The 57,296-nt window shown below is 68.1% G+C and carries 49 protein-coding genes (1 of these 49 running past the window's edge); 30 read left to right on the top strand and 19 right to left on the bottom strand.

The genetic code is table 11. The features are described from left to right. The 3 genes from DID96_RS27210 to DID96_RS27200 all read left to right on the top strand — a co-directional run. Nucleotides 1–525, top strand: the 3' portion of a protein-coding gene (locus DID96_RS27210) for an ABC transporter ATP-binding protein (RefSeq protein WP_124602339.1). Its footprint begins 228 nt before the window's first position; 525 of the gene's 753 nt are visible here — the last part of the coding sequence; the start codon falls outside the window, past its left edge; its stop codon occupies nt 523–525. Next, the gene (locus DID96_RS27205; protein WP_124602338.1) at nt 522–1,226 is read left to right on the top strand and encodes an ABC transporter ATP-binding protein; all 705 of its coding nucleotides are present in this window, start codon (nt 522–524) and stop codon (nt 1,224–1,226) included. The genes DID96_RS27210 and DID96_RS27205 overlap by 4 nt, the downstream gene beginning before the upstream one ends. 197 nt (nt 1,227–1,423) lie before the next feature. Further along, a complete protein-coding gene (locus DID96_RS27200) occupies nt 1,424–2,170 on the top strand; it encodes a glucose 1-dehydrogenase (protein WP_124602337.1) in 747 nt (248 codons plus the stop codon). A gap of 24 nt (nt 2,171–2,194) precedes the next feature. On the opposite strand, the gene DID96_RS27195 is transcribed toward DID96_RS27200, so the two are convergent. From DID96_RS27195 to iolC, 5 genes are read right to left on the bottom strand one after another with little or no spacing between them, the layout of a single operon-like run. Then, the gene (locus DID96_RS27195; protein ID WP_124602336.1) at nt 2,195–2,686 is read right to left on the bottom strand and encodes a heme-binding protein; all 492 of its coding nucleotides are present in this window, start codon (nt 2,684–2,686) and stop codon (nt 2,195–2,197) included. A gap of 54 nt (nt 2,687–2,740) precedes the next feature. Beyond that, nucleotides 2,741–3,559, bottom strand: coding sequence for a 5-deoxy-glucuronate isomerase (gene iolB / locus DID96_RS27190; RefSeq protein ID WP_124602335.1), 819 nt, complete (start codon nt 3,557–3,559; stop codon nt 2,741–2,743). Nucleotides 3,560–3,602: 43 nt separating this feature from the next. Next, entirely contained in the window at nt 3,603–4,532 is a 930-nt protein-coding gene (gene iolE, locus DID96_RS27185) for a myo-inosose-2 dehydratase (RefSeq protein ID WP_124602334.1), read from the bottom strand. A 60-nt stretch (nt 4,533–4,592) separates the two neighbouring features. Next, a complete protein-coding gene (gene iolD, locus DID96_RS27180; protein ID WP_124602333.1) occupies nt 4,593–6,476 on the bottom strand; it encodes a 3D-(3,5/4)-trihydroxycyclohexane-1,2-dione acylhydrolase (decyclizing) in 1,884 nt (627 codons plus the stop codon). A gap of 42 nt (nt 6,477–6,518) precedes the next feature. Next, a complete protein-coding gene (gene iolC, locus DID96_RS27175; protein ID WP_124602332.1) occupies nt 6,519–8,471 on the bottom strand; it encodes a bifunctional 5-dehydro-2-deoxygluconokinase/5-dehydro-2-deoxyphosphogluconate aldolase in 1,953 nt (650 codons plus the stop codon). Nucleotides 8,472–8,816: 345 nt separating this feature from the next. Here iolC and DID96_RS27170 point away from each other — a divergent pair, with 345 nt between their 5' ends. The 14 genes from DID96_RS27170 (at nt 8,817) to DID96_RS27105 (ending at nt 24,217) form a co-directional block, all read left to right on the top strand. Next, entirely contained in the window at nt 8,817–9,743 is a 927-nt protein-coding gene (locus DID96_RS27170) for a sugar ABC transporter substrate-binding protein (RefSeq protein ID WP_124602331.1), read from the top strand. Nucleotides 9,744–9,810: 67 nt separating this feature from the next. Next, the gene (locus DID96_RS27165) at nt 9,811–11,370 is read left to right on the top strand and encodes a sugar ABC transporter ATP-binding protein (protein ID WP_124602330.1); all 1,560 of its coding nucleotides are present in this window, start codon (nt 9,811–9,813) and stop codon (nt 11,368–11,370) included. Nucleotides 11,371–11,406: 36 nt separating this feature from the next. Then, nucleotides 11,407–12,432, top strand: coding sequence for an ABC transporter permease (locus DID96_RS27160; RefSeq protein ID WP_124602354.1), 1,026 nt, complete (start codon nt 11,407–11,409; stop codon nt 12,430–12,432). A 43-nt stretch (nt 12,433–12,475) separates the two neighbouring features. Further along, nucleotides 12,476–13,387, top strand: a complete 912-nt coding sequence (locus tag DID96_RS27155) for a sugar phosphate isomerase/epimerase family protein (protein ID WP_124602329.1) — start codon at nt 12,476–12,478, stop codon at nt 13,385–13,387. Nucleotides 13,388–13,475: 88 nt separating this feature from the next. Next, nucleotides 13,476–14,489, top strand: coding sequence for a Gfo/Idh/MocA family protein (locus DID96_RS27150; protein ID WP_124602328.1), 1,014 nt, complete (start codon nt 13,476–13,478; stop codon nt 14,487–14,489). Between the two features lie 57 nt (nt 14,490–14,546). Then, nucleotides 14,547–15,473 carry a TIM barrel protein gene (locus tag DID96_RS27145; protein WP_124602327.1) on the top strand — a complete coding sequence of 309 codons (927 nt, stop codon included), beginning with the start codon at nt 14,547–14,549 and terminating at the stop codon, nt 15,471–15,473. A gap of 25 nt (nt 15,474–15,498) precedes the next feature. Further along, complete coding sequence (locus DID96_RS27140) at nt 15,499–16,671, top strand: Gfo/Idh/MocA family protein (RefSeq protein ID WP_124602326.1); 1,173 nt, start codon at nt 15,499–15,501, stop codon at nt 16,669–16,671. A 299-nt stretch (nt 16,672–16,970) separates the two neighbouring features. Further along, nucleotides 16,971–17,861, top strand: a complete 891-nt coding sequence (locus DID96_RS27135; RefSeq protein ID WP_124602325.1) for a MurR/RpiR family transcriptional regulator — start codon at nt 16,971–16,973, stop codon at nt 17,859–17,861. Nucleotides 17,862–17,952: 91 nt separating this feature from the next. Beyond that, nucleotides 17,953–18,180 (top strand): sulfurtransferase TusA family protein, encoded by a 228-nt coding sequence (locus tag DID96_RS27130; protein WP_038713912.1) that lies wholly within the window; start codon nt 17,953–17,955, stop codon nt 18,178–18,180. Between the two features lie 248 nt (nt 18,181–18,428). Then, nucleotides 18,429–18,827 (top strand): hypothetical protein, encoded by a 399-nt coding sequence (locus DID96_RS27125; protein WP_124602324.1) that lies wholly within the window; start codon nt 18,429–18,431, stop codon nt 18,825–18,827. Nucleotides 18,828–19,105: 278 nt separating this feature from the next. After that, nucleotides 19,106–19,810: a response regulator transcription factor gene (locus DID96_RS27120; protein ID WP_124602323.1), complete on the top strand. Its 705-nt coding sequence runs from the start codon at nt 19,106–19,108 to the stop codon at nt 19,808–19,810. Then, nucleotides 19,807–21,168, top strand: coding sequence for a FecR domain-containing protein (locus tag DID96_RS27115; RefSeq protein WP_124602322.1), 1,362 nt, complete (start codon nt 19,807–19,809; stop codon nt 21,166–21,168). The genes DID96_RS27120 and DID96_RS27115 overlap by 4 nt, the downstream gene beginning before the upstream one ends. A gap of 10 nt (nt 21,169–21,178) precedes the next feature. Beyond that, entirely contained in the window at nt 21,179–23,566 is a 2,388-nt protein-coding gene (locus tag DID96_RS27110; RefSeq protein WP_124602321.1) for a CHASE2 domain-containing protein, read from the top strand. Nucleotides 23,567–23,602: 36 nt separating this feature from the next. After that, nucleotides 23,603–24,217, top strand: coding sequence for a DUF4136 domain-containing protein (locus DID96_RS27105; RefSeq protein ID WP_124602320.1), 615 nt, complete (start codon nt 23,603–23,605; stop codon nt 24,215–24,217). A gap of 82 nt (nt 24,218–24,299) precedes the next feature. On the opposite strand, the gene galU is transcribed toward DID96_RS27105, so the two are convergent. Further along, nucleotides 24,300–25,184, bottom strand: coding sequence for a UTP--glucose-1-phosphate uridylyltransferase GalU (gene galU / locus DID96_RS27100; RefSeq protein ID WP_124602319.1), 885 nt, complete (start codon nt 25,182–25,184; stop codon nt 24,300–24,302). Nucleotides 25,185–25,271: 87 nt separating this feature from the next. Then, nucleotides 25,272–28,139, bottom strand: a complete 2,868-nt coding sequence (locus DID96_RS27095) for a valine--tRNA ligase (protein WP_124602353.1) — start codon at nt 28,137–28,139, stop codon at nt 25,272–25,274. A 227-nt stretch (nt 28,140–28,366) separates the two neighbouring features. Here DID96_RS27095 and DID96_RS27085 point away from each other — a divergent pair, with 227 nt between their 5' ends. Continuing rightward, complete coding sequence (locus tag DID96_RS27085; RefSeq protein WP_124602318.1) at nt 28,367–30,730, top strand: UvrD-helicase domain-containing protein; 2,364 nt, start codon at nt 28,367–28,369, stop codon at nt 30,728–30,730. Nucleotides 30,731–30,738: 8 nt separating this feature from the next. Beyond that, nucleotides 30,739–31,521: a 5'-methylthioadenosine/adenosylhomocysteine nucleosidase gene (locus DID96_RS27080; protein WP_124602317.1), complete on the top strand. Its 783-nt coding sequence runs from the start codon at nt 30,739–30,741 to the stop codon at nt 31,519–31,521. Between the two features lie 107 nt (nt 31,522–31,628). Here the strand turns inward: DID96_RS27080 and DID96_RS27075 are convergent, their stop codons facing one another. Continuing rightward, nucleotides 31,629–32,870 carry an MFS transporter gene (locus tag DID96_RS27075; protein ID WP_124602316.1) on the bottom strand — a complete coding sequence of 414 codons (1,242 nt, stop codon included), beginning with the start codon at nt 32,868–32,870 and terminating at the stop codon, nt 31,629–31,631. A gap of 404 nt (nt 32,871–33,274) precedes the next feature. Here DID96_RS27075 and DID96_RS27070 point away from each other — a divergent pair, with 404 nt between their 5' ends. Both DID96_RS27070 and DID96_RS27065 read left to right on the top strand, forming a co-directional pair. Further along, nucleotides 33,275–34,930 carry a methyl-accepting chemotaxis protein gene (locus DID96_RS27070; protein WP_124602315.1) on the top strand — a complete coding sequence of 552 codons (1,656 nt, stop codon included), beginning with the start codon at nt 33,275–33,277 and terminating at the stop codon, nt 34,928–34,930. Nucleotides 34,931–35,131: 201 nt separating this feature from the next. Next, nucleotides 35,132–36,154, top strand: coding sequence for an EpsG family protein (locus DID96_RS27065; RefSeq protein ID WP_185732369.1), 1,023 nt, complete (start codon nt 35,132–35,134; stop codon nt 36,152–36,154). 55 nt (nt 36,155–36,209) lie between these two features. Here DID96_RS27065 and DID96_RS27060 read toward each other — a convergent pair whose 3' ends face one another. From DID96_RS27060 to DID96_RS27045, 4 genes are read right to left on the bottom strand one after another with little or no spacing between them, the layout of a single operon-like run. Then, nucleotides 36,210–37,088: an HlyD family secretion protein gene (locus DID96_RS27060; RefSeq protein WP_124602313.1), complete on the bottom strand. Its 879-nt coding sequence runs from the start codon at nt 37,086–37,088 to the stop codon at nt 36,210–36,212. 12 nt (nt 37,089–37,100) lie between these two features. After that, nucleotides 37,101–37,304, bottom strand: a complete 204-nt coding sequence (locus DID96_RS27055; protein ID WP_124602312.1) for a DUF1656 domain-containing protein — start codon at nt 37,302–37,304, stop codon at nt 37,101–37,103. Then, a complete protein-coding gene (locus DID96_RS27050; RefSeq protein WP_124602311.1) occupies nt 37,301–39,502 on the bottom strand; it encodes an FUSC family protein in 2,202 nt (733 codons plus the stop codon). The genes DID96_RS27055 and DID96_RS27050 overlap by 4 nt, the downstream gene beginning before the upstream one ends. A gap of 15 nt (nt 39,503–39,517) precedes the next feature. Then, nucleotides 39,518–41,137, bottom strand: coding sequence for an efflux transporter outer membrane subunit (locus tag DID96_RS27045; protein ID WP_124602310.1), 1,620 nt, complete (start codon nt 41,135–41,137; stop codon nt 39,518–39,520). A 157-nt stretch (nt 41,138–41,294) separates the two neighbouring features. Between DID96_RS27045 and DID96_RS27035 the strand changes: the two genes are divergently transcribed. Together DID96_RS27035 and DID96_RS38445 are read left to right on the top strand one after the other, a co-directional pair. Continuing rightward, nucleotides 41,295–42,236 carry a LysR family transcriptional regulator gene (locus tag DID96_RS27035; RefSeq protein ID WP_124602309.1) on the top strand — a complete coding sequence of 314 codons (942 nt, stop codon included), beginning with the start codon at nt 41,295–41,297 and terminating at the stop codon, nt 42,234–42,236. Nucleotides 42,237–42,352: 116 nt separating this feature from the next. Beyond that, nucleotides 42,353–42,508: a hypothetical protein gene (locus tag DID96_RS38445; protein WP_185732368.1), complete on the top strand. Its 156-nt coding sequence runs from the start codon at nt 42,353–42,355 to the stop codon at nt 42,506–42,508. Nucleotides 42,509–42,589: 81 nt separating this feature from the next. On the opposite strand, the gene DID96_RS27030 is transcribed toward DID96_RS38445, so the two are convergent. The 4 genes from DID96_RS27030 to wrbA are packed head-to-tail and all read right to left on the bottom strand — an operon-like array spanning nt 42,590 to nt 45,997. After that, nucleotides 42,590–43,474 carry a metallophosphoesterase gene (locus tag DID96_RS27030; protein ID WP_124602308.1) on the bottom strand — a complete coding sequence of 295 codons (885 nt, stop codon included), beginning with the start codon at nt 43,472–43,474 and terminating at the stop codon, nt 42,590–42,592. Between the two features lie 25 nt (nt 43,475–43,499). Next, entirely contained in the window at nt 43,500–44,921 is a 1,422-nt protein-coding gene (locus DID96_RS27025; RefSeq protein ID WP_124602307.1) for an FAD-binding oxidoreductase, read from the bottom strand. A 30-nt stretch (nt 44,922–44,951) separates the two neighbouring features. Further along, nucleotides 44,952–45,386, bottom strand: coding sequence for a DUF2069 domain-containing protein (locus tag DID96_RS27020; RefSeq protein WP_124602306.1), 435 nt, complete (start codon nt 45,384–45,386; stop codon nt 44,952–44,954). Continuing rightward, a complete protein-coding gene (gene wrbA, locus DID96_RS27015; RefSeq protein ID WP_124602305.1) occupies nt 45,383–45,997 on the bottom strand; it encodes an NAD(P)H:quinone oxidoreductase in 615 nt (204 codons plus the stop codon). The genes DID96_RS27020 and wrbA overlap by 4 nt, the downstream gene beginning before the upstream one ends. A 149-nt stretch (nt 45,998–46,146) precedes the next feature. Here wrbA and DID96_RS27010 point away from each other — a divergent pair, with 149 nt between their 5' ends. Next, entirely contained in the window at nt 46,147–47,481 is a 1,335-nt protein-coding gene (locus DID96_RS27010) for a YihY family inner membrane protein (RefSeq protein ID WP_124602304.1), read from the top strand. A 61-nt stretch (nt 47,482–47,542) separates the two neighbouring features. Here the strand turns inward: DID96_RS27010 and DID96_RS27005 are convergent, their stop codons facing one another. Further along, complete coding sequence (locus DID96_RS27005; protein ID WP_124602303.1) at nt 47,543–47,860, bottom strand: Mpo1-like protein; 318 nt, start codon at nt 47,858–47,860, stop codon at nt 47,543–47,545. 194 nt (nt 47,861–48,054) lie between these two features. Between DID96_RS27005 and DID96_RS27000 the strand changes: the two genes are divergently transcribed. The 3 genes from DID96_RS27000 (at nt 48,055) to aroC (ending at nt 51,863) form a co-directional block, all read left to right on the top strand. Next, entirely contained in the window at nt 48,055–48,519 is a 465-nt protein-coding gene (locus DID96_RS27000) for a CBS domain-containing protein (RefSeq protein WP_124602302.1), read from the top strand. Between the two features lie 154 nt (nt 48,520–48,673). Further along, nucleotides 48,674–50,608, top strand: a complete 1,935-nt coding sequence (locus DID96_RS26995) for an MFS transporter (RefSeq protein ID WP_124602301.1) — start codon at nt 48,674–48,676, stop codon at nt 50,606–50,608. A gap of 154 nt (nt 50,609–50,762) precedes the next feature. Next, on the top strand, nt 50,763–51,863 hold the full coding sequence (aroC, locus tag DID96_RS26990; protein ID WP_124602300.1) for a chorismate synthase: 1,101 nt from the start codon (nt 50,763–50,765) through the stop codon (nt 51,861–51,863). A 175-nt stretch (nt 51,864–52,038) separates the two neighbouring features. Here aroC and DID96_RS26985 read toward each other — a convergent pair whose 3' ends face one another. Next, nucleotides 52,039–53,118 (bottom strand): LacI family DNA-binding transcriptional regulator, encoded by a 1,080-nt coding sequence (locus tag DID96_RS26985; protein ID WP_124602299.1) that lies wholly within the window; start codon nt 53,116–53,118, stop codon nt 52,039–52,041. 242 nt (nt 53,119–53,360) lie between these two features. Between DID96_RS26985 and rbsK the strand changes: the two genes are divergently transcribed. From rbsK to DID96_RS26970, 3 genes are read left to right on the top strand one after another with little or no spacing between them, the layout of a single operon-like run. Then, a complete protein-coding gene (gene rbsK / locus DID96_RS26980; RefSeq protein WP_124602298.1) occupies nt 53,361–54,293 on the top strand; it encodes a ribokinase in 933 nt (310 codons plus the stop codon). A 46-nt stretch (nt 54,294–54,339) separates the two neighbouring features. Next, nucleotides 54,340–55,674: an MFS transporter gene (locus DID96_RS26975; RefSeq protein WP_409333818.1), complete on the top strand. Its 1,335-nt coding sequence runs from the start codon at nt 54,340–54,342 to the stop codon at nt 55,672–55,674. Nucleotides 55,675–55,718: 44 nt separating this feature from the next. Continuing rightward, the gene (locus DID96_RS26970) at nt 55,719–56,666 is read left to right on the top strand and encodes a dihydrodipicolinate synthase family protein (RefSeq protein ID WP_124602296.1); all 948 of its coding nucleotides are present in this window, start codon (nt 55,719–55,721) and stop codon (nt 56,664–56,666) included. 154 nt (nt 56,667–56,820) lie between these two features. On the opposite strand, the gene DID96_RS26965 is transcribed toward DID96_RS26970, so the two are convergent. Continuing rightward, a partial coding sequence (locus DID96_RS26965) for a 4Fe-4S dicluster domain-containing protein (RefSeq protein WP_185732367.1) occupies nt 56,821–57,296 on the bottom strand: 476 nt, incomplete at its 5' end.

Below are 57,296 nucleotides of genomic sequence, written 5' to 3'. Positions count from 1 at the left end.
GCGAGCCGGCTCGGCATCGGCCGCAGCTTCCAGCAGACGAGCGCGTTTGCGCGCCTCACCGTATTCGACAACCTGCGCTGCGCGGCGCTGCATGCGCCGGCCGAGCGGCGGCGCTGGTGGAACCGCGTGCGCGAATCCGCGTCGGTCGACCGCGCGGCCGCGCAGGTGCTGCACGACGTCGGCCTCGATGCGTACCGCGACACGCCGGCCGCCGCACTCGGCTACGCGGAGCAGCGCGCGCTCGATCTCGGGATCGCGCTCGCGAGCGGTGCGCGCACGCTGCTGCTCGACGAGCCGACGGCCGGCATGAATCGCGCGCAGGCCGCGCGGATGATCGAGCTGATCCGCGCGACGACGCGTGGCCGCACGGTGCTGATGATCGAGCACGACATGGACACGGTGTTCGGCTTCGCGGAACGGATCACGGTGCTCGTGCGCGGGGTCGTGGTCGCCACCGGTGCGCCGGACGCGATCCGCGCCGATCCGGCCGTGCGCGCAGCCTATCTCGGCGACGGCTTCGCATGAGCGCGTTGCTCGAGCTTCGCGGCCTGCGTGCGTGGTACGGGATGCAGCCCGTGCTCGATGGCGTCGACCTCGCGCTGGCGCCGGGCGAGACGCTCGCGCTGATCGGGCGCAACGGATCGGGCCGCTCGACGCTCGCGAAGGCGGTGATGGGGCTCGTGCGCATCGCCGGATCGGTGCGGATCGCGGGCATCGAATGCGCGGGCGCGCGGACCTTCGAGATTGCGCGGCGCGGTGTCGCGTACGTCGCCGAGAGCCGCGACGTGTTCCCGCTGCTGAGCGTGCGCGACAACCTGCTGCTCGGGTTGCGCGGGGTTCGCGGCGCGGCGGCGCGCGCGGAGCTCGACAGTCTGTTCGCGCGCTTTCCGCTGCTCGCCGCGCGCGCGGACGTGAAGGCCGGCCGCCTGTCGGGCGGCGAGCAGCAGGTGCTCGCGCTGGTGCGCGCGCTCGCGGGCGGGCCGCGCGTGCTGATCGTCGACGAGCCCGCGGAAGGGCTCGCGCCGCTCGCGGTCGACGAGATCGGCGCGTGTCTCGCGGCACTGCAGGCGGACGGCGTCGCGATCGTGCTGATCGAACAGCGGCTGCAGCTCGCGCCGCGGCTGACGCGGCGGGTCGCGGTGATGGGGCGCGGCAGGATCGTGTACGACGGCACGCTCGACGGGCTGCAGGGGGAAGTGGTTGATACGTGGCTGAGTGCGGGCTAACCACGGACTCACCACCGGCCGAGCGGGGTCTGACGTCTTGCGCCCGGCGATTGTTCGTGCGATCCCGCAACTCAATTCGTCCCGAGCGCCTTTATCGACATCGACGAAGCGCATAGATTTTCGTCATCGCCGGTTCCCTGCTTCGCCAGGACAGCCGGTCCGATTCATCATGCGATAACGAATTGAGGATGGAAATCATGAGCAAGCTTGCAGGCAAGGTCGCGGTCGTGACGGGCGGTTCCAAGGGTATTGGCGCCGCAATTGCAAAGGCCCTCGCCGCCGAAGGCGCGTCGGTCGTCGTCAACTATGCGAGCAGCAAGGCCGGCGCGGAGGCCGTCGTGAGCGCGATCGGCGCGGAGGGCGGCAATGCGGTCGCTGTCGGCGGCGACGTGTCGAAGGCAGCCGACGCGCAGCGCATCATCGACACGGCCGTCGAAACGTACGGCCGCCTCGATATCCTCGTCAACAATTCCGGCATCTACGAGTTCGCGCCGATCGAGGCGATCACGGAAGAGCATTTCCGCAAACAGTTCGACACGAACGTACTGGGCGTGCTGTTGACGACGCAGGCGGCCGTGAAGCATCTCGGCGACGGCGCGAGCATCATCAACATCAGCTCGGTGGTGACCACCATCACGCCGCCGGCAAGCGCGGTCTACAGCGGCACGAAGGGCGCCGTGGACGCGATCACGGGCGTGCTCGCGCGCGAACTCGGCCCGCGCAAGATCCGCGTGAACGCGATCAACCCGGGCGTGGTCGTGACTGAGGGCACGCACAGCGCGGGGATCGTCGGCTCCGAACTCGAAGCGTCCGCGCTCAGTCAGACGCCGCTGGGCCGCGTGGGGCAGCCGGACGACATCGCGTCGATCGCCGTCTTTCTCGCATCGGACGACGCGCGCTGGATGACGGGCGAACTCGTTCGCGCGAGCGGCGGCATGCGCTGAGCCGACAGGCAGGTTCGCGGGCGCCTACGCGATCCGCAGCAGGCTGGCCGAGCCGACGTACCACCGGATGCTCTCGACGGCGAGTTCGTGATTGCGAACCGAATCGAGTCCGGCGATCGTCATCGTGCCAGCCAGTTCGGTGGCCGCGACGCGTAGCGGCACGCCGCCGCCTTCCAGCGCGTAATCGTCGCCGGACAGCCCTTCGGAGCGCAGCGACAGTCCGTCGCGCGCAAATGCGATACCCACTTCGAGCGAGCTCTTGCCGAACCGGAACACCGTGTTCTGCTTGCGCCGGATCGCTTCGCAGCACGCCGCGCCGCTGCCGTCGAGCGCGCAGTAGAACAGCGGTGCGCGGGCGGACATGACGCTCACCGCAACGGCCAGGCCGCGGCGCGACGCGATGTTGATGGCGATGTCGCCGAGCCTGCGCGCGGCATCGGCGTTGAAGCACGGCAGCATCGTGCTCGACGCCTGCTGTTCGAAAGTCTCGTCATCGATGGGGAAGAATCGCCTCATCTTTATCTCCTGTCACGACAACTCCTGCTCGCCACGCTGGCCGCCGCAGCCCGCTCAACCACCCGCCGGCGTATCGAGCATCCACTCGTGGGCCGGATCGTTCTTGAACGCCCATGCTCGGCTCGGGCCGGCCATCACGTTCAGGTAGTACAGGTTGTAGCCGTGCGGCGCGACGACCGGATGGTAGCCGCGCGGCACCATCACGACGTCGTGGTTCTCGACGACGCAGGCTTCGTCGAGGCTGCGGTCGTCGGTATAGACGCGCTGGAACGCGAAACCCTGCGGCGGATCGATCCGGTGATAGTAGGTTTCCTCGAGCACGGTTTCGTCGGGCGCGGCGTCGCGGTCGTGCTTGTGCGGCGGATAGCTGCTCGAATGGCTGGCCGGCGTGATTACCTCGACGACGAGCAGCCGGTCGGCCGCCGGGTTGTCGCCCATCAGGATGTCGCACACGTAGCGCGTGTTGGTGCCTTTCCCGCGCACCATCCGGCGCATGTGTTCACCGTCGAGGCGGCGCACCGTCTTGTCGCCGCTCACGTACGGCGCGGTGCACAGCGCGACTTCCGCGTCGCGCGTCGCGGTCACGGTGACGGTGTGTCCGCCCGGCACGTACAGCGCGTCGGGCGAGACCTCGTCGAACACGCTGTCGCGCTGGCCGAGGCCGTCGAACGTGGCGCCGCCGGTTTCCGCGCGCACCGTGCCGGTGAGCACGACCACGCACAGCTCGCGCGAGCCGGTGTCGACGGTTTCGCTGTCGCCGGCTTTCAGGCGCAGCACACGAAAGCCGACGTGCTTCCAGCCGGCCGATTCAGGCGTGACGTTGCAGATTTCGCGGTCGGGCGACGCCTTGACCAGCAGGGGGGAGATCGTCATGGAAGAGGCTCCGCAATTCGGTGGCAGGGGGCTAAGAGGGGGCTCAAGCGCTCAGCTTGTCGACGATCGCGCGCAGCGTGTCGTAGCCCTTCTTCGCATACGGGTAGCTCGGCGCGACGGCGGGATCCTGCTCGGCCTCGACCACCAGCCAGCCTTCGTAGTTCGCTTCCTTGAGTGCGCGCAGCGTCGCCTCGTAATCGAGCGCGCCGTCGCCGGGCACGGTGAAGGTGCCGTTGATCACGCCGTTCAGGAAGCTCCAGCCGTCGTTGCGCGCCTGCGTGACGACCTGCGCCCGCACGTCCTTGCAATGCACGTGGACGACGCGCGCGACGTGCTTCTTCAGCAGTGCGACCGGATCGGCTGCGCCGCCGAAGTAAGCATGGCCCGTGTCGAACAGCAGGAACACCTTTGCCGGATCGGTGAGGGCCATCAGGCGGTCGACATCGTCGGGCGATTCGACGTATGCGCCCATGTGGTGGTGATAGGCGAGCCTGATCCCGTAGGTCGACAGCAGGTGCGCGCCGAACGCGTCCAGGCGCGCGGCGTAGCGCTGCCACGATTCGTCGTCGATGAAGCGCGGCCGCTTCGCGACGGGCGTGTCGATGTTGCCCTGGATCGTGCCCGCGCACTCGCCGTACACGACCACCTTCACGTCGTTGTACTGCAGCTTCGCCATGTGCGCGTGGCAGCGCTCGATCTCGGCGGCGACGGCCTGCGCGTCGCTGATGCCGGGCGGGACTTCCGCGAGAAAGCCCGAGTACCAGCCCGACACGCAGACGAGGCCGTATTCGGCGAGCTTGGCCTTCAGCGCGGGGCCGGTCTTCGGAAATTTGTTGCCGAGCTCGAAACCGGCATAGCCGATTTCCGCGCCTTCCTTCAGCGCCGTTTCGAGCGGCGTTTCGCCGCCGAGGGACGGCAGGTCGTCGTTCATCCACGACAGGGGGTTGATGCCGATGCGAACGTTCCAGCTCATGGATCTTTCCTTGGTTCGGGTGATGGGACGCGGTGCGGGCACGCGCGCGGCGCCTGCTGGTCAGCGCCGCTGTCGGGTCTTCTCGTCGAGATAGTCGCGATGCGCGCGCTCGACGTCGGGCCGCGCGGACACCTGTGGCACCGCGACCTCCCACCATGCGCCGCCGTCGTCGGTCGTGCGATGGTGGGTCGTGTCGATCACGAGCACCTGGCTCGTCGTCGCCGCGCGCGCGCGGCGCAGCTCGTGGCGCAGTTCCGCGACGTCGCGCACGTGCACGGCTTCGGCGCCCATCGCGCGCGCGTGCATCGCGAAATCGATCGTCGAGCGTGCGCCGCCTTCCGGCACGCAGTCGTCGAGCATGTTGTTGAAGCTCGCGCCGCCGCACTTCAGCTGCAGGCGCTCGATGCAGCCGTAGCCGCGGTTGTCGAGGATCACGACGATGATCTTGCGGCCGAGCATCACCGACGTCGCGAGTTCGGCGTTCAGCATCATGTACGAGCCGTCGCCGACCATCACGATCACTTCGCGTTCCGGCCGCGCGAGCTTCGCGCCGAGGCCGCCCGCGACTTCGTAGCCCATGCACGAATACGCGTAGTCCATGTGGTAGTTGCCGGGCAGGCCGCTGCGCCACAGCTTGTGCAGCTCGGCCGGCAGCGTGCCGGCCGCGCACACGACGAGGTCGTCGCGGGCGCTGTCGACGCCCGCGTCGGCGGCCGACTCGCGCACCGCGCCGATCACCTCGGCGTCGTACGGCAGCGTGTCGTTCGGCACGTGGTTCGTCAGTTCGGTCACGCGGGCAACCCACGCGGCGGCCTGGTCGCGGCAGCTTGCTGTCCACGCGGGGTCGGCGCGCCAGCCGGCGAGCGCGGCGGACACCTGGCCGAGCCCCGTGCGCGCGTCCGCGACGAGCTGCTGGCCGCGCTTCTTGCCCGCGTCGAACGGCTGCACGTTCAGGCTCAGCAGCTTCGCGTGGCCGTAGAGCGCGTGCGAGCCGGTCGTGAAGTCCTGCAGCCGGGTGCCGACCGCGAATACGACGTCGCATTGCGCGGCCGCGCGGTTCGCGGCGGGCGAGCCCGTCACGCCGATCGAGCCGAGGTTCAACGGGTGATCCCAAGCGAGGCTGCCCTTGCCGGCCTGCGATTCGGCGACCGGCACGCCATGTGTGTCGACGAACGCGCGCAGCGCATCCCACGCGTGGCTGTACAGCACGCCGCCGCCGGCGACGATCAACGGCTGCTTCGCGGACTTGAGCAGGTCGATCGCGTCGGCCAGCTCGACGGCGTCGGCCGGCGGGCGCCGCATCCGGATTAGCGGCGGTGCGAAGAAATCTTCCGGCCAGTCATACGCGAAGGTCTGCACGTCCTGCGGCAGCGCGAGACACACGGGCCCGCACTGCGCGGGGTCGGTCATCACCTGGATCGCGCGCGGCAGCGCGACCAGCAATTGCTCGGGCGACGTGATCCGGTCGAAGTAGCGCGTGACCGGGCGGAAGCAGTCGTTCGCGCTGACGTCGCCCTGCTCGAAGCTCTCGACCTGCTGCAGCACGGGGTCCGGCTGGCGCGACACGAACACGTCGCCCGGCAGCAGCAGCAGCGGCAGCCGCGCGACGTGCGCGAGCGCGGCCGACGTCAGCATGTTGGTCGCGCCGGGGCCGATGCTCGACGTCGCGGCCATCATGCGCTGGCGGAAGTTCGCTTTCGCGAACGCGACCGCCGCGTTGGCCATCCCTTGCTCGTTGTGCGCGCGCAAGGTCGGCAGCCGGTGCTGCTCGGCCTGCAGCGCCTCGCCGAGCCCGGCCACGTTGCCGTGGCCGAAGATCGCGAACACGCCGCCGCAATACGGCAGGATTTCGGTGCGGCCGTCCGGCTGGACCACTTCGGCGCGCAGTGCAGCCAGGTAGCGCACGAGCGCCTGGCTGACAGTCAGTCTCACGGTTGTTGTCATCGTCTGTCGATCTCGTATGTCGTGACGTCGTGACGCCGGCGCTCAGGCCGCGGGCCGCGCGAGCGTGCGCCGGTCCAGCCACGCGTCGACCAGTTGCGCGAAATTGCCGGCCACCTCGTCGATGAGCGCCTGGTCGCCGATGTCGCCGCCCAGCCACTTCAGCGACGCGTCCGCCCACAGCGTGCGCCCGATCATGAAGCCCTTGACGATCGGGTTGGTCGCGAAACGGAAGCTGTCGACCAGGTATTGCAGCGGCTGGTTCAGCCCGAGGATCACCGCGCCGCGGCAATGCGGGTCGCGCTCGGCGATCAGTGTCTCGAGCCGTGCCCAGCCGTCGGCGCTCATCGGCGCGAGCTTCCACCATTCGGGCCGCACGCCGAGGTTGTAGAAGCGCGCGACCGTGCGCAGCACCGCGTCGTCTTCGGTGCCGGCCGGCGTGACCGCGCGCGGCGGGATGATTTCCAGCAGCAGCTCGTTGCCGCTCTCGCGGGTCGCCTCCCACAGTTCGAGCACGCGCTGCTCCTGTGCGACGCGCAGGTCGACCGCGTCGTCAGGGTGATAGTGCACGAGACACTTGACGACCTGTTCCGTCGGCCAGTGGGTGAGGGTGGAGCCGACCGAGCGCGTGTCGTCGAAGCGCAGCGGCCGGGAGCCCGGCAGTTCGACCGGCCGGCCGACCCACCAGCCGCGCCCGGTCGCGGACGCAAGCGCGTCGCTGCCATACGCGCCGCCGTCGATCAGCACGCCGACATGGCCCTGGATGCCGCGGTCGCGCTCGACCTGCTCGGCGGCACGCACCAGCAGCCGCTTGAGCGTCTTGATCCGCGCTTCGTCGGCGCCGGCCTGCACGGCGAGGTCGTAGAACTGGCTGCGGTGGTCGAACGCCATCACGCACAGATCGTTCCAGTCGCGGCGCGCGACGCTCACGCGGTGCAGGTGCGCGAGTTCGCGATCCGCATCGACGAGCGGGTTGCGGCTGCCGTTGAACCAGTGGTCCAGCTCCGCGGGCGTCGGCATCGCGGCCGAGCACGCATGACGCGACACGACGATCGCGCCGCACGCATTCGCGATGCGCGTGGCTTCGGCCCAGTCGCGGCCGCGCAGCAGGCCGGACAGCAGGCCCGACAGGAACGCGTCGCCCGCGCCGAGCACGTTCAGCACTTCGACACGTTCGCCGGCAAAGGTCGGCGCGTCGTCGATGCGCTCGGGAATCGCGCCTTCGATCACGCAGCAGCCGAGCGCGCCGCGCTTGACGACCAGCACCGCATCGGTGGTCTGGCGGACCGCGCGCAGCGACGCGATCAGGTCGTGCGGCACGCCGCCCGCGATCAGGAACTCCTCCTCGGTGCCGACCAGCAGGTCGAACTCGCCGAGCACCTGCTGCAGTTGCCGCGATACGTGCTCGTCCGGGACGTAGCGGTTCTCGCCGGCGCCGCGGCCGGTCAGGCCCCACAACACGGGGCGGTAGTCGATGTCGAGGACTCGCACGACGCCGTGGCGGCGCGCGTAGTCGAGCGCCGTCAGCGACGCCTCGCGCGTGGCCGGCGTGGACAGATGCGTGCCCGTGATCGCCAGCGCGCGGCAGCCGGCGATGAAGTCCTCGCGGATCTCGTCGGCGCGCACGGCCATGTCGGCGCAGTTCTCGCGCACGAACAGCAGCGGAAACGTGTCGCGGTCCTTCAGCCCGAGCAGCACCAGCGCGGTGAGGCGCTCGGGGTCGGTCTGCAGCTGGCTCGTGTCGCAGCCTTCACGCTCGAGCGTCTCGCGCAGAAAGCGGCCCATCTGCTCGTCGCCGACGCGCGAGATCATCGCGGTCTTCAGGCCCAGGCGCGCGACGCCGAACGCGACGTTGCCCGACGAGCCGCCCAGATACATCTGGAAGGTGCGTGCGTCTTCGAGACGGCTGCCGTACTGCTGTGCATAAAGGTCCACGGCCACCCGGCCGAGACAGGCCAGATCGATGGGGCGACCACTCGGAAAGTTCAACAGGCTCATATCACTCGTCACGCTCGCGGCCGGCGTCTGACCTTGCCGGCAGGTTGAGGAGGGCGGGCGGATCGTGTTTCCAGACGTCGGCCAGACGCTGGCGCCTGGCGCGACGGAGATCCGCCCTCCGGGGATTCGGGGCTACGGACGAAGTCTAGTGTTTTTGGAAATCCAGTTCCCTAGGTGAAATCACGTAGAAATTATTTTCCAAAAAATAGTCGGAGTGCTTTACAGTTTCGTCCTGAAGCTTCGGTCCGCGCTTCGGTCCGCGCTTTGGTTCCGTATCGGACTCGGTCTGGTGGTGCATCGGTCACCACTTTCCGCCACAGAGAAGATGAAGGAGACAGATTGATCATGAAAACCAAGCTGATGGCTGCCGCTGCCGCCGCGATCCTTGCAATGCCGCTTGCTCATGCCGAGAAGATCGGGGTAACGATGGCGTCCTTCGACGACACGTTCCTGACGATCCTGCGCAACAGCATCGGCGACGCCGCGAAAAAGGACGGCGCCGGCGTGCAGATCGAGGATGCCGGCAACGACGTCGGCAAGCAGCTCAGCCAGGTGCAGAACATGATCGCGCAGAAGGTCGACGCGATCATCGTGAACCCGGTCGACACCGATGCGACGCCGAAGATCACGAAGATGGTTGCCGAAGCGAAGATTCCGCTCGTCTACGTGAACCGCAAGCCGGTCGATTTCGAGAAGCTGCCGGCCGGCGTCGCGGTCGTCGCGTCGGACGAGAAGCAGTCGGGCACGCTGCAGGCCCGCCAGGTGTGCAAGCTGCTCGGCGGCAAGGGCGACATCCTGGTGCTGATGGGCGAGCTGTCCAATGAAGCGGCGCGCGCGCGGACCAAGGACATCGAGGACGTGCTCGCCGGCAAGGACTGCTCGGGCATGCGGATCGTCGACAAGCGCGAAGGCAAGTGGAGCCGCACGCAGGGCCAGGACATCACGATGAACTGGCTGAGCTCCGGCACGAAGTTCGACGCGATCGTCTCCAACAACGACGAAATGGCGATCGGCGCGATCAACGCGCTGAAGGCCGCGCGCAAGTGGACGCCGAAGACGATCGTCGCGGGCATCGACGCGACGCCTGACGGGCTCGCGTCGATGAAGAGCGGCGAGCTGAAGGTGTCGGTGTTCCAGAACGCGGCCGGGCAGGGGTCGCAGGCCGTCGACGCCGCGCTCAAGCTCGCGAAGAAGCAGAAGGTGGACCGTTTCGTGAACGTGCCGTTCGAGCTCGTCACGCCCGACAACATGAGCCAGTACGCGAAGCATTGACCGGCCATCCGTTGCAGCGCACGGGCCGGCGGCGACGCGGCCCGCGCGCGACTTCCGAGGAACGTCCATGTCCCCAGCCAAGATGATGGCCCGGCCGATGTCCAGCGAGGACACGCCGGGCGCTTCGTCCACCCCGTCCGCCGCTGACTGCCTGCTGGAAGTCCGCGGCGTGGGCAAATCCTTTCCCGGCGTCGTCGCGCTCGACGGCGTGCAGTTCCGCGTGCGGCGCGGCACTGTTCATGCGCTGATGGGCGAGAACGGCGCCGGCAAGTCGACGCTGATGAAGATCATCGCCGGCGTCTACACGCCGGACAAGGGCGAGATTCGCCTGAAAGGCGAGCCGGTCACGCTGAACGGCCCGCTCGACGCGCTCGACCGCGGCATCGCGATGATCCACCAGGAACTCAACCTGATGCCGTACATGACGGTCGCGGAGAACATCTGGATCCGCCGCGAACCGAAGAACCGCTTCGGGCTGATCGACCATGCGGCGCTGCGCAGCAAGACCGCGGCGCTGTTCGAGCGCCTGTCGATCGATGTCGACCCGGACGCCGAGGTGCGCACGCTGACCGTCGCGAGCCGCCAGATGGTCGAGATCGCGAAGGCGGTGTCGTTCGACTCGGACGTGCTGATCATGGACGAGCCGACGTCGGCGCTGACCGACAAGGAAGTCGTCCACCTGTTCCGCATCATTCGCCAGCTGCGCGAGCAGGGCAAGGGCATCGTCTACATCACGCACAAGATGAACGAGCTGTTCGAGATCGCCGACGAGTTCTCGGTGTTCCGCGACGGCAAGTACATCGGCACACATGCGTCGAGCGACGTCACGCGCGATGACATCATCCGGATGATGGTCGGGCGCGAGATCACGCAGATGTTCCCGAAGGAAGAAGTGCCGATCGGCGACGTCGTGCTGTCGGTGAAGAACCTCGGTGTGAGCGGCGTGTTCCGCGACGTGAGCTTCGAGCTGCGCGCGGGCGAGATTCTCGGCGTCGCGGGTCTCGTCGGCTCGGGGCGCTCGAACGTCGCGGAGGCGCTGTTCGGCGTCGTGCCGGCGACTTCCGGCGCGATCCGCATCGACGGCAAGCCGGTGCGGATCGCATCGCCCGCGCAGGCGATGAAGCACGGGATGGCGTTCCTCACCGAGGACCGCAAGGACACGGGCTGCTTCCTGAACCTCGACCTGCTCGCGAACATGGAAGCGGCGGTGCTGAAGAACCGCTACGTGAAGTTCAACTTCGTGCAGCACGCGCAGCTGAAGCGCGACTGCGAGGAGATGAGCCGGATGCTGCGCGTGAAGTCGCCGGGGCTGCACGAGGAAATCCAGAACCTGTCGGGCGGCAACCAGCAGAAGGTACTGATCGGGCGGTGGCTGCTGACCCAGCCGCGGATCCTGATCCTCGACGAGCCGACGCGTGGCATCGACGTCGGCGCGAAGGCCGAGATCCACCGCCTCGTGAGCGCGCTGGCCGGCAAGGGCGTCGCGGTGCTGATGATCTCGTCGGAGATGCCGGAGGTGCTCGGCATGAGCGACCGGATCATGGTCATGCACGAAGGCCGGATGACGGGCATCGTCGAGCGCAAGGACGCCGACCAGGTGCGCATCATGGACCTGGCATCACGGTGATCACGGTGACTCGAACAAAGCATGGAGACAACTGAAATGGGCAACCTCAATTCGATCGCGGACGCACAGTCCATGACGGCCAAGACCCGGCGCGCGAAGTGGCCGCCGGAACTCAGCATCTTCCTCGTGCTGGTGGGCATCAGCCTGTTCTTCGAGGTGGCGGGCTGGATCGTCGTCGGCCAGAGCTTCATCTTCAACGCGGAACGGCTCGAGATCATCGTGCTGCAGATGGCTGTGATCGGCATCATCGCGGTGGGCGTCAACCTCGTGATCATCACGAGCGGCATCGATCTGTCGTCGGGGTCCGTGGTCGCGGCGGCGGCGGTGGTGTCCGCGAGCCTCGCGCAGGTGTCCGACTTTCCGCGCGCGGTGTTTCCACACCTGACGGATCTGCCGGTGATCTGGCCGGTGCTCGCCGGCGTGTGCGTCGGGCTGCTGGTCGGCCTGCTCAACGGTTCGCTGATTGCGTTTACCGGGATCCCGCCGTTTATCGCGACGCTCGGCACGATGGTCGCCGCGCGCGGCTTCGCGAAATGGTTCACCAACGGCATGCCAGTGTCGATGCTGACCGACCCGTTCGCGGCGATCGGCTCGGGCGCCAATCCGGTGATCATCTTCATCGTGATCGCGGCGATCTTCCACGTGGTGCTGCGCTACACGCGGTTCGGCAAGTACACGTATGCGATCGGCGCGAACCGTCAGGCGGCGGTCGTGTCGGGCATCAACGTGACCCGTCACCTGATATTCGTGTATGCGATCGCCGGCCTGCTGAGCGGCATCGCGGGCACCGTGACCGCGGCACGCGCGATCTCCGGCCAGTCGGGGATGGGCGTGATGTACGAGCTGGATGCGATCGCGGCGGTCGTGATCGGCGGTACGTCGCTGTCGGGCGGCCTCGGGCGCGTGACGGGCACCGTGATCGGCGTGCTGATCCTCGGCGTGATGACGTCGGGCTTCACGTTCATCCGCATCGACGCGTACTACCAGGAGATGGTCAAGGGCGCGATCATCGTCGCGGCCGTGATCGCCGACCAGTACCGCAACAAGAAAGCGCGCCGCTGAGGCCCGCGACGGCCGCCGACACGGGAATCGACCAAGGATAGCCATGAAGATTGCTCTGGATCCCTACATGATCCGCCACGTGCCGCTCGACCGGCTGCCGCACGCGGTGGCGGAGCTCGGCTACGACCAGATCGAGCTTTCGCCGCGCAGCGACTTCCTCGACTGGTGGGTGATGCCGCGCGCAACCCGCGAACGCATGACGGCGTTCCGGCAGGCGCTGCACGCGAGCGGCGTGGGCCTCGCGTCGCTGCAGCCGATGTACCGCTGGGCGAGCCCGTTCGACGACGAGCGGCAATGGGCGGTGCGCTGCTGGAAGAGGGCGATCGAGGTCGCCGTCGAAATGGAATGCCCGCTGATGGTGTCGGAGTTCGGCCGCGGCGCGTCGCCGGAACGCTCGGTCGGCGAGCGGCCGGGCGCGAACCCGAAGGAGCTGTGCGAAGCCGCGTGGTTCCGTTCGATGGACGAGCTGCTGCCGATCCTCGAGCGCGAACGCATCACGCTGTCGGTCGAGCCGCACCCCGAGGACTGGATCGAGCAGCTTCAGCCGGCCGTCGACATCGTGAAGAACATCGGCTCGTCCGCGCTGAAGATTTCGTATATCGCGCCGCATACGTTCCATTACGGCGACGACATGGCGGCGATGATCCGCGAGGCCGCGCCGGTGCTCGCGCACGTGCGCGTCGCCGATACGTTCGATCACAAGAAGAGCAGCCAGCTCCGCTACATCGTCAACCCGCCGGGCTCGACACAGATCCGCGTGCACCAGCATCTGGACATCGGGCAGGGCGAGATCGACTGGGACGTGTTCTTCCGCACGCTCGGCGAGGTCGGTTTCGACGGCGTGATGTCGTCCTGCGTGTTTGCGTGGGAAGAGCGCGCGGATGCGTCGTCCCGCTTCATGCGCGACGAGATGCAGCGCTATATCGGCCAGTATTTCCGCGCCGCGGCGCGGTGAACTTGCCGGCGCGATCGCGTCGGCGACAAGTCGGCGGAAAGCATCGGTGACCCGCGCGCCGCGCGGGTCTGACAACGTGGAGACAAACATGACTTTGCAAATTGGCGTGATCGGTTGCGGCGCGATCGGCCAGGATCACATTCGCAGGCTGACCCGGACGCTGTCGGGTGCCACGGTGGTCGCGGTGACCGACATCGACCTGCGACAGGCGCACGACGCCGTGACGAAATACGGGCTGTCGGCCGAGGTTTACGGCGACGGACATCAGGTGATCGATGCGGCGGACGTGCAGGCGGTGCTCGTCACGTCGTGGGGCCCGACGCACGAAGAATTCGTGCTGAAGGCGATCGCGCGCGGCAAGCCGGTGTTCTGCGAGAAGCCGCTCGCGACCACCGCCGAAGGCTGCCTGCGGATCGTCGAAGCGGAGCAGGCGCATGGCCGCCGGCTCGTGCAGGTCGGCTTCATGCGCCCGTACGACGAAGGCTACCGCGCGTTGAAGCAGGTGATCGCGAGCGGCACGATCGGCGCGCCGCTGATGCTGCATTGCGCGCACCGCAACCAGTCGGTCGGCGACCGCTACACGACGGACATGGCGATCACCGACACGCTGATCCACGAACTCGACGTGCTGCGCTGGCTGCTCGACGACGACTATGTGAGTGCACAGGTCGTGTACCCGAAGAAGACCCGCCATGCGTCGGCACACCTCGCCGATCCGCAGATCGTGCTGCTCGAAACGGCGAACGGCGTGCGCATCGACGTCGAGATCTTCGTCAATTGCCAGTACGGCTACGACATCCAGTGCGAAGTGGTGGGCGAGGACGGCATCGCGAAGCTACCCGACCCGCCGGCGGTATCGATGAAGCACGCGGCCCGGCATGCGACGGCGATCATGACCGACTGGAAGGAGCGCTTCATCGCGTCGTACGACGTCGAGCTGCAGGCGTTCGTCGACGGCGTGCGGCAGGGCGCGCTGACGGGGCCGTCGGCATGGGACGGGTATGCGGCCGCAGCGGCCGCGGACGCGTGCGTGCGCGCGCAGCAGAGCGGTGCGGTCGAGCCGATCGCGATGGCCGAGCGCCCGGCGTTTTACGGGGCGTGACGGCGGCGCCGTTTTCACCACCCGGCCGCAGGCCGGGATCTTCTTCGACAGACTGACATGACGATGAAAATAGGTTGCGCGCCCTGCTGCTGGGGCGTCGACGACGTGAAGAACCCGCACCTGCCGGCGTGGCAGCACGTGCTGTCCGAGGCGTCCGAAGCCGGGTACTCGGGCATCGAGCTCGGCCCGTACGGCTACATCCCGCTGCAGCCGGACGTCGTTCGCGCGGAACTGGAACGGCAGCGCCTGAGCATCACGGCCGGCACGATCTTCGACGATCTGGTGTCGCCGGAGAACCTGCCGAGCCTGCTGCGCCAGACGCGCGAGATCTGCGCGCTGATCACGCAACTGCCGCAATTGCCGACCCAGGACGGGCAGCGCTACGCGGCGCCATACCTCGTCGTGATGGACTGGGGGCACCCGGAGCGCGATTACGCGGCCGGCCATGCGGACCGCGCGCCGCGCCTGTCCGACGCGCGCTGGGCGGGCATGGTCGAGCACATCCGGCAGATCGCGGCAATCGCGCGCGATGAGTTCGGCGTGCGCGCGGTCGTCCATCCGCATGCGGGCGGCCATATCGAATTCGCTGACGAGATCGACCGGATCGTCGCCGACATCCCGGCCGAAACGGCCGGCCTGTGTCTCGACACCGGCCATCTCTACTACTCGGGCATGGACCCGGAAACGTGGCTGCGCCGGTATGCCGAACGCATCGAATACGTCCATTTCAAGGACATCGACGCGTCGACCTACGACGCGGTGATGGGCGAGCACATCGCGTTTTTCGCCGCGTGCGCGCGCGGCGTGATGTGCCCGATCGGCAAGGGCGTGCTCGACTACCCGGCCATCAAGCGCACGCTCGACGACATCGGCTATGCCGGCTACATCACGATCGAGCAGGAACGCGATCCGCGCAACGCGGGCACCAGCCTGCGCGACGTCGCGGCAAGCCGCGCGTTCCTCGCATCGGCGGGATTTGCGTGAACCACATACAAGGATTGCAATCATCATGATCGACGGACAGATTTTGCTCGGACACTCGATTCCCTGGGGCATGGTCGGCGGCGGCCTTGGCAGCCAGATCGGCTACAGCCACCGCTCGGCCGCGTTGCGCGACGGCAGTTTCCAGCTTGTCGCAGGCGCGTTCGACATCGATCCGCAGCGCGGCCGCCCGTTCGGCGTGAAGCTGGGCGTGGCCGCCGAGCGTTGCTACGACGACTACCGGACGATGTTCGAGGTCGAGGCGCGCCGCCCGGACGGCATTCGCGCGGTGTCGATCGCGACGCCGAACAACACGCACTTCGAGATTTGCCGGGCCGCGCTGAACGCGGGGCTGCACGTGGTCTGCGAGAAGCCGCTGTGCTTCACGACGGCCGAGGCCGAGGAACTGCAGCGCCTCGCGGCCGAGCAGAACAAGATCGTCGGCGTCGCGTACGGTTATTCCGGACACCAGATGATCGAGCAGGCGCGCGAGATGATCGCGCGCGGCGATCTTGGCGAGATCCGCATCGTGCAGATGCAGTTTGCGCACGGTTTTCACAGCGAGGGCGTCGAAGCCGCGAACCCCGCGACGCGCTGGCGCGTGGATCCGAAGTTCGCGGGCCCGAGCTACGTGCTCGGCGACATCGGCACGCACCCGCTGTACATCTCCGAAGTGATGGTGCCGGACCTGAAGATCAGGCGGCTGATGTGCTCGCGGCAGAGCTTCGTGAAGAGCCGCGCGCCGCTCGAGGACAATGCGTTCACGATCATGGAATACGACAGCGGCGCGATCGGTTACGTGTGGTCGAGCGCGGTGAACGCGGGCTCGATGCACAGCCAGAAGGTGCGCGTGATCGGCTCGAAGGCGAGCATCGAATGGTGGGACGAGCATCCGAACCAGCTGCGCTACGAGGTCCAGGGGCAGCCGGCGCAGATCCTCGATCGCGGAATGGGCTACCTGCATCCGCACGCGCTGCGCGACGACCGGATCGGCGCGGGGCACCCGGAAGGCCTGTTCGAAGCATGGTCGAATCTGTACTCGCGGTTCGCGCTCGCGATGGACGCGACCGACCGGCGCGATACGGAGACGCTGAAAGGCATCCGCTATCCGGACGTCCATGCCGGCGTCGAAGGGGTGCGCTGGGTCGAGAACTGCGTGCGCTCCGCGGACGAGGGCGGCGTCTGGATCGACTATCGCTGATCGGACGTATGACAACCGGCCGCAGCGCGACGCGCACCTGCGACTGCGCGTCGTCGCGCGGCCGCACGCACATTGGTAGACGCCCTAATATTTACGGCGCCTGGCGAGCGTTGGAAAATAATTTCCAATCGTGTCGCGCAGTGCAGGCAAGCGGTGATCGAGCGCGTGGATGCGGCGACGTGACGACGTTGCCCGGGCAACGGGATTAGAATCGCGCACCACGCATGTGTTCAGGTGAGCCCTGGCCGGTCCTCCGCCGCAGGAGGCGAGTGCCGGGACTGTCAACTACGCGCCAACCGATGAGTCCATCCCAGAATCCTCCCGCCACCGTCGAGCAGTTCCTGCAGCGTCTGACGCAGGAATATGACGGGCTGAGCAATCGCCTCAAGGTGATTGCGCGTCATGTCGAGACGCAACGGGACCAGCTTGGCCTCGAAGGCATCCAGTCGCTCGCCGAGCAATGCGGCGTGCAGCCGTCCGCGGTCGTACGCTTTGCGAAGCATTTCGGCTTCTCGGGCTTTTCCGAGATGCAGCGGCTGTTCCGCGACGGGCTCGCGCAGCAGATTGCGCCGGGGCGTGCGTACAACCTGCGCCTGCGCGACGTGATCGAATCGGGTTCGTCGAGCCTGCAACCCGAGCAGATCGTCGACGAGTTCATCAAGGGCAGCATTGCCGGCATGCAGCAGCTGCGCCAGACGCTGGATCCGAAAGCGTTCGCGCAGGCCGTCGACCTGCTGGCCGATACGCAGGCGATCTGGATCGCCGGCTCCCGGCGCGCGTTTCCGATCGCCGCGTACCTCGATTACGCGCTGCAGCACACCGACAAGCGCATCGGCCTGTTCAGCGCGCTCGGCAGCATGCAGCTCGGACAGATCCGCTCGGTGCGCGCCGGCGACGTGCTGATCGCGATTTCGTTCATGCCGTATGCGGAAGAGACGGTGCAGGTCGCGCAGCAGGCCGCACAGCGCGGCGCACGCGTGATCGCGATCACCGACAGCCGGATGAGCCCGCTCGCGCGCGACGCTGAGGCGACGCTGCTCGTGCAGGACAGCGCGACGTTCGGATTTCGCGCGCTGACGGCCACGATGGGCCTTGCGCAGAGCCTGTTCGTCGCGCTGGCCTACCGGCTCGAGCTTTCTTATCTGCCGACGACGACCGGCAGCTCGCGCGACACCAAGGAGACGACCTGACGGACGGGTCCGGCAGGCGCGGCGGGGCTGCGGTAAAATCGCAGATTCCTCCAGCGCCGCGTGCGGCGCGTCATTCGAAGGTCGACAGGCGATGCAGATTCACAAGGAAGTGGACGCGCGCGGGCTCAATTGCCCGCTGCCGATCCTGCGCGCGAAGAAAGCGCTCGCGGACATGGAAAGCGGGCAGATTCTCAAGGTGCTTGCGACCGATCCCGGCTCGCAGCGCGATTTTGCCGCGTTCGCAAAACAGACGGGCAACGAGATCGTCGAGTCGTCGACGCAGGACAAGACCTTCGTGTTCCTGATGCGCCGCCGCTGACGGCCGGCGCCTTGCGCCGCGCCACGCGGCGCTCTCCCGGCCTTCTCCTGGCCTGCTCCCGATGCGGGCGGTGCCCGGTTCCGCGCGGTCGCGCCTCTGACAATTCTTAAACCTCGCTTTGCTGCCGGCTACGTATACTGACCCGGCCGGTCGTCCGCGCTCGACGCATGCACCGGCCACGGTACGTCGATTCGAGGCGGGCACGGGGGCCCATGCCTGACGCTGCCGTCGTACAACGGGGAGAGAACATGTCCTTCAGACCAGGGACAATTCGACGTCCGTCCGCAGCGGAGCGCACCGCGCCAACGCGCGCGCTCGGGTTGAGCCGTATCGAGCTCGACCCGCGACATGACCGTCATGCGCGCGCCGCACTGGAAGCCTATGCCGATTCTGCCGCGGCGGACATGCCGTGGCTCGCCGAATGGCTGCGCGAAGCCGCACCGGACGGGGAGCCGGGCCTCACGCATTGCGGGGCCACCGTCGAACGCGTGTTCGACCTGGCCCATGCATGGGCGGCGAGTCAGCCCGACTACGCTGCTGCTGCGTGGGAACGGGTGCGCGGCCAGTTGCTGCGGGTGCTGGGGCAGCCCGCGCTGCGACAGCCTGCGGCGGCAGGCGGGCAAGCGTGTATCGCGCGCGCCGAGTAGGCGGGCGGACCGCGTTGCAGTAAGGATTATTCGAAGAAAGGACCCTGGTCCGCGCAAATCCTTGGCGTATTTCATACTACTATGCTGAAATCGCCGGTTCGTCCGCGCCCCGTTTTTGAGATATTTGCCGGTTTCACCCGCTAGCGCGCCGCGCACGCGGGTGCAGATGCAGCTTGCCGGCCTGGCGGTACCGATGCCGGTGCGCCTGTCGTACAGGCAGCACGGCGGTGAGCGCGAGGGGCCGAACTGGACGGATGGATTTCGTTTTGCGGGGTGCTATGAGAATTGCTGTACTGGATGACGATCCGGCCCAGACGGACTTCGTCAGTCAAACGCTGACGGCCGCGGGCCATACCTGCTATGCGTTCAAGGAAGGCAAGGCGCTGAAGAAGCGCTTGCAGCGCGAGACGTTCGATCTGCTCGTGCTCGACTGGAACGTGCCCGACATGTCCGGCGAGGAAGTGCTGAAGTGGGTGCGTGCCAATCAGACCGAGCACAGCCTGCCGATCATCTTCATGACGAGCCGCGACGATGAAGCGGGGATCACGCAGATCCTCAACGCCGGCGCGGACGACTACGTCGTCAAGCCGGTGTCCGGCCCGATCCTGCGCGCGCGGATCGGCTCGCTGCTGCGCCGCGCATACCCGGTCAACGCCGAGTCGACGGTGCGCGAATTCGACCAGTTCCGCTTCGACGTGAACCTGAAGCAGGCGTACGTCGGCGACAAGCCGGTGAGCCTCACGCAGAAGGAATTCGAGCTCGCGCTGCTGCTGTTCCAGCATCTCGACCGGCCGCTGTCGCGCGCGCACATTCTCGATCTCGTCTGGAAGCAGGCCACCGACATTCCGTCGCGTACGATGGATACGCACATCTCGATGCTGCGCACGAAGCTCGGCCTGCGGCCGGAGAACGGCTACCGCCTCGCGCCGATCTACGGCTACGGCTATCGCCTCGAACGGGTCGGCCAGGGGGAACCGGAGTGACCATGTCGATCACGCAACGCGGATGGCGCGCGGCGGGCCTGCGGGGAGCATGCGTGCTCGCCGCCGCGATCGCGGTCCAGCAGGCGCTCGCCGCGCCGCCGTCCGGCAGTGGGGCGGGCAAGACGGTCATCTATACGACGCGCGGCGGCGACACGCTGTACGACGTTGCCGCGCGCTACCTGCAGGGCCCGGATGACTGGCAGGTGCTCCAGCAGCTGAACGGCGTGCCGGCGCCGAAGCGCCTGCAGCCGGGCATCGCTCTGAAGCTTCCGGTCGCGCGGCTGCGCAAGGAGCGGCTGACCGCGCGGGTGGTGGCCGTGCAGGGTCCGGCCGAGCGCGCGTCCGGCGACGCGTACGTGCCGCTTGCGGCCGACGCGACGCTGGCCGAAGGCGACCGCGTGCGCACCGGCGCGAACGGCTTCGTGACGCTCGAGCTGGCCGACGGCACGCACATGAGCCTGCCGCCCGACAGCCAGCTCGACCTGAAGACGCTGCGCCGCACCGTGCTGACCGGCACGCTCGACCGCGAGTTCGAGCTGACGCGCGGCTCGGTCGACAGCGAGGTCACCCATCTGAAGAAGCGCGACGACCGGTTCCAGATCCGCTCGCCGTCGGTCGTGGCCGGCGTGCGCGGCACGCGCTTCCGTGTCAATTACGACGCCGCCGGCAATGCGACGACGCGCGTCGAAGTGCTGGACGGCGCGGTGGGCGTCGCGGGCAACCGGCGCCCGGCGGATACGACGCTCGTGCATGCGCACTACGGCAGCGTCGCGACGTCGTCCGGCACGGTGGGCGCGCCCGTCGAGCTGCTGCCGGCGCCCGCGCTCGAGCATCCCGCGAAGGTGCAGGACGAGCCGGACGTCGCGTTCGATCTCGCGCCGCTGCCGCGCGCGCATGCATACCGCGTGCAGCTTGCGCACGACGCCGGGCTGCTCGACCTGTTCAGCGAAACGCGCACCGATACGCAACGCGCGGTGTTCCACGGCGTGCCGAACGGGATGTACTTCGTGCGAATCGCCGCGATCGACGACAACGGCCTCGAGGGCCTGCCGCGCACCTACGCGTTCGAACGGCGCCAGATGGGCCTCGACGCGACCGCCGGGCCCGGCGCGGGCGGCTATGTGTTCCGCTGGTCGCCGAACGGCGCGGGCGCGAGCGCGCGCTACCGGTTCGTGCTGTCGAAGTCGAAGGACCTGAGCGCGCCGGTCGTCGACCAGGTCGGCCTGCAGGCGCGGACGATCACGGTCGCGAATCTGCCGCCCGGCGAGTATTTCTGGGCGGTGACCGTCGAGGAATTCGAAGGCGGCAAGTTCTACGAGAAGACGAGTCCGGTCAGCGCGTTCACGCTGTCGCGCTGACCCGCGGAGCATGAAACCCGAAACCGTGTCTCCGCGGCGGCGGCTCGGCCGCCGCTTCCTGTTCGAATGGATCGCGATCGGCTGCCTCGGGATCGCGGTGATCGTCGCGTGCGCGATCGGCCGCGCGTCGACGAGCGTCGACGGGCTGATCTACGACCGGCTGCTGATGCTGCGCAGCCTGCCGCTGTCGCCCGACATCGTCGTCGTCGACATCGACAACCCGAGCGTCCAGGCGCTCGGCCGCTGGCCGTGGCCGCGCAGCGTGCATGCGCGGCTGCTCGATACGCTTGTTCGCGCGCAGCCGGCGGCCGTGGTCTACGACGTGCTGTTCACGGAGCCGTCGCCGGACGACCGCACGTTCGCGGACGGCCTCGGCCGCGTGCCGACCTTCCTGCCGATCCTGCTGAGCCCCGAGCGCGCGGACGGCACGCGCAGTGTCGATCCGCCGGTGGCCGCGCTCGCGGCGCGTGCGGCGGGCCTCGGCCACATCAACCTCGAAGTCGATCCCGACGGCATCGTGCGTAGCGTCGCGCTGTTCGAAAGCGACGGCCGCGTGCGCTGGCCGCAACTGATGGTGCCCGTGTTCGAATCGATCGCGTCCGGCAAGCTGAATCCGGCGGGCGGGGCGCCCAATGCGCGCGCGCATGACCTAGCGCACTCGGCGAGCGGCGAGGGCCGCTACCTGATCCCGTTCAGCCGTAATACGCCGGCCTATCCGACGCTGTCGTTCGACGACGTGCTCGAAGGCCGCGTGAAACCGGAAACGCTGCGCGGCAAGATCGTCGTGGTCGGCGTGACCGCGTCGGGGCTCTACGACCGGTTCGCGACGCCGGTGTCCGGCGACTTCGGCCCGCTAGCGGGGGTCTACATTCACGCCGGCGTGCTCGACATGCTGACGACGGGCCGCGCGATCTCGCCGGCGCCGCGCGCGGGGCTGTTTGCGGTGTCGCTGCTGCCGCTCGCGGTGCTGCTCGCGGGTTTCCTGATGCTGTCGCCGTGGCGCGCGCTGCTGCTGACGCTGAGTCTGGCGGGGCTGTCCGTCGTCGCGAGCGCGGCGCTGCTGTACGAAGCACGGCTGTGGCTGTCACCCGCGCCCGCGATCTTCGGGCTGGTGGCCGTGTATCCGATCTGGAACTGGCGCCGGCTCGAGATGACGATGTCGTACCTGCGCCGCGAGCTGCAACGGCTCGCGGACGAGCCGCACCTGCTGCCGGAGGCGCCGCGCACGCGCAGCGTCGGCGGCGACGTGCTGGAACGGCAGATGGCGCTGATGGCGCAGGCCGCGCAGCGCGTGCAGGACATGAAGCGCTTCGTGTGGGACAGCCTCGACAGCATGCCCGAGCCGATTTTCGTCACCGACCTCGCCGGCACCGTGCTGATCGCGAACCATGCGGCGAAACGCTACGGGTCGCGGCTCGCGCTGCCGCTGCCGGAAGGGCGCCCGCTGCGCGCCGCGCTCGGCGAGCTGACCTTCGTCAAGACAGTCGAAGGCAATGCGGAGCACGACGCGGAGATCCGCCTGCACTGGCCGGCCGCGCTCGACCCGACACTCGAGGCGGAAAGCGGCGCGTTGGCGCGCGGCATCGAGGTGCGCGATCGCGACGGCCTCGATCATCTGCTACGCTACGCGCCTTGCACGAACGCGCAGGGGCGGGTGACGGGCTGGATCGCCGGCCTCGTCGACGTGACCGAGCTGCATGCGGCCGAGCGCCAGCGCGAGGAGGCGCTGCACCTGCTGTCGCACGACATGCGTTCGCCGCAGTCGTCGATCCTCGCGCTCGTCGAGATCGAACGGCAGCGCGTCCAATCCGACGACGTGCGCGGGCTGCTCGCGCGCATCGAGCGCTATGCGCACCGCGCGCTGTCGCTCGCCGACGAATTCGTGCAGCTCGCGCGCGCGGAATCGCAGGTGTACCAGCTCGAGGCGACGAGTTTCGTCGACGTGCTGATCGACGCGTGCGACGAGGTGTGGCCGCAGGCGCAGGCCAAGCGCATCCGCATCGATACCGACGTCGGCAACGAAATGGGCTGGGTGCACGCGGATCGTTCGCTGATCACGCGCGCGTTCGTGAACCTGCTGAACAATGCGGTCAAGTACAGTCCGGCCGATACGGTGATCGTGTGTACGCTGACGGTCGAGCACGCATCGAAGCGGATGTTCTGTACGATTCGCGATCAGGGGTACGGGATTGCGCCGGAAGATCAGCGGCATCTGTTCGAACGTTTCAAGCGGTTCCATGCCGGCGAACGGCCCGAGATTTCCGGGTCGGGGCTCGGCATGGCATTCGTGAAGACGGTCGTCACGCGCCATGGCGGCAGCGTGTCGGTCGACAGCAAAGTGGGCGTCGGCACCGCGGTGACGGTGGCGCTGCCCGCGATCGACGAGCCGCCGGCCTGACAGGGCGGGCGCGGCGGCAAGCATTTGGGGAAAGTCATGAAAATCGAATGGACGGCGGCTGCGCTCGCGGCGGCGCTGTTGACGGGCTGCGCCGGCATGACGGCCGGCGTGACCGCGGTCGGCCAGCCGGATGCGTTCGCGTCGGGCGCGCACGGCTACGGTTTCGCGCGCACCGCAGCGCAATCGGACGACGCGCAATACCGGCAGATCGAGACGCTCGTGCACGACGAGCTCGCGCGCCGCGGTTTCGACGCGCAGCCGCTCAACGACGCGCGCTACCGGCTGTCGATCGCCTTTGCGACGCAACCCGCCGCGGTCGCGACGATGGCCGAGCAGTGCGGCGGCGCGAGCAGCGCGTGCGTCGCCACCGACGGGCCGGCGCCGATCGGGCTGCCGTTCGCGGGCAAGGTCTACCGTCACGTGCTGACGCTGCGTTTCGTCGATGCGAAGTCGGGTGCGGATGTGTACCGCGTGTCGGCGGCGCTGCGCGACCGCGAGCCGGGTGCGCAGCAGGCGGCGCCGGCGCTCGTGAAGAGCGCGCTCGCGAAGCTGCCGTTCGACGCAGGCGACGGCTGGCTCGTGAAGACGAAAAAAGACGACGCGGGCGGGATGCCGGGCGTCGTCTCGGTGAAACCGGCCGCCGCACACTGAGCGCGGCACCCGCTGCCGAAGCCCGCGGTGCCGCGGGCGCCGGCAGTACTTCGGGATATTCAGGCGATATTCAGGCGGGTATTCAGGCAGCGGGCTGCTCGACGCCGCGCGAGCGCAGGTAGGCCTCGAACTCCGTCGCGACTTCGGGGTGGCGCAGCGCGAATTCGACGGTCGCCTTCAGGTAGCCGAGCTTGCTGCCGCAGTCGTAGCGGGTGCCCTGGTACTTGTACGCCAGCACCTGCTCGTCGGCGAGCAGCGCCTCGATCGCGTCGGTCAGCTGCAGCTCGCCGCCCGCGCCCGGCTTCAGCGCGCGCAGGTGCTGGAAGATCCGCGGCTTCAGCACGTAGCGGCCGACCACGCCGAGGTTCGACGGCGCGACTTCCGGCTCCGGCTTCTCGACGATCGCCGACATCTTGATGATCGACTCCTCCCATTCCTTGCCGTCGACGATGCCGTACGACTTCGTCTCCGACGGCGGGATCTCTTCGACGCCGATCACCGAGCTGTGATAGTGGTCGAACACGTCGACCATCTGCTTCATCACGGGCGGGGTGCCGTCGAGCAGGTCGTCGGCGAGGATCACCGCGAACGGGTTGTCCGCGACGAGCTTCTCCGCGCACAGCACCGCGTGGCCGAGGCCGAGCGCTTCCGGCTGGCGCACGTAGAAGCAGTCGACGTGGCTCGGCTTGATGCTGCGCACCAGCTCGAGCAGTTTTTCCTTGCCGCGCGCCTCGAGTTCAGCCTCGATCTCGTATGACTTGTCGAAATGGTCCTCGATCGCGCGCTTGCTGCGCCCGGTGACGAAGATCATTTCCGTGATGCCCGCGGCAATCGCTTCCTCGACCGCGTACTGGATCAGGGGCTTGTCGACGACGGGCAGCATTTCCTTCGGGCTGGCCTTCGTCGCGGGCAGGAAGCGCGTGCCTAGGCCTGCGACCGGGAAGACTGCCTTGGTGACTTTCAACATGATCGATCCTTTGTTCCTTTTCCGACTCGTCAAGCGGGTCTATGGTCATTTGCGAATTATAGTGAACGCAAATGACCTTACGGTTTGTTACGCAGGCAGGCGTTCGAGCTGCGCGCTGAGTTTCGCGAGCGTGCTCTGGAACTCGGCAAGCCGTTTCTGCTCCTGCTCGACCACCGCCGGCGGCGCCTTCGCGACGAACGCCTCGTTGCCGAGCTTCGCGCTGCACTTGGCGATCTCGCCCGTCAGGCGCGCGACTTCCTTCGACAGCCGCTCGCGTTCCGCTGCGACGTCGATTTCCACCTTCAGCACGAGCTTGTTCTGACCGACGATCGCGATCGGCGCGCCGTGCGCTTCCTTGTCGAGCGCGGCCTCGTCGGCGAGGATCTGCACCTCCGACAGGCGGGCGAGGGCCTGCACATAGGGCGCGAACGCGCGCAGGCGCTCGGCTTCGCCCGCCGCGAGCAGCGGCACCTTGGTTGCCGGCGACAGGTTCATCTCGCCGCGCAGGTTGCGGCACGCGTCGATGATCGCCTTCAGGTCGGCCGCCCATTGTTCGGACGCCTCGTCGATCTTCTTGAGATCCGCGATCGGGTACGCCTGCGTCATCAGCGACGCTTCGCCGTCGGTCTTGCCCTCCGGATATCGGCCCGCGAGCGGCGCGACCTTCTGCCAGAGCGCCTCGGTGATGAACGGGATGATCGGGTGCGCGAGGCGCAGCACCGTTTCCAGCACGCGCAGCAGCGTGCGGCGCGTCGCGCGCTGCTGCTCGGGCGTGCCGTTCTGGATCTGCACCTTCGCGAGTTCGAGATACCAGTCGCAGTACTCGTCCCAGACGAACTTGTAGATGCTGGTCGCGATGTTGTCGAAGCGGTAGTCGGCGAAGCCCTTTGCGATGTCGGCTTCGGTGCGCTGCAGCAGCGACACGATCCAGCGGTCGGCCGCCGAGAAGTCGAGATAGCCGCCCGGGCCGCAGTCGCCCGCGCCGCACACTTCCGGCTTGTCGAGCCCGCAGTCGTGGCCTTCGCAGTTCATCAGCACGAAGCGCGTCGCGTTCCACAGCTTGTTGCAGAAGTTGCGGTAGCCTTCGCAGCGCGCGAGGTCGAAGTTCACGTTGCGGCCGAGCGTCGCCATCGACGCCATCGTGAAGCGCAGCGCGTCGGTGCCGAACGCGGCGATGCCGTCCGGGAATTCCTTGCGCGTCTTCTTCTCGATCGTCGCAGCCTGCTTCGGATTCATCAGGCCCGTCGTGCGCTTCGCGACCAGCGTTTCGAGGTCGATGCCGTCGACGATGTCGATCGGGTCGAGCGTGTTGCCCTTGCTCTTCGACATCTTCTGGCCTTCCGCGTCGCGCACGAGGCCGTGCACGTAGACGGTGTGGAAGGGCACCTTGCCGGTGAAGTGGGTCGTCATCATCACCATCCGGGCAACCCAGAAGAAGATGATGTCGAAGCCGGTGACGAGCACCGACGACGGCAGGAAGTGCGCGAGCTCCGGCGTTTCGTTCGGCCAGCCGAGCGACGAGAACGGCACGAGCGCCGACGAGAACCATGTGTCGAGCACGTCGTCGTCACGCTTCAATGCACCCGTGTAGCCCTTCGCGGCGGCCTGCGCGCGCGCGTCTTCCTCGTTGCGTGCGACGAATACCTCGCCGTTCTCGCCATACCACGCGGGGATCTGGTGGCCCCACCACAGCTGGCGCGAGATACACCAGTCCTGGATGTTCTCGAGCCACTGGTAGTACGTGGTCGTCCAGTTTTCCGGCACGAACTTGATCTGGCCGTTGCGCACGACGTCGAGCGACACGTCGGTGATCGACTTGCCCGGGTTGAACGTGCCCTCCGGCGCGGGCTTCGTCATCGCGACGAACCACTGGTCGGTCAGCATCGGCTCGATCACGACGCCCGTGCGGTCGCCGCGCGGCACCATCAGCTTGTGCGGCTTCACGGATTCGAGGAAGCCCTGCGCGTCGAGATCGGCGACGATCGCCTTGCGCGCGTCGAAGCGGTCGAGGCCGCGGTATTGCTCGGGGCCGTTGTCGTTGATCTTCGCGTCGAGCGTCAGGATCTCGATCGGCGCGAAGTTGTGGCGCAGGCCGACCTGGTAGTCGTTGAAGTCGTGCGCGGGCGTGACCTTCACGACGCCGGTGCCGAATTCGAGGTCGACGTAGTCGTCGGCGATCACCGGGATCTCGCGGCCGGTCAGCGGCAGCTTCACGAACTGGCCGATCAGGTGCTTGTAGCGCTCGTCTTCCGGGTGGACCATCACCGCGACGTCGCCGAGCATCGTCTCGGGGCGCGTGGTCGCAACCGTCAGCGAGCCCGAGCCGTCGACGAGCGGGTAGCGGATGTGCCACAGGTGGCCGTTCTCTTCTTCGCTCGCGACCTCGAGGTCGGACACGGCCGTCAGCAGCACCGGATCCCAGTTGACGAGGCGCTTGCCGCGGTAGATCAGGCCCTGTTCATAGAGCGTGACGAACACGTCGCGCACGGCGGCCGACATCTTGTCGTCCATCGTGAAGTATTCGCGCGACCAGTCGGGCGACGCGCCGAGGCGGCGCACCTGGCCCGTGATCGTCGAGCCGGACTGCTGCTTCCATTCCCACACGCGCTCGACGAACTTCTCGCGGCCGAGGTCGTGGCGCGACACGCCCTGCGCGTCGAGCTGGCGCTCGACGACGATCTGGGTCGCGATCCCCGCGTGGTCGGTGCCCGGCACCCACAGCGTGTTCTCGCCGAGCATCCGGTGGTAGCGCGTGAGGCCGTCCATGATCGTCTGGTTGAACGCGTGCCCCATGTGCAGCGTGCCCGTCACGTTCGGCGGCGGCAGCTGGATCGCGAAATCAGGCTTGGCCGGATCGAAGGCCGGGGCGGCATAGCCGCGTTTTTCCCACTCCGGCCCCCATTGGGACTCGATGGTGTGGGGCTCGAAACTCTTCGCCAGCGTGCTGTCGCTCATGGTCGGAAATCTGCTGAAAATTGCGTGAATTGGATGCTGAATCCGACGATTATAAATGGATGCACATCGGCCAGCCATCGCCCGGCCCGTGCGGGCGCGTCGAGAGCCCGTCGTGGCGCGGCATCGCGCGGATCGACAGGGGGGATTGCACGCGACAGTCCGAGCATCGCGCGCGGCGGACTTATAATGTCGGGTCCGCTTTCCTTACGCACGTCCGCTGCCGCTCCATGCCCGATCTGCTCGCCAACCTGAACCCTGAACAATACGCCGCCGTCACGTTGCCGAACGAACCGGCGCTGATCCTCGCAGGGGCGGGCAGCGGCAAGACCCGCGTGCTGATCACGCGGATCGCGTGGCTGATCCAGCACGGCTACGCGTCACCCTCGACGGTGCTCGCCGTCACCTTCACGAACAAGGCCGCGCGCGAGATGATGGCGCGCCTGTCGGCGATGATGCCGATCGATACGCGCGGCATGTGGATCGGCACGTTCCACGGGCTGTGCAACCGGATGCTGCGCGCGCACTACCGCGACGCGGGCCTGCCGCAGACGTTCCAGATCCTCGACACGGCCGACCAGCTGTCCGCGATCAAGCGGCTGATGAAGGCCGCGAACGTCGACGACGAGAAGTATCCGCCGAAGAACGTCCAGTACTTCATCAACAACGCGAAAGAGCAGGGGCTGCGGCCCGACAAGGTCGACGCGACCGACAGCTTCAACCGCAAGTTCGTCGAGCTCTACCACGCATACGACCAGCAATGCCAGCGCGAAGGCGTCGTCGATTTCCCCGAGCTGCTGCTGCGCTGCTACGAGCTGCTCGCGCACAACCCGCCGCTGCGCGCGCATTACCAGGCGCGCTTCAGGCACATCCTCGTCGACGAGTTCCAGGATACGAACAAGCTGCAGTACGCGTGGCTCAAGCTGCTCGCGGGCGGCCAGAACGCGATCTTCGCGGTCGGCGACGACGACCAGTCGATCTACGCGTTCCGCGGCGCAAACGTTGGCAACATGCGCGACTTCGAGAACGAGTTCCGCGTGCGCAACCTGATCAAGCTCGAGCAGAACTACCGGTCGCACGGCAACATCCTCGACGCGGCGAACCAGCTGATCTCGAACAACGCGCACCGGCTCGGCAAGAACCTGCGCACCGACGCCGGCCACGGCGAGCCCGTGCGCGTGTACGAGGCGTCGACCGATTCGCAGGAGGCCGGCTGGATCGTCGAGGAGATCCGCTCGCTGATCAACACCGGCATGGCGCGCAGCGAGGTCGCGGTCCTGTACCGCAGCAACGCGCAGTCGCGCGCGATCGAGCACACGCTGATGACGGCCGGCATCCCGTACCGCGTGTACGGCGGGCTGCGCTTCTTCGAGCGGCAGGAAATCAAGCACGCGCTCGCGTATCTGCGCCTGATCGACAACCCGAACGACGACACCGCGTTCGCGCGCGTCGTGAACTTTCCGGCGCGCGGCATCGGCGCGCGCTCGATCGAGCAGCTCGCGGATGCCGCGCGGCTGTACGGCTGCGCGATGGCCGCGGCGATCCCGTACGTGACGGGCAAGGCCGGCACGAGCCTCGGCGCGTTCGCGAACCTGGTCGCGAAGATGCGAGCCGACACGCAGCAGATGAGCCTGCCCGAGACGGTCGAGTATGTCGTGCGCGCGAGCGGTCTCGCCGATTTCTACCAGGGCGAGCGCGAAGGCCAGGACCGGCTCGAGAACCTGCAGGAACTCGTCAACGCGGCGACGGCGTTCGTCAGCGAGGAGGGCTACGGTCTCGACACGCCGGCCCGCTCGATCCCGCTGCGCGCGGGCGCGATCGCCGCGCCGGAAATCGCCGCGGCGCCGGACAGCGCGGCAGCCGATGTGCTGGACCCGGCCGCGCTCGGCGACCCCTCACAGAACCCCGATACGATGACGCCGCTCGCGGGCTTCCTGTCGCACGCCTCGCTCGAGGCCGGCGACAACCAGGCGCAGGCCGGGCAGGACGCGGTGCAGCTGATGACCGTGCACGCGGCGAAGGGGCTCGAGTTCGCGGCGGTGTTCATCACCGGCCTCGAGGAGGGGCTGTTCCCGCACGAGAACAGCGCGATGGAAGCGGCCGGTCTCGAGGAAGAGCGGCGTCTGATGTACGTCGCGATCACGCGCGCGAAGGAGCGGCTCTACCTGTCGTTCGCGCAGAGCCGGATGCTGCACGGGCAAACGCGCTACAACGTGCGCTCGCGGTTCTTCGACGAACTGCCGCAGCACGTGCTGAAGTGGCTGACGCCGAAGGTCGAGGCGGGCGCGCGCTGGGGCGGCGGCCGCAGCGACAACGCGGGCTGGGGCCGCGACTGGTTCGCGCGGCCGGGCGCCGGGCGCGAGCAGATCGTCGATGCCGCCGTGTCGGCGCCGCTGCCCGCGTTCGCGGACCAGCAGCGCGCGGCCGGCAGCGGTTTCCGCGTCGGCCAGCAGGTGTTCCACAACAAGTTCGGCGAAGGCACCGTTACCGCGCTCGAAGGCAGCGGCGCGGATGCGAAGGCCCAGGTGAAATTCAAGCGGCATGGCGAGAAGTGGCTCGCACTCGCGGTCGCGAAACTGCAGGCGGTTGAATGAGCGCATACATGAGTTCTGCAATGTCCACCCGGCCGCTCGGCATTCTCGCCGCGTTGCCCGAAGAACTCGGCGACCTGATCGCCGAAATGCGCGCGGAGGGCGTGGTCAGGACGATCACGTTCGGCCGTCGCGACTATCACCTCGGCACCGTGCACGGCGCCGCGTGCGTCGTCACGCTCGCGCGGATCGGCAAGGTCGCAGCCGCTGCGACGGTCAGCGCACTGATCCACGTGTTCGGCGTCGCGGGGATCGTGTTTACCGGCGTCGCCGGCGGCGTCGCGCACGCGGTGCGGGTCGGCGACGTCGTCGTCGCGGACACGCTGATGCAGCACGATCTCGATGCGTCGCCGCTGTTTCCGCGCTACGAGGTGCCGCTGCTCGGCATCACGCATTTCGAAACCGATCCGGGGCTGACGGCCCGGCTGAAGGACGCGTGTGCGCAATTCATCGCCGAGGAGGGCGGTGTGCTCGCCGAGCGCTTCCGGCTGGCCGGCGCGCAGATGCGCAGCGGGCTCGTGATCAGCGGCGATCGCTTCGTGTCGAGCGAGCGGGAAGTCATCGCGTTGCGCGATGCGCTGCCCGATGCGCTGGCAGTCGAGATGGAAGGCGCCGCGATCGCGCAGGTGTGCGCTGAACACGACGTGCCGTTCGCGCTCGTGCGCACGATTTCGGACACCGCCGACGATCACGCAACCCAGTCGTTCTCGCACTTCCTGTCGGCGATCGCGGGCACGTATTCGTCCGGCATCCTGAAGCGTTTCCTGAAGCTGCATGCGGCGACGGCGGCCTGAGCGCCGCCGCTGTCGTAGCCGCCATCGTTCCCGCCGTCGTACTCGTCGTACGCTCATCTGCATGACCCCGGCGCGCGTCGTCGCGCGCCGGGGCAGCGCATGTCACGTCAAGCCTTCTTCGCGCGCCGGCTTCCTTCGAGATCCGGCAGAAACACCGTCAGCACGCCGATGAGCGGCAGGAACGAGCACACCTTGTAGACGAACGCGATGCTCGTCGCGTCGGCGAGCTGGCCGAGCACCGCGGCGCCGACGCCGCCGAGCCCGAACGCGAAGCCGAAGAACAGCCCGGCGACCGTGCCGACCTTGCCGGGCATCAGTTCCGTCGCGTAGACGAGGATCGCCGCGAACGCCGACGCGAGCACGACACCGATGATCACGCTCAGCACGCTGGTCCAGAACAGGTTCGCGTACGGCAGCAGCAGCGTGAACGGCGCGACGCCGAGGATCGACACCCAGATCACGTACTTGCGGCCGATGCGGTCGCCGACCGGCCCGCCGATCAGCGTGCCGGCGGCCACGGCTGCGAGGAACACGAACAGGTGGAACTGCGCGGCCTGCACCGACAGGTGGAACTTGTCGATCAGGTAGAACGTGAAATAGCTGTTGATGCTCGCGAGATAGAAGTATTTCGAGAACACGAGCAGCACCAGCACGCTCATCGCGGCCATCACGCGGCCGCGTGACAGCGTCGCGTGCGCCGCGTGCGCGGCCTTCTTCCTGATCGACGGATGCTTCTTGTACCAGTGGCCGATCTGCGTGAGGACGATCATCGCGACGAGCGCGGCCGCCGAGAACCACGCGATGCTGTGCTGGCCGTGCGGAATGACCACGAGCGCGGCGAGCAGCGGCCCGAGTGCGGAGCCCGCATTGCCGCCGACCTGGAACACCGACTGCGCGAGCCCGTGCTGGCCGCCCGACGCCATCCGCGCGACGCGCGACGATTCCGGATGGAACACCGACGACCCGCAGCCGACGAGCGCCGCGGCCGCGAGCAGCATCGGGAAGCTCGGCGCGACCGACATCAGCAGCAGCCCCGACAGCGTGAAGCCCATCCCGATCGGCAGCGAGTACGGCTGCGGGCGCTTGTCCGTATAGAGGCCGACGACCGGCTGCAGCAGCGACGCGGTGATCTGGTAGACGAGCGTGATCAGCCCGATCTGCGCGAACGACAGCGAGAACTGGCTCTTGAGCATCGGATAGATCGCGAGGATCAACGACTGGATCATGTCGTTGAGCATGTGCGAGAAGCTGATCGCGCCGAGCACCGGGTAGGCGATGCGGGCTGCGGGCGGTTGGGTGGTGGGCTGAGTGGCCTGGCTGGCGGCACGCGTGTCGAGGCTGGTTTCCATGTGAGCTGAGCGAGTTGAGGTGGGGATGCGCTCTTGTGAAACGGCGCGTTGGAATCGTTGCGGCGTCAAAGAAGTGTAATGTGGCGCATGACGAATGTCAGGCCAAGTTTTGTCGTGAATCGGCCATCGATCCCACGAATCGGCCATCGGCAACGTAAATCGATATCTGCCCGACATTTTGGCCGGCTATAACGCTGGCGGCGCACAGACGCAGCGGCAACCGCGCGGCGTCGTGCCGGATGCGTGTTTTACCGGACTCAAGTAAAGCGGCCGGCCGCCGTAGAACTGACGCATCACCATAACAACATGCCGAACCGCACCGGGCCGGACGCGCGGGCGCGGCAGCCAGCGGATGACGCCGGAACCGATCTTTCCGGCAGCGTGAACAATACGGGGATATATCGATGAAAGCAGCTTCACTGCGCCCGCAGCCGGGCGCTCCGGCCGTCATGACCGACAGCGGCGCCGCGCGCGCTGCCACGCGCGGACGCCAACCCTGGAGCGTCAAGGCGGCGCTGCGCGCCGCGTTCGCGGTGCTGCTGGCCGGCACGCTCGCGATCGGCGTGTTTTCGCTCGCGCAGATCAACCGGCTGAACGGCTCGATTGCGTCGGTCTACGAGCAGGGCCACGTTGCGAGCCGCGCGGCGGAGGAGGTGCGGGCCGAGGTGCTGCGCGCGAGCCGCGCGCAGAAGTCGCTGCTGACCGCGACGACCGCGAAGGAACGCGACGATCTCGGCGCGGAGATCGACGCGGGACTGGCGTCGATCGGCCGCGCGCTCGGCACGCTGCAGCGCTACGCGGATCCGGCGGACGCGGACGATTCGGCGCGGCTGCGCGCGTTCGCGTCGGCGGTCGGCACGTGGAGCGGCCATCTGCGCGATTTCGTGACGCTCGTGCGCGCGCAGCCGCTCGACCTGTCGCAGATGAACTGGCAGGTCGGCACGCAGGACGTGTCGCTGCTCGTCGAAACCGGCAAGCTCGAGAAGCTCGTCGCCGATCTCGTGAAGACGCGTGGTGCCAAGTCGAAGGCGACGCTCGATGCGTCCGCAACGATCTTCTCGTCGTCGATCGCGTTGATCGCCGCGATGACCGCCGCGCTGTTCGTGCTGGCGTTCGTGGTTGCCGAGCGCGTCGTGCGCCGCCTCGTCGCGCAGCTCGGAGGCGAGCCCGCGTATGCGAAGGCGATCGCGGCGGACATCGCGCGCGGCGACCTGACGCGGCCGATCGCGCTCGGCAAGCATGACCGCGACAGCATGGTCCGCGCGCTGTCCGAGATGCAGGCGGGGCTCGCGTCGACCGTCGGCGAGATCGCCGTCAGCGCCGAGGCGATCGCGGCCGCGTCCGGCGAGATCTCGATGGGTAACCTCGACCTGTCGCAGCGCACCGAGCAGCAGGCGGTCGCGCTCGAGCGGACCGCGGCCAGCATGGAGCAACTGACGTCGACCGTGCGCCAGAACGCCGAGAACGCGCGCCAGGCGAGCGCGCTCGCGGCGAACGCGTCGGCGGTCGCGGAAGCGGGCGGCGAAGTCGTCGGCCGGGTGGTCGCGACGATGAGCGAGATCGACGACAGCGCGAAGAGCATCCGCGACATCATCGGCGTGATCGAGGGCATCGCGTTCCAGACCAACATCCTCGCGCTGAATGCGGCCGTCGAGGCGGCGCGCGCCGGCGAGCAGGGGCGCGGCTTCTCGGTGGTCGCCGGCGAGGTGCGCTCGCTCGCACAGCGTGCGGCGACCGCGGCGAAGGAGATCCGGTCGCTGATCGGCGCATCGGTCGAGCGCGTCGCGAACGGCGCGACGCTCGCGCACGATGCCGGCCGCACGATGGACGACGTGGTGCGCGCGGTGAAGCGCGTGACCGACATCATGGGTGAAATCTCGGCCGCGTCGAGCGAGCAGAGCGCGGGCATCGACGAGATCGGCCGCGCGGTCACGCAGATGGATGACGGCACCCAGCAGAATGCGGCGCTCGTCGAGCAGGCGGCGGCTGCCGCACGCGCGCTCGACGAGCAGGCGCAGTCCCTCAAGGCACTGGTCGGGCGCTTCCGGTACGCAGCCTGACAGGCGCGGCGCGGGGCGGTGCCCGTCAGGCCCGCGCGATATCGTTCGATAGCGTCAATCTTGTCGATCAGGGACAAAACCCGACAGTCACGGCGCGCGCTATCTCATAAAATGCGCGTCGAGACAGATTGGGGGCCAGGACCTGCGATGCGCAGTGTACCGCAACGGGCACGCGCGACGAGCGGGTCGATCGACATAACGATGATTGCTTATCTGACGGGATACCTGTGCATGCTTGCGGCGGCCGCGGCCGGCACCCGGATGCGTGTCGCCGGCTGGCGATGGCTTGCGGCCGGCATTGCGCCGGCCGCGGTGATGGCGATGCTGCGCGGCGCGACGGGCACCGACACGGCGTCGTATCTCGACATCATCGAGGGCATCCGGACCGGCAATCCGGTCAAGACCGTGCGCACGCTCGAGCCGGGGTTCGTCTGGCTCGTCCGTGCGCTCGAATGGATCGGGCACGACCCGCGCATCACGGTCGCGATCGTCACGCTGCTGGTCGTGATCGCGTGCATCGTGGCGTTCGGACGCAGCGACGGCGACGCGCTCGTTTTTGCCACGGTGATCTTCCCGCTGTTCTTCTACGACATGGCGATGAACGGGCTGCGTTACGGGCTCGCGTTCTGCGTCGCGAAGATCGCATCCGACGCGTGGGACCGGCGCAGGCACGGCACGTCGATCGCGCTGGCGGTCGCGGCAACGGGCATGCATATATCGGCGGTGCTGCTCGTCACGCTGCTGCAGATCCGGCGGATACGCGCAATGCGCTATGTCGGCCTGATGGCTGCGATCGCCATCGTGACGTTCGCCGCGCGTCACAAGGAACTGATGATCAAGTTCGGCACCTACGCGGCGTTCACGCCGCCCGCGCAGATGTCGGGGGCGGCGCCGCTGCTGCTCGCGCTGCTGGTGCTCGGCGCGGGCTGGGCCTTGCTCGGACGCATGCCGCGCACGCTGGTGTTCCTGTTCGCGTGCGAGATCGCGAGCTTCCTGCTCGCGCGCATCAGCTACGCGGGCCTGCGCTTCCAGTGGCTCGTGCTGTTCGCGATGGGCTGCCACTTCGTGCCGCTGCTGCGCGTGCCGGACGTGAACCGTCGCTGGGTGATCGTGGCGCTCGTCGTGCTCGGCGCGGTCGGCTTCGCGCTGCGGCTGCGCAACATGCTGGCGGAGTACGGGATCGGCCCGTCGCCGTTCCTGCCTTACCGGTTCTTCTGGGAGTGACGCCGCCGCGCGGATGGTCCACCCTCCGCCGCGGCCGCGCGCATGACCGCCGTCGTTACGACTTCTTCTGCTTGTTGTCCGGATCGATGACGACCGTGCACGTCGTGCCGGCCGACAGCAGCACGCCGTCCGGCACCTCGTCGATCTTGATCCGCACCGGCACGCGCTGCGCGAGGCGCACCCAGTTGAAGGTCGGGTTCACGTCGGCGACGAGATCGCGGCTTTGCGGGTTGTCGCGGTCGTAGATGCCGCGCGAGATGCTCTCGACATGGCCCTTCAGCACGCCGCCGCTCATCAGCCGCATCTCGGCCGGCGCGCCGACCTTCACGCGCGGCAGCTTGGTTTCCTCGAAATAGCCGTAGACCCAGAACGAGTGGCTGTCGACGATCGCGAGCTTGGCCTGGCCGGCGGTCGCGTAGTTGCCGTTGAACGTCTGCAGGTTCGTGATGTAGCCGTCGACCGGCGCGACGACGCGCGTGCGCTCGAGGTTGAGCTTCGCGGCGTCGAGCGCGGCGAGCGCCTGCTGATACTGCGCATCGGCGCTCGATGCGCTGTGCGCTGCGTTCTCGCGGTTTTCCTTCGACACGACGAGCGCATCGAGGTCCGCGCGGCGGGCCGCGTCGTCGCGCCGCATCTGCAGTTCCGCGCGGCGGGCGGCGACGGCGGCCTGGGCCTGCTCGACCGCGATCTGGTAATGCGACGGGTCGATCTGCATGATCAGGTCGCCTTTCTTCACGAGCTGGTTGTCGTGCACGGGCAGCTCGACGATCGCGCCCGACACGTCCGGCGCGACGTTGACGATCTCGGCGCGCACGCGTCCGTCGCGGGTCCATGGATCGTCCATGTAGTGCACCCAGAGCGAGCGCCCGATCAGTATCGCGACGATGAGGATGACGGCTGTCGCGACGAAGCCGAAGAGTTTGCGCAGGATCATGATTGTTCTATATCAACGGTAAACGGCGAGACTCAGTCCGCCGCAGATGCAGACGAGGAGGCAGGCCCGGAACAGCGACGGGTGCCAGACGACACGGTAGAGCCCGGTGTAGGCGAGCAGGCGGTCGACTGCCCACGTGCCCAGCGCGCCGACGACGAACATCAGCACGACCGTGGGCATGTAGGCATCGAGGATGGCGATTTCACGCGGCATCATGACAAGGCTCCTGGTTGGGGGCGCGCAGCGCGGCTGCGGTTCAGCGACGCGAGCGGCGATTCCTGATCGAGCAGCGCGGTGCGCACGAAATGCAGGTGGCTCAGGATCCGCTGCAGCTGGTGGCGTTCGTCGCGCGGCGGCGCGAACGCGACGAGCGCCTGCCGGGTCGCGTCGATCGCGGCCTCCGTTGCGGCGAGCGTCGTGTCGAAGCGGTCCGCGGACGGCTTCGAGAACAGCGCGGCGAGCGCCGTGCGCATTGTTTCGATCGCGCGGCGCCACGGCATCGTTGCCGCGTAGCGCGGGTCGGGCGGCAGCGTCGCGAGTTCGTCGCGCAGGTCGATCGCTGCGTTGCCCGCCTCGAGCACGGCGAACATCCAGCGCAGCGCGTCGCGTTGCGCGTCCGGCTGGTCGGCCGAGATCACGTGCGCCTGGTACATCAGGTCGCGCGCGCCGCTCTCGAAGCGCGTGCGCAGCCCGGCGAGGCGTGCGTGGCAGGCCGCGACGGCCTGGTGGCGCAGGTCCGCGAACAGGCGCTTCTTCAGCCACGGCGCGGTCGGCGGGAACAGCACCGCGAACGCGATCGCCGACACGAGCATCGACAGCACGAGCGCGAGCGCGTCGTTCATGAATCCGCTCGGGTCGTAGTGCGTGACGCTGTCCGGGCCGGCCAGGAAGCAGAAGAAGATCAGGTAGCCCATGCCGTAGCCCGCGAGCTTTGGCTTCAGCGTCATGTAGATGCCGATCGCGAGCAGCGGCGCGAGCGCCACGCACAGCAGGACGAAGCCGTCGATCCGCGGGTAGATCCCGAACATCAGCAGAAAACCCGTGCAGACCGCGAGGGCCGTGCCGATGCCCATTTGAGCGGACATCGCGGTCGGGCGCGGCGTCGACGACGCGAGTGCGCAGGTCGCCGCCGCCGTCAGCACCATCGTGACGCCGCTTGGCCATGCGGTCTCGATCCAGAACCAGCCGAGCACGAGGATCACGGTCGCGGTGCGGATGCCCGCGATCAGCGCAGCCGTCAGGTTGGTGCGCGGCTCGTAGCGCTCGATCCAGCGTTCGCGCTCGTGCGTCGCGGTCGCGAGCGACGCATAGGTCGCCGCATACTCTTGCAGATCGGTGATGAAGCGGTACAGCAGCTCGGCGGCCGTGTCGAAGTCGAGCAGCGGGAAGTCCGGCTGCGTTTCGAGTTCCGCACGCGTCGCGCGGATGCGGCGCGGCAGCGCGTCGCGCCACGCGAGCAGTTGCTCGGCCGAGTGCTCGGCGTCCGCCGACGTGCGCACGGGTTCGCCGTTGCGCGTGAGCAGCGGCGCGATCTCGCGGAAATACGGCTCGATCGCATCGATCGCGGCCTGCGCGCCGGCCGCGTGCAGCCGGTTCATCAGCTGGTGCAGCGCGTGGAAACGGCTCGATGCGCTCATGAACTCGCTGTTCAGCCGCGCGAGGCGGCCGCTGCGCATGCGCGTGTCGGGGTTCTCGAATACCGCCATGCTGCGCGCGGCCTCGAAACCGACCACGTCGGCGACGAAGCGGGTATGGATGGTTTCGATGTGTGTGCGGTCGAGCTGGCCGGACAGCGCCGACGCGACGTAGTCGACGAAACTCCCGAAACGCTTGCGCACCGTCGTGCGCATCTGCTCGCCCGTGTACTGCGGAAACACGAGCGCGCTGACGACACCGGCCGACACGATCCCGACGATGACCTCGGAGACACGCGTCATCGCGCTCATGAATGCGCTGTCCGGGTGCTGCGACGCGGGCAGGCCGATCAGCGCTGTCGTATAACCGGCGAGCAGGAAGCCGTAGCTGCGGAAGTTGCGGTTGCGTGCGGCGCCGGCCGTGCACAGCGCGATCCACAGCGCGATGGACAGCAGGAACAGTTGCGGCTGCTGCGGGAACAGCCCGACGAACGTGAGCGTCGCGATGAGGCCGAAGATCGTGCCGGCCACGCGGTAGAAACTCTTCGCGAGCACGGCGCCGCTTTGCGGCTGCATCACGATGAACACCGTGGTCATCGCCGTCTTCGGTGCCGGCAGGTCGAGCCGCATCGACACGCCGACCGAGATGAACGCGGCGAGCAGCGCCTTGGCGAGGTAGAGCCATGCGGCGCCGTCGGTGCGTGCCCAGTCGCCGAACGCGGCGTACCAGGCCGACAGCGAGCCGCCGGCGTGCGTGGAAGCGGGGGAGGAGGCTGACATGGCTCGCGCTCCGCGTTACCGTGCGGCCGGCGTGCCGGTCGCGCTGGCGGTTGCGACCTGCGCGGGCCGGGCGGCCGACGCCACGGGCTTCGCGCCGGACGTGGCGGCAGGCGCCTGGGCGCCATGCGCGCCGGCATTCGATGCGGCGGCAGCGGGTGCTGCATCATGCTGCGGCTGGCCGCCCTGTCCGTCCTCGCCCGTCTCGACGCCGCCGCCGAGCGCGGCCATCAGCTGCGCATGCGCGGCCAGGCGTTCCGCATCGATCCGCGCGGCCGTTTCCTGCGCACGCAGCAGTTGCTGCTGCGCGACCAGCACGTTCACGTAGTCGGTCAGCCCGCGCCGGAAGCCCTCGCGCGACAGCTGGTAGCTGCGGTCGTTCGCGGCCACCGAGCGCGCGGCATCCTTCTTCTGCGTGTCGAGCGAGCGGATCCGCACGACCTGGTCGGCGATGTCCTTCAGCGCGCCGACGATCGTCTGGTTGTATTGCTCGACCGCCTGGTCGTAGCCGGCCGACGCCGCGCCGAGCTGCGCGCGCAGGCGGCCGCCTTCGAAGATCGGCAGCGACAGCGCGGGGCCGGCCGTCCAGCCGCCGTTCATCGCGCGCAGGAAGTCGGCGAACGGCGCGGTCACGCCGAAGCCGCCGACGGTCGCGAGCAGGTCGATGTTCGGGTAGAACGCGGCCTTCGCGACGTCGATGCCGCGCGCTTGCGCGTCGACCTTCCAGCGCGCCGCGACGACGTCCGGCCGGCGGCCGAGCAGGTCGGCCGGCATGGCGGACGGCAGGCTGGCCGGCGCGTCGAGCGCGAGCTTCGGCCGCGTGATCGAATCGCCGGCGCCCGGGCCCTTGCCGGCGAGCGCGGCAAGCTGGTGGCGCGCGAGCTGGATCGCTTCCTCGTACGAATCGATCTGGCGCTCGTAGTCGGGCAGCGTCGATTCCGCCTGGCTGACTTCGAGCTGCGTACCGATGCCGGCCTGCAGCCGCTTGCGCGCGAGATCGGCGACCGCGCGCTGGCGCTCGAACGTCTCGTGCGCGAGGTCGAGCAGCGCGTAGTTCATCGACAAGCCGACATACGCGCGCACGACGTTGACCTCGAGCTCGAGCCGCGCCGCGCGGGCATCGGCCGCGGTCGCATGCGCGACGTCGAGCGCGCGCTCGGTCGCGTTCTTGTCCTTGCCCCACAGGTCGAGGTGATACGACAGGCCGAGCGTGCCGGTGTTGTTCCAGGTGTCGGCGTTCGCGAGCGGCCCCGGGCCGTAGAACACGTTGTCGGGCCAGTGCTCGCGCATCAGCGACAGGTTGCCGTTGATCTGCGGCAGTTCGGCTGAGTGCGCGACGCGGGCCATCGCCTGCGCCTCGCGCACGCGCGCCTGCGCGGCCGCGAGCGACGGGTTGCCGGCCTGCGCGGCGGCGATCCACGCATCGAGCTGCGGATCGTGATACGCGCGCCACCAGTCGGCCGCGGGCCAGCCGGCGTCGCGATCGGCCGCGCGGATGGCCGCACCGGCGTCGAGCGATGCCGGGTCGGTCTGTGTGGACTGCGGCTTGTTGTCGCCCATGCTCGCGCATCCGGCCATTATTAATGAGACTGCAAGAACCGCGGCTGCGAGCGTCCCTTTTATTGCCGGAGACTGCACGATTTTCTCCCTTTCGGATATAGATGAGCCGGATAGGATTATATTTTTCAGCGATTCCTGAATAAATGGACAACGGTGCAAGTCATTTTTACGAATGCTGAGATAATATTTGTACGCCCCTGTGCAACAATCCTGTCGGATTCAAACGGGTAATGGCATGGATACGTTACAGAACATGCGGGTATTCGTCCGCGTGGTCGACGCCGGCAGCTTCACCGCGGCCGCACAGCAGATGAATTCGACGACCGCCTACGCGTCGCGCGCCGTCTCGGACCTGGAGGCGCACCTGCGCACGCGGCTCCTGAACCGGACCACGCGCCGGATCGCGCTGACCGAGGCCGGCGAACGCTATCTGCAGCGCTGCGAGCAGATCCTCGCGTACGTCGACCAGGCGGAAGCGGAGGCGAGCGACGCGCATGCGCACCCGTCGGGCAAGCTGAAGGTGCATTGCTTCACGAGCCTCGGCCAGCACTACACGGTGCCGGCCGTGTCGCGTTATCGCGAGCGCTATCCGGACGTGCACGTCGATCTGACGCTCGCGCAGCGGATGCCGGACCTGCTCGACGAAGGCTACGACGTCGCCATCGTCGTCGGCCGCGAGCTGCCGGATTCGGGGCTCGTGTCGCAACGGCTCGGCGAAACCTACAGCGTCGCCTGCGCGTCGCCCCGATACCTCGAGCAGCATGGCGTGCCGCAGCGGCCGCAGGATCTCGCGCAGCACGTCTGCCTCGGGATGGTCGCGCCCGGTTTTCAATACGACGAATGGACGCTGTCCGGGCCGAACGGCGACGAGCGCGTCGCGCTGTCGGGGCCGCCGTTCCGCGTGAACGTCGCCGAGGCACTCGCGGTGGCCGTGCGGGAAGGGATGGGGATCGGCGTGCTGCCGCTGTACTCGGCGATCGCCGGGCTGCGCAACGGCAGTTTCGTGCGCGTGATGCCCGAATACCGGTCGCACGTGATGGGCATCTACGCGCTGTATCCGTCACGCCAGTACCTCGACGCGAAGATCCGGACCTGGGTCGATTTCCTGCGCGACGAGATACCGGCGACGCTCGAGGCCGACGAGGCCGCGCTCGAGCAGTTCGCGCGCGCGACATGATGTCGCGTTGTTGCGCAATCTAACGAGATTTGTCCTTCGTGCAACACTTTTTTACCTTCGTCCGGCCGGCAGTTTGATACTGTCTGATCCAGAGTGACCTGCAACCCGGAGTAGCAATGAATACGCACCTGATGATCGGCCTTGGAATCCTGTTCGGCGTGATCGCCGCCGTCGCGTCGCGCGACCTGCTGCGCGCGATGAAGGCGCGGATGCAGCCGGCACCGGTGCGGGTGCGCTCGGCGTCGGAGGCCGCGCGCCGGCTCGGGCGTTGAAACGTCGCGAATGACGCGTTCGAATCGCCTCTTCGAAGCACGCGCCGAATTACACCCCGAATCACACCCCGTATCACACCTTCAGTCCTGACGCTCGGCGGGCGCCGGCTCGCGGATGGCCGGCACGTCGAGCGTCACGACCTTGTCCCACGCGAACGCGGTGTTTTCCCGCTCGCCGCTGCGCCGGTGAATGTAGCCGCGCGGATTGCAGACGACGCGTGTGCCGTCCTCCGTCACGTAGTCGAATGACGTATGCGTGTGGCCGTGCACCCACAGTGCGACCGGCGCCCGCACGAGTCCCGCCAGATCGTTGACGAACCCTGCCGATACCGGATCCTGCGCGTAGCGCTCGGCGAGCGAACGCCGGTGCGGCGCGTGGTGGGTGACGACGATCGTCGTGCCCGCGAACGGCGTCGCGAGCTGCGCTTCGAGCCACGCGCGCGAGCGGCGGTGCAGCGCGAGCGCATCGGCCGGCGTGAAATCGCGCTCGGCGCCGCGCTCCGGCGCATCCTTGCCGGCATGCAGCGCCGCGTCGTGCGGCCACGTCACCTGGATCAGTCCCTTGAAGTCGAGCATCACGCGCGATGCCGCGTCGATCGCATGCGCGATCCCGGCGGCGTCATCGCCGAACAGCGCGAAGTCGGTCCAGAACGTCGTGCCGAGCACCCGGAAGCGCCCGGCCGGATCGACGTAGACGTCGTTGTTCAGGTAGTGCACGTTGTCGAGCGCGCGCGCCGCGTCGCGCATCGCCGCTTCGAGCGCGCCGAATTCACCGTCGTAGTACTCGTGATTGCCCGGCACGTAGATCACGGGCACGTCGGGGTCGAACGTCTCGGCGGCCCAGCGCAGGCCTTCCGCGTGGTTGTGGATGTCGCCGGCCAGCACGACGAGATCCGCGTCGGCATGCGGGATGACTTCGGGCAGGTTGCCTTCGAGATGCAGGTCGGACAGCACGCGAACTTTCACTGGCGTCGCTCCGGAACGGTTGTCTTCAGCGTAGCACTTTGCCGGGGTTCATCAGGCCGCGCGGATCGAGCGCGGCCTTCAGCGCGCGCATCAGCCCGATCTCGACCGGCGACTTGTAGCGCTGCGCGTCGTCGATCTTCAGCTGGCCGATCCCGTGTTCCGCGCTGATCGTGCCGCGGTGGCGGTGCACGTTGTCGTAGACGATCCGGTTGACCGGCGCCTGGTATTCGGCGAGGAACGCCTTCGCGTCGCCGCCTTCAGGCGTCTGCACGTTGTAGTGGAGGTTGCCGTCGCCGAGGTGGCCGAACGTCACCATCCGCGCGCCCGGCGCCGCCTGCTGGATCGCCGCGTCGGTTTCGTCGATGAAGCGCGCGATCGACGAGATCGGCACCGCGATGTCGTGCTTGATGTTGAGCCCTTCGTCGGCCTGCGCGAGCGGGATGTGTTCGCGCAGGTCCCAGAACGCGCGCGATTGCGCGAGATTCTCCGCGACCACCGCATCGACGACGATACCGGCTTCGAACGCCTCTTCCATCAGCTTCTCGAACAGCGCGCGCGCATGCGCTTCGCCTTCGTTGTCCGACAGTTCGAGCAGCACCGTCTGCGGGTGGGTCCGGTCGAACGGATAGCGCAGCTGCGGATAGTGCTTGCCGACGAGCTGCATGCAGAAATCCGACATCAGCTCGAAGCCGGTCAGCAGCGGCCCGGCCGCGCGCTGCGCGAGCGCGAGGAAGTCGAGCGCCGCATGCGGCGAGTCGAGCGCGGCGAGTGCGGTGACCTGCGCGGCCGGCAGCGGATGCAGCTTCATCACGGCCGCGGTGATGATGCCGAGCGTGCCTTCGGCGCCGATGAACAGGTCGCGCAGGTCGTAGCCGGTGTTGTCCTTGCGCAGTCCGCGCAGGCCGTCCCAGATCTCGCCCTGCGGCGTCACGACCTCGAGCCCGAGGCACAGCTCGCGCGCATTGCCGTAGCGCAGCACCGCGGTGCCGCCCGCATTGGTCGCGAGGTTGCCGCCGATCGTGCAGCTGCCCTCGGCCGCGAGGCTCAGCGCGAACAGCCGCCCGGCGTCGCGCGCGCGCGCCTGCACGTCGGCGAGGATCACGCCGGCTTCGACGGTGATCGTGCTGTTGTGCGGATCGAGCGCACGCACGCGATTGAGGCGCGCGAGGCTCAGCACGGCCTGGCTGCCGCTCGCGTCGGGCGTCGCACCGCCGGCGAGGCCCGTATTGCCGCCTTGCGGCACGAGCGCGACGCCGTACGTGTTCGCGAGCTTCACGAGCGCCGCGACTTCATCGGTGTTCGCGGGCTTCAGCACCGCGCACGCGGCGCCCTGGTAGCGGCGGCGCCAGTCGGTGAGAAACGGTTCGGTATCGTGCGGATCGGTCAGCACGTGGTCGGCGCCGATCGCCTGCCGGCAGGCGGAGACAAAAGCTTCGGAAGAATTCATGACGTTCGGTCGCGTAGGGTCGCGTAAGGGTCAGGGCGTGGCGCGTTGCTGTTTCTGCTGCTTTTGCTGCTTTGCCGCGCGTTTGAACGGTGCGACGTACGCAAGCGCCGCCGCGAAGAAGCCGACGGCGAGCGCGGTCTCGCACCAGCCGAGCGTCGCGGACAGCCCGCGATCGGACATGCCGCGCACGACGCCTTCGGCGAAGTAGGCGAGGATCAGCATGCTCGCCCATTGCATCGTGTAGATGTTACGCCGCCAGACGCCGGGCAGCGCGAGCGCGAGCGGTACCGCCTTCAGCATCAGCGCCGAGCCGCCGGGACGCAGCGGCGCGAGCCACAGCTCCCACGCGAGCGACAGCGCGATCAGCGCGACGACGCACGCGGCTGCGGCCTGCGCGTAGCGCGGCCGGGCGGCCGGAGGGGCCGTAGTGGCCGGAGTAGGGACGGCGGGCCCGGGCGGATTCATGCGGCGGCCTGCGCGTCGGCAAGGGCGGCGGCCGTGCGGGCGAGCCGCACGCCGAGTGCGGCCGCGAGCGCCTTTTCGTCGGCGGACAGCCCGCCGGGCGCGGCGCGCTCGTGCCGCGACACATGCGACGCGCCGTACGGCGTGCCGCCCGTCTGCGTCGTGCTGAGCGCGGATTCGGTGTACGGGATGCCGACGATCATCATCCCGTGATGGAGCAGCGGCAGCATCATCGACAGCAGCGTCGATTCCTGGCCGCCATGCAGGCTGCCGGTCGACGTGAACACGCACGCGGGCTTGCCGGTCAGCGCGCCGGCCAGCCATTGCGGCGTCGTGCCGTCGAGGAAATACTTGAGCGATGCGGCCATGTTGCCGAAGCGGGTCGGCGAGCCGAGCGCGAGGCCCGCGCATTCTTCGAGATCGCGCAACTCCGCGTACGGCGGGCCGTCTTCGGGGATGTCGGGCGCGCTCGCCTCGCAGACGGTGGAGACGGGCGGCACGGTGCGGATGCGCGCCTGCATGCCCGGCACGCTGTCGATGCCGTTCGCGATCGCGAGCGCGAGGTCGCGCGTCGCGCCATGACGGCTGTAATAAAGGACGAGAATGTCTTTCATGGGCAAAGGGGCGTTTTCGCGGCAGCGCCTGCACGCGCGTTGCGCGACCCGCCCCTGCCGGATTGAGCGGCTATTATAGGGGCTGAAGCCGTCGTGCGAAGCGACGGTGCGCGCCGTGTGGCGCAGCGTACGTCGAAGGAGGAAGCCGTTTGCCGAAGTTGAGCGTCGATCTCGACACCCTCAAGCGCCTCGCGCGCTTTGCCGCGAAACGCAGCGCCGAGGACCGCATCCCGCAAGTGGCGGGCAGCCTCACGTTCACGACGATGCTGGCGCTCGTGCCGCTCGTGACGGTCGCGTTCGCGCTGTTCACCGCGTTCCCGATGTTCGCGTCGTTCCAGATCTCGCTGCAGGGGTTTCTCGCCGATCACCTGATGCCCGCGCAGTTCAACACCCAGATCTTCAAGTACCTGAACCAGTTCGCGTCGAAGGCGAAAGGGCTGACGACGGCCGGCCTGATCGTGCTCGTCGTCACGTCCGTGATGACGATGATGACGATCGAATCCGCGTTCAACCTGATCTGGCGCGTGCGCAAGCCGCGGCCGTTCGCGCAGCGCGTGCTCGCGTACTGGGCGCTGATCACGCTCGGTCCGCTGCTGTTCGGCGTGAGCCTGTCGATTTCGTCGTACCTGTTCACGCAGTCGCTCGCGTTCACGGGCGCACAGTCGACGCCGCCCGTCGTCGAATGGATGCTCACGTTCCTGTCGCTGCCGCTGACGGTGCTCGCATTCACGCTCCTTTACGTATATCTCCCCAACTGCACGGTCGCGTGGCGCGACGCGGTGATCGGCGGGCTGTTCGCGGCGATTGCGTTCGAGTTCGCGAAGCGCGGCTTCGGCTACTACGTGCGCCGGATTCCGACCTACACGGCCGTATACGGCGCGTTCGCCGCGTTGCCGGTGTTCCTGTTGTGGATGTATCTGAGCTGGTTCATCGCGCTGCTGGGCGCGATGGTGACGTCGGCACTGCCGGCGATTCGCGTCGGCCAGTTCCACCGCGTCCATTACCCGGGCAGCGACCTGCTCGACGCACTGGAGCTGCTCGCACGGCTCGCCGAGGCGCGCGCGGCCGGCAAGCCGGGCTATTCGGCGGTGATGCTCGCGGCGATGCTGCGCTGCGACATGGAAACCGCGCAACGCCTGCTGGCGTTGCTGGAGGAGAAGGAGTGGATCGCGCGGCTGGAGGGCGGCAACGGCGGGTCGCGCTACGTGCTGCTCGCGAATCCCGACCAGCTGACGCTCGCGCAGCTGTTCGACGTGCTGGTGATCGACCGCACCGAGCTGACCTACCAGCTGCAGCGGCGCCGCACCCACGTCGACGGCGCGGCGCTGCTCGCCGTGCTGTCGAGCGACCGCCTCGACGTGTCGCTCGCGTCGCTGATCGCCGCGCACCGGCTCGCGGGCGCGCATCCGGTCGCGGACGCGGCCGCCCGCGCGCACGCGCCGGACGTGGCGGACGCGCACGCACGGCCGCACCGCACCGCGTAAGCGCGGGCCGTGCGCGGATCGCGCGCGGCGCCGGCGCGGTCAGGGCGGGATCGACGCTGGATCAAAGCGGGATCTTGCCCGTGCAGATGTCCCTGAACATCACCCAGTCGCCCATCAGGCTGTAGATCGGGTGGCGGAAGGTGGCCGGGCGGTTCTTCTCGAAGAAGAAGTGTCCGACCCACGCGAACGCATAGCCGCAGACGACAGCGGCCGGCAGCCACAGCCAGCCGCCGGTCGCGATCGCCATTGCGACGCAGCCGATCACGCCGAGCGAGCCGATGAAGTGCAGCCGCCGCGACGTCAGGTTCTGGTGTTCGTTCAGGTAGTACGGGTAGAAATCAGCGAAGCTGGCGAAATGCTCCGTATGCGTATGCGCCATGGCCGTCTCCTCGGGCCGCTGTCCATGGGGTCATTGTGCGGCGAGCGCCGGGTGTCCGCAAGCGGGCCGGCTGGCGCCGGGGCGCGACGCCCGCCGCGCGCGGACGGGCGTTGGCGGCCGCCGCCGCTTTCTTTTTGACATGCTTTCCGATAGGATCGAAAGCCGGTTTTGCATATATGCATGAGGGGACTACGATGCGCGTCAGCGACATTCTGAAAGTGAAGGGCAACACGCTGTTTACGGTGACGCCCGATAAGCCGCTGCGCGAAGCGGTCGATACGATGGCCGAACACGATATCGGTTCGCTCGTCGTGATGGAGTACGGCGATCTCGTCGGGATGCTGACGTTCCGCGAGATCATCATCCGCCTGCGCGAGAACGGCGGCGCGATCGGCGACGTGCAGGTGCGCAAGGTGATGGACGAGCCGCTCACGTGCACGCCGGAAACGGACGTCAACGAAGTGCGCCGCATGATGCTCGAGCGCCATGCGCGCTACATGCCGGTGCTCGACCAGAAGGTGCTGATGGGCGTCATTTCGTTCTACGACGTCGCGAAGACGGTCGTCGAGGCGCAGAGCTTCGAGAACCGGATGCTGAAGGCGTATATCCGCGACTGGCCGGAGCCGGAAACCGAAGCCCACAAGCCGGTCGCCGGCTGAACGTTGCGCCCGGGCCGCTCGCACGGGCGCGACTTTCCGGCATGCGGTGGCGCGGGCCGCGCATGAGCCTTTCTTCCGGGGCTGACTTCTCGATGACAACACCAACAACACAGGGCCCGCGCAGCTTCGCCGCAACGAAGCGCGCGCATTCCGCATGAGCGATCACACGACAGCCTCGTCCGAGCGCCGCAGCGAACGGCGCGCGCACGCGTCCCAGTTCGACCTGCTGCGCGAGCGCCGTTTCGCGCCGTTCTTCACGACCCAGTTCCTGGGTGCATTGAACGACAACGTCTTCAAGATCGGCTTCACGTCGCTCGTTACCTACCAAACCGCGCGGTTTTCCGGCGTCGACGCGAAGACCGCCGCGTTCCTGATCTCCGCGATCTTCATTCTGCCGTTCGTGCTGTTCTCCGCGACGTCCGGCCAGATCGCCGACAAGTACGACAAGGCGCGCCTCACGCGCTTCGTGAAGACCTTCGAGATCGTGCTGATGCTCGTCGGGGCCGCGGGCTTCGTCACGCACAGCGCGGCGCTGCTGTATCTGTGCACGTTCATGATGGGGATGCACTCGACGCTGTTCGGGCCCGTCAAGTATTCGTACCTGCCGCAGCACCTGAACGATCACGAACTGGTCGGCGGCAACGGTCTCGTCGAGATGGGCACGTTCATCGCGATCCTGATCGGCACGATCATCGGCGGCGCCGCCGCGGGGCTCGCCGGCAGCGGCGAGCTCGTGCTGGCCGTCAGCGTCGTCGTGATCGCACTCGCGGGGCGACTCGTCGCGCAGCGCGTGCCGCCGACGCCCGCGCCGCAGCCCGATCTCGTGATCAACTGGAATCCGTTCACCGAAACGTGGCGCAATCTCGCGCTCGCGGGGCAGAACCGCACGGTGTTCCTGAGCCTGCTCGGCATCTCGTGGCTGTGGTTCGTCGGCGCGACGTTCCTCACGTCGTTCTTCAACTTCGCGAAGGACGTGCTGTCCGCGAGCCCCGACGTCGTCACGATCCTGCTCGCGACGTTCTCGGTCGGCATCGGCCTCGGTTCGCTGCTGTGCGAGCGGCTGTCGCAACGCCGCGTCGAGATCGGCCTCGTGCCGCTCGGCTCGATCGGCATCAGCTTCTTCGCGATCGAACTGTATTTCGCGAGCCATGCGCTGCCGGTGCCTGGCCACCTGCTGTCGGTCGGCGAATTCCTCGCCGGCGCGCGCCACTGGCGCATCCTCGCCGACCTGTTCCTGCTCGCGATGTTCGGCGGCTTCTACAGCGTGCCGCTCTATGCGCTGATCCAGAGCCGCAGCGCGCCGACGCACCGCGCGCGGATCATCGCCGCGAACAACATCCTGAACGCACTGTTCATGATCGTGTCGGCGGTGATGGCGATGGGCCTCACCAAGGCCGGCGTCGACATTCCCGGCATCTTCCTCGTGACCGCGCTGCTCAACGTCGTGGTCGCCGCGTACATCTACCTGCTCGTGCCCGAATTCCTGCTGCGCTTCGTCGCGTGGGTGCTCGTGCATACGTTCTACCGGATCCGGCTCGTGCATGCGGAGCGGATTCCGGAAGAGGGGGCGGCCGTGCTCGTGTGCAATCACGTCAGCTATGTCGACGCGCTGGTGCTCGCGGCCGCGAGCCCGCGGCCGATCCGCTTCGTGATGGATCACCGGATCTTCAAGACGCGCTTCGCAGGCTGGGTGTTCCGGCACGCGAAGGCCATTCCGATCGCGCCGCGCCACGAGGATCCCGAGCTGCTCGCGCGCGCATACGATGCGTGCGAGGCGGCGCTCAACGACGGGGAGCTCGTGTGCATCTTCCCGGAAGGCAAGCTGACGAAAACGGGCGACATCAACACGTTCCATCACGGCATCACCGAGATCCTGCGCCGCACGCAGGCGCCCGTGATCCCGATGGCGCTGCGCGGGCTGTGGGGCAGCGTGTTCTCGCGACACGCGGATGCGCGCTGGCCGCGGCCGGCCAAACGGGGCGTGATGAGCCGGTTGACGCTTGCGGTCGGCGAGCCGATGCCAGCGACAGTCGCGACGCCGGAAGCGCTGCAGGCCGCGGTGGCCGAGTTGCGCGGCGCGCGGAAATAGCGGCGGGAATAGCGGCCGCATCGCGCGGCCCGCGCCGCCGGGACGGCTGGCATAATAGCGGCTCAGCTAATCTTTCGACCGGCGAACGATCGATCTGCACGCGTTTCGGCGGGCGGCGCATCGGTTTGCCTATCTCTCTTTGGGCGGTCCCACCATGTCCGGCAATACCCTCGGCACGCTTTTCACTGTCACGACCTTCGGCGAGTCGCACGGTCCCGCGATCGGCTGCGTGATCGACGGCTGCCCGCCGGGCATGGGGCTGACCGAAGTCGACATCCAGGGCGAGCTCGACCGCCGCAAACCCGGCACGTCGCGGCACGTCACGCAGCGGCAGGAGGCCGACGAGGTCGAGATCCTGTCCGGCGTGTTCGAAGGCACGACGACCGGCGCGCCGATCGCGCTGCTGATCCGCAACACCGACCAGCGCAGCAAGGATTACGGCAACATCGTCGAGACGTTCCGCCCGGGCCACGCCGATTACACCTACTGGCAGAAGTACGGGATCCGCGACTATCGCGGCGGTGGCCGTTCGTCCGCGCGGCTGACCGCGCCGATCGTCGGTGCAGGCGCGGTCGCGAAGAAATGGCTGCGCGAGCGCTTCGGCGTCGAGGTGCGCGGCTACATGAGCGCGCTCGGCGAGATCGACGTGCCGTTCGTCGACTGGTCGCACGTGCACGAGAATCCGTTCTTCGCGCCGAACGCGGACATCGTCCCGCAGCTCGAGGCGTACATGGACGCGCTGCGCAAGGACGGCGACTCGATCGGCGCGCGGATCGACGTCGTCGCGTCGGGCGTGCCGGTCGGCTGGGGCGAGCCGGTGTTCGACCGACTCGACGCGGACATCGCGAAGGCGATGATGAGCATCAACGCGGTGAAGGGCGTCGAGATCGGCGCCGGGTTCGCCAGCGTCGCGCAGCGCGGTTCCGTGCACGGCGACGAGCTGACGCCGGACGGCTTCGTCGGCAATCACGCGGGCGGCGTGCTCGGCGGCATTTCGACCGGGCAGGACATCACCGTATCGATCGCGATCAAGCCGACGTCGAGCATCCGCACGCCGCGCCGGTCGATCACGAAGGCCGGCGAACCGGCGACCGTCGAAACGTTCGGCCGCCACGACCCGTGCGTCGGCATTCGCGCGACGCCGATCGCCGAATCGATGCTCGCGCTCGTGCTGATCGATCACGCGCTGCGCCATCGCGCGCAATGCGGCGACGTCGAAACGCAGACGCCGAAGATCGCCGGCAGCGCGACCTGACGCGGCCGGGGCAGGCGCCTCGGGGCGACGCCAATCTCATCGAATCGAAGCACAACGGGGCGCTGCGGCAGGCAGCGCCCCGTTTGTTTTTGGGGATCGTCGCATTCCGTCACGATCCGTTTGCAGTGCCGGTTCGTCTGGCGGCACGCCAAATCGGCCGGTTCCCTGCAGTCCGTCAATCCGGTGCCGCACCGGCCCGTCCCGGCGGTGCGACCGATTCCCTCGTGCGCAATTCGGGCAACACCGCGCAACCCGGCCCGGGCACGCCGTTTTCGAGCGCGTCGAGCAATGCGTGCGCGGCCTTGCGTCCGATCGCATCGGTATCGACCCACATCGTCGTCAGCGATGGCCGGATCTCGCGGGCGAGCGCGATGTCGTCGAATCCGGTGATCGACAGTTGCGACGGCACGTCGATGCCGAGCGCCTGCGCCTCGAGCAACGCACCGAGCGCCAGCGCGTCATTGCCGCAGATGACCGCGGTGGGCTGCGGTGCCGTGCCGTCGACGATCGCGCGCAGGCTCGCGCGACCGAACGCGATCGACGCAGGCCCTTCGTGCAGATGTGCGGGGCGGACCGCGAGCCCGTGCGCGGCGAGCGTCTCGTGAATGCCGCGCAGGCGCGCCTGCACGCGGTCGTTGTCGGCCGACGGCTGCATGATGATCGCAAAATCGCGATGCCCGAGGCCGAGCAGGTGCCCGGCGAGCCGGGCGAACGCCGCGCGGTTGTCGAATCCGACGCAGCAATGCGGACTGTCGTCGCGATACGCGTAGGTGACGACATACGGCACGCGATGCAGCGCGAGCAGTTCGAACAGTTCCGGCGGATAGGCCTCGCCGACCAGCGACACGGCTTCCACGCCGCGCGCAAGCATCGCACGCACTTGCGCAAGTGCCTGCGCGGGATCGTAGTTCGAGCAGCCCAGGAACAGCGTGATGCCGTGCTCGGCCATCACCGCCTGCATGCCGGCGACCTGCGACGCGAAGACTTGATCGTCGAGCGTCGGAATGATCGCGCCCGTGATGTGCGTGCGGGTCGACGCGAGCGCGCGGCCGGCCGCGTTCGGGATCCAGTTCAGCGCGCGCGCCGCGTCGCGCACGCGCTGCTGCACGTCGGCCGACACCTTGCCGGGATCGTTGTAGACGCGCGAGACGGTCGCGGTCGACACGCCGGCGAGCTTCGCGACGTCGCCGAGCACCGAACGGCCGGTGCCGCGGCGGGCGCGCGACGTGCCGCCGCGGGGCGGGGCGTCGCTCATCGGCTGGCTCCCGGCGGCGACGTCCGGCCGGCGTCGCAAGTTGTCAAAAGCGTCATCGTTTACCCTCGATTTATGGTGGCCGTGCTTGCATCACAGTACACGCCTGTGAGAATGTAAGCGCTATCCACCATGATAACCCGCCCTATGTCGGACGCAAATTCCATCAATACCGCACGGATTTTGTTGGTGCCGGTTTTTTCGGCCGTTTTGTCCGGCGCGAATGTAAGCGATTACATTTGTAGATGAGCACCATGAACCCACCCCTCGTCACCGTCGTCGGCAGCGCGAACATCGACCTCGTGGTGCGCGCGCCGCGCCTGCCGCTACCGGGCGAAACGCTGCTCGGCAGCACATTCCAGACCGTTCACGGCGGGAAGGGGGCAAACCAGGCGGTCGCCGCCGCGCGCCTCGGCGCGTCGGTCGCGATGATCGGCTGCGTCGGCGACGACGCGTTCGGCGCGCGTCTGCACGACGCGCTCGCGGCGGAACGGATCGACGTCACGCACCTGCTTCGTGTTGCCGGCGCGACAACGGGCGTCGCCGCAATCACGGTCGGCGACGGCGGCGCGAACAGCATCGTCGTCGTGCCGGGCGCGAATGCATGCGTCGACGCCGCGCATATCGACGCGGTGCGCGAGACGATCGCGCAGGCCGCGCTGCTGGTGTGCCAGCTCGAAGTGCCGATCGCGACCGTCGCGCACGCGATCGCCTGCGCGGCCGCGTATCGCACGCCCGTGCTGCTCAATCCGGCGCCTGCGCAGCCATTGCCCGATGCATTGCTGGCGCAGGTCGACTACCTCGTCGTCAACGAAAGCGAAGCGGCGTCGCTGACCGGCATCGGCGTCGACGACGATGCGTCCGCGGTGCGCGCAGCCGATGCGCTGCGCGCGAAGGGTGTCGGCAACGTGCTCGTCACGCTCGGCGCACGCGGCGTCTGCTGGCGCGGCGACGCGGGCTGCGGGAGTCGTCGCGCAGAGGCGGTGGTCGCGGTCGACACGACCGCTGCCGGCGACACGTTCGTCGGCGGGTTCGCGGCGGCCCGCGCCAGCGGTGCGTCGATGGACGACGCGATCGACTTCGGCCAGCGCGCGGCCGCGATCAGCGTCACGCGTCACGGCGCGCAGACGTCGATCCCGACGCGCGAAGAGGTTCCCGGCGCGCACGCGGCCACTTAGGCGCCGCCTGCGACCACAACGGCCGTGACTGGCCGATACCTACGACATGGAGACAATCGTCATGAGCGAAGCTCAAACCCTTCCGAGCGCGCCGCCTCGCATCCGGCGCGGCCAGCGCATCGCGCTTGCGCTGCTGATGGTGAGCGGGATCGTCAACTACCTCGATCGCGGCACGCTGGCCGTCGCGAATGCGGCGATCCGCGGCGACCTCGGCCTGTCGCTCGGGCAGATGGGGCTGCTGTTGTCGGCGTTCTCGTGGAGCTATGCGCTGTGCCAGTTGCCGATCGGCGGCCTCGTCGACCGCATCGGGCCGCGCCGGCTGCTCGGCATCGGGCTGATCGTCTGGTCGCTCGCGCAGGCGGCGGGCGGCATCGTGTCGACGTTCGGCTGGTTCATCGTCGCGCGCATCGTGCTCGGCATCGGCGAGGCGCCGCAGTTCCCGTCCGCCGCGCGAGTGGTCAGCAACTGGTTTCCGCTGCGCGCGCGCGGCACGCCGACCGGGATCTTCAACTCGGCGTCGCCGCTCGGCACCGCACTCGCGCCGCTGGTGCTGTCGATCCTCGTCGTGTCGTTCAACTGGCGCTGGGCGTTCATCGCGACCGGCGCGCTCGGCCTCGTCGTCGCCGTCGCGTGGTTCGCGTTGTACCGTGATCCGGCACGCTCGCAACTGACCGCGGCCGAACGCGGCTATCTCGACGCCGGTGCGGACAGCGCGATCGCCACGCCGAAGCTGACCTTCGGCGACTGGCGCAGCCTGTTCTCGCACGGGACGACCTGGGGGATGCTGATCGGCTATTTCGGGTCCGTGTACCTGAACTGGGTCTATCTGACCTGGCTGCCGGGCTACCTGACGATGGAGCGGCACATGAGCCTGATCCGCACCGGCTTTGCCGCGTCGGTGCCGTTCCTGTGCGGGTTCGTCGGCTCGCTCGTTGCCGGCTGGTTCTCGGATCTGGTCACGCGCCACAGTCGCTCGCCAGTGTCGAGCCGGCGCAACGCGGTCGTGGTCGCGATGCTCGGGATGGTCGCGTTCACGATTCCGGCCGCGCTCGTCGAAAGCAACACGGTCGCGCTCGCGTGCATTTCGGTCGTGATCTTTCTCGCGAACGCGGCGTCGGCCTGCTCGTGGGCACTCGCGACGGCGGCTGCGCCGCCGAGCCGGGTCGCATCGCTCGGCGCGATCCAGAACTTCGGCGGCTTCATCGGCGGTGCGCTGGCGCCGATCCTGACCGGCCTCATCGCGCAGAAATGGTCGTTCGTGCCGGCGCTGCTGACCGCGGCGGCGATCGCGTTCGCGGGCGCGATCGCGTATCTGCTGCTGGTGCGCAAGCCGATACCCGAACAGTCCGCGAGCGCCGAGCACGGGCCGCTGCCCGCGTGAGCGCGGCATTCGCAACACGCATTCACTGAAGGAAGGAGAAACAGATGCAAGCACAGCGGCAATCGGCCGTCACGATCGAGGGAATCGTGCCGGTGATGCTGACGCCGTTCGACGACGCCGGCGCGATCGACTATGCAGGACTCGAGCGGCTCATCGAATGGTATCTGGCGCACGGCGCGGATGCGCTGTTCGCGGTCGCGCAGTCGAGCGAGATGCAGTTCCTGAGCCTCGCCGAACGCGCGGAGCTCGCACGCTTCGTGGTCGACCGGGTCGCCGGGCGCGTGCCCGTCGTCGCGTCGGGACATGTCAGCGACAGCCTCGACGCGCAGGTCGAAGAACTGCGCGCGGCAGCCGAATCGGGCGCGCAAGGCGTCGTGCTCGTCACCAACCGGCTCGATCCGGAACGCAAGGGCAGCGCGGCGTTTCTCGACCATCTGCACAAGCTGCTCGCGCAGCTGCCGTCGGATCTGCCGCTCGGCCTGTACGAGTGTCCGGCGCCTTACCGGCGGCTGCTGTCCGACGACGAGCTGCGCGCCTGCATCGACACCGGCCGCTTCGTGATGCTCAAGGACGTGAGCTGCGATCTGGAAACCGTGAAGCGGCGCGTTGCCATTGCGGCCGGGTCGCCGCTGAAGATCCTGAACGCGAACGCCGCGATTGCATGGGACGCGATGAAAGCGGGCTCCGCCGGTTTCAACGGCGTGTTCACCAATTTCCACCCGGATCTCTATCGGTGGCTGCGCGTGCACGGCGAGTCGGATCCGGCGCTGGCCGACGAACTCTCGACGTTCCTCGTCGTTGCGGCCGTGTCGGAGGCGCTCGGCTACCCGGCGCTCGCGAAGCTCTACCATCAGCGAATCGGCACGTTCGAGTCGATCCGTTGCCGCGCGATCGACTACGACATCCGCGAGCGGTTCTGGGCCCTGGACGCCGTGCTCGACAAGATCGTGGACGGTACCGAACACTTCCGCCGGCGGATCGCGGCGCGATAGCGCACGCGGTATCGCGTGTTGCGTCTGCACGCGACTGGTGCCAGCGAGATGCGCGAGTCGCGCGCGCGAAAGGGAGCGGGGCGCTGCATCGAACGGCGCCCCGCTTCGATTGAGTGACAAAAAAAAGCGCCGCTCGTGGCGGCGCTTGGCTGCGTTACATGTTCGGGTAATTCGGCCCGCCGCCACCTTCCGGCGTGACCCACACGATGTTCTGCGTCGGGTCCTTGATGTCGCAGGTCTTGCAGTGCACGCAGTTCTGCGCGTTGATCACCAGGCGATCGCTGCCGTCGTCGTTCTTCACGAATTCATACACCGCCGCCGGGCAGAACCGGCCTTCCGGCCCCGCGTACGTGCGCAGGTTCACGTTCACCGGCACGTTCGCATCCTTCAGTGTCAGGTGCGCTGGCTGGTTCTCCTCGTGGTTCGTGTTCGAGATGAACACCGACGACAGCCGGTCGAACGTCAGCTTGCCGTCCGGCTTCGGATACTCGATCGGCTGGCATTGCGACGCCGGCTTCAGCATCTCGTGGTCCGCGTGCTTGTGGTGCAGCGTCCACGGCACGTTGCCGCCCATCACCTTCTGCTCGAGCCCGACCATCAGCGTGCCGAGATACAGCCCCTTGGCCATCC

This window comes from Burkholderia sp. Bp8963 (assembly GCF_003854275.1).
Lineage (GTDB): Bacteria > Pseudomonadota > Gammaproteobacteria > Burkholderiales > Burkholderiaceae > Burkholderia.
This window is presented reverse-complemented; position numbering and strand designations above follow the sequence as displayed.

What these genes read in the sequence shown, in the direction of transcription:
- DID96_RS27065 (WP_185732369.1), top strand. Translation starts at nt 35,132, where the DNA reads ATGATTGCTTATCTGACGGGATACCTGTGCATGCTTGCGGCGGCCGCG.
- DID96_RS27025 (WP_124602307.1), bottom strand. Translation starts at nt 44,921, where the DNA reads ATGAATTCTTCCGAAGCTTTTGTCTCCGCCTGCCGGCAGGCGATCGGC.
- DID96_RS27150 (WP_124602328.1), top strand. Translation starts at nt 13,476, where the DNA reads ATGACTTTGCAAATTGGCGTGATCGGTTGCGGCGCGATCGGCCAGGAT.
- aroC (WP_124602300.1), top strand. Translation starts at nt 50,763, where the DNA reads ATGTCCGGCAATACCCTCGGCACGCTTTTCACTGTCACGACCTTCGGC.
- rbsK (WP_124602298.1), top strand. Translation starts at nt 53,361, where the DNA reads ATGAGCACCATGAACCCACCCCTCGTCACCGTCGTCGGCAGCGCGAAC.
- wrbA (WP_124602305.1), bottom strand. Translation starts at nt 45,997, where the DNA reads ATGAAAGACATTCTCGTCCTTTATTACAGCCGTCATGGCGCGACGCGC.
- iolD (WP_124602333.1), bottom strand. Translation starts at nt 6,476, where the DNA reads ATGACAACAACCGTGAGACTGACTGTCAGCCAGGCGCTCGTGCGCTAC.
- DID96_RS27110 (WP_124602321.1), top strand. Translation starts at nt 21,179, where the DNA reads ATGAAACCCGAAACCGTGTCTCCGCGGCGGCGGCTCGGCCGCCGCTTC.
- DID96_RS26975 (WP_409333818.1), top strand. Translation starts at nt 54,340, where the DNA reads ATGGAGACAATCGTCATGAGCGAAGCTCAAACCCTTCCGAGCGCGCCG.
- iolB (WP_124602335.1), bottom strand. Translation starts at nt 3,559, where the DNA reads ATGACGATCTCCCCCCTGCTGGTCAAGGCGTCGCCCGACCGCGAAATC.
- DID96_RS27140 (WP_124602326.1), top strand. Translation starts at nt 15,499, where the DNA reads ATGATCGACGGACAGATTTTGCTCGGACACTCGATTCCCTGGGGCATG.
- DID96_RS27125 (WP_124602324.1), top strand. Translation starts at nt 18,429, where the DNA reads ATGTCCTTCAGACCAGGGACAATTCGACGTCCGTCCGCAGCGGAGCGC.
- DID96_RS27000 (WP_124602302.1), top strand. Translation starts at nt 48,055, where the DNA reads ATGCGCGTCAGCGACATTCTGAAAGTGAAGGGCAACACGCTGTTTACG.
- galU (WP_124602319.1), bottom strand. Translation starts at nt 25,184, where the DNA reads ATGTTGAAAGTCACCAAGGCAGTCTTCCCGGTCGCAGGCCTAGGCACG.
- DID96_RS27165 (WP_124602330.1), top strand. Translation starts at nt 9,811, where the DNA reads ATGTCCCCAGCCAAGATGATGGCCCGGCCGATGTCCAGCGAGGACACG.
- DID96_RS27055 (WP_124602312.1), bottom strand. Translation starts at nt 37,304, where the DNA reads ATGATGCCGCGTGAAATCGCCATCCTCGATGCCTACATGCCCACGGTC.
- DID96_RS27130 (WP_038713912.1), top strand. Translation starts at nt 17,953, where the DNA reads ATGCAGATTCACAAGGAAGTGGACGCGCGCGGGCTCAATTGCCCGCTG.
- DID96_RS27050 (WP_124602311.1), bottom strand. Translation starts at nt 39,502, where the DNA reads ATGTCAGCCTCCTCCCCCGCTTCCACGCACGCCGGCGGCTCGCTGTCG.
- DID96_RS27195 (WP_124602336.1), bottom strand. Translation starts at nt 2,686, where the DNA reads ATGAGGCGATTCTTCCCCATCGATGACGAGACTTTCGAACAGCAGGCG.
- DID96_RS27060 (WP_124602313.1), bottom strand. Translation starts at nt 37,088, where the DNA reads ATGATCCTGCGCAAACTCTTCGGCTTCGTCGCGACAGCCGTCATCCTC.
- DID96_RS27145 (WP_124602327.1), top strand. Translation starts at nt 14,547, where the DNA reads ATGACGATGAAAATAGGTTGCGCGCCCTGCTGCTGGGGCGTCGACGAC.
- DID96_RS26970 (WP_124602296.1), top strand. Translation starts at nt 55,719, where the DNA reads ATGCAAGCACAGCGGCAATCGGCCGTCACGATCGAGGGAATCGTGCCG.
- DID96_RS27120 (WP_124602323.1), top strand. Translation starts at nt 19,106, where the DNA reads ATGAGAATTGCTGTACTGGATGACGATCCGGCCCAGACGGACTTCGTC.
- DID96_RS27200 (WP_124602337.1), top strand. Translation starts at nt 1,424, where the DNA reads ATGAGCAAGCTTGCAGGCAAGGTCGCGGTCGTGACGGGCGGTTCCAAG.
- DID96_RS27170 (WP_124602331.1), top strand. Translation starts at nt 8,817, where the DNA reads ATGAAAACCAAGCTGATGGCTGCCGCTGCCGCCGCGATCCTTGCAATG.
- DID96_RS27135 (WP_124602325.1), top strand. Translation starts at nt 16,971, where the DNA reads ATGAGTCCATCCCAGAATCCTCCCGCCACCGTCGAGCAGTTCCTGCAG.
- DID96_RS26985 (WP_124602299.1), bottom strand. Translation starts at nt 53,118, where the DNA reads ATGAGCGACGCCCCGCCCCGCGGCGGCACGTCGCGCGCCCGCCGCGGC.
- DID96_RS27020 (WP_124602306.1), bottom strand. Translation starts at nt 45,386, where the DNA reads ATGAATCCGCCCGGGCCCGCCGTCCCTACTCCGGCCACTACGGCCCCT.
- DID96_RS27005 (WP_124602303.1), bottom strand. Translation starts at nt 47,860, where the DNA reads ATGGCGCATACGCATACGGAGCATTTCGCCAGCTTCGCTGATTTCTAC.
- DID96_RS27075 (WP_124602316.1), bottom strand. Translation starts at nt 32,870, where the DNA reads ATGGAAACCAGCCTCGACACGCGTGCCGCCAGCCAGGCCACTCAGCCC.
- iolE (WP_124602334.1), bottom strand. Translation starts at nt 4,532, where the DNA reads ATGAGCTGGAACGTTCGCATCGGCATCAACCCCCTGTCGTGGATGAAC.
- DID96_RS27160 (WP_124602354.1), top strand. Translation starts at nt 11,407, where the DNA reads ATGGGCAACCTCAATTCGATCGCGGACGCACAGTCCATGACGGCCAAG.
- DID96_RS27085 (WP_124602318.1), top strand. Translation starts at nt 28,367, where the DNA reads ATGCCCGATCTGCTCGCCAACCTGAACCCTGAACAATACGCCGCCGTC.
- DID96_RS27070 (WP_124602315.1), top strand. Translation starts at nt 33,275, where the DNA reads ATGAAAGCAGCTTCACTGCGCCCGCAGCCGGGCGCTCCGGCCGTCATG.
- DID96_RS38445 (WP_185732368.1), top strand. Translation starts at nt 42,353, where the DNA reads ATGAATACGCACCTGATGATCGGCCTTGGAATCCTGTTCGGCGTGATC.
- DID96_RS27105 (WP_124602320.1), top strand. Translation starts at nt 23,603, where the DNA reads ATGAAAATCGAATGGACGGCGGCTGCGCTCGCGGCGGCGCTGTTGACG.
- DID96_RS27155 (WP_124602329.1), top strand. Translation starts at nt 12,476, where the DNA reads ATGAAGATTGCTCTGGATCCCTACATGATCCGCCACGTGCCGCTCGAC.
- iolC (WP_124602332.1), bottom strand. Translation starts at nt 8,471, where the DNA reads ATGAGCCTGTTGAACTTTCCGAGTGGTCGCCCCATCGATCTGGCCTGT.
- DID96_RS27095 (WP_124602353.1), bottom strand. Translation starts at nt 28,139, where the DNA reads ATGAGCGACAGCACGCTGGCGAAGAGTTTCGAGCCCCACACCATCGAG.
- DID96_RS27080 (WP_124602317.1), top strand. Translation starts at nt 30,739, where the DNA reads ATGAGTTCTGCAATGTCCACCCGGCCGCTCGGCATTCTCGCCGCGTTG.
- DID96_RS26995 (WP_124602301.1), top strand. Translation starts at nt 48,674, where the DNA reads ATGAGCGATCACACGACAGCCTCGTCCGAGCGCCGCAGCGAACGGCGC.
- DID96_RS27035 (WP_124602309.1), top strand. Translation starts at nt 41,295, where the DNA reads ATGGATACGTTACAGAACATGCGGGTATTCGTCCGCGTGGTCGACGCC.
- DID96_RS27205 (WP_124602338.1), top strand. Translation starts at nt 522, where the DNA reads ATGAGCGCGTTGCTCGAGCTTCGCGGCCTGCGTGCGTGGTACGGGATG.